This is a genomic window from Streptococcus chenjunshii (assembly GCF_003086355.1).
GTDB lineage: Bacteria > Bacillota > Bacilli > Lactobacillales > Streptococcaceae > Streptococcus > Streptococcus chenjunshii.
Map to the genome: position 1 here is coordinate 1,784,829 of NZ_CP031733.1, position 56,841 is coordinate 1,841,669.

The window sequence follows — 56,841 nt, forward strand, 5'->3', positions numbered from 1 at the left end:
TCTTCAGGCTTATATTCCAGACTGATGACATCAGTCGGACGGTCGGTATCACGGTATTCCAAATTTAATTCATGGCTGCGCTCGTTAGTCACAAAGGTCACAGCCATCTCCTTGTTTTCTTTGCCGATTTTTTCAGCAGCAAAATCAAGCAAGTCAAGCGTCTGCGTTATGATCGCTTGAGGAACTTGCTCCGTCTCGTCAATCAGTTCTATATACATTTACGTTTAAGATACAAAGGACATCATGAGTCTGTCAAAACAGCCCATACGGTTCATTGGAAGCTGCCGATTACCTACTTCCCAGCAGAACACCTGTCCTTATCCTTTCGCTAATCTTCTGTACACCCTCATTATACCACAGAAAAAATATTCCCGCTTCCTTTTAAGAATAAAAAGACGATTTGCCTGTCGTCTCCAAGATATCTCTCAGCCTGTATGATCCAGTATCTTGCATACGCTGACAGTTTTTTACGAATGTCTTAAGCCGAATTCTTTCTGTCTTGAACACACCCCAGTCTATTATCATTGGCAGATCTCTAATATTCTTTCCAGAGGCGCAATAAAAACGATTGAAAAACAGAGCTGCTTCAATCGTTCTTAAGACTTCCGTTTTTTCTGTGCAGGCAGAATATGCCGACCCGAAACAAACTTTTAAAAAATTTGGACTTGAATTTTTCTTTAGTACTGCAAAAATGCTTTACACTCGTCAGTTTCCAGCACCAGCAGTTCCTTCCAGAATCTTTGTCACAGCGGTTTTTAGTGCTGGCACAACATCCTCTTCAAACCAAGGATTTTTTGCCATCCAAAGCTGATTGCGAGGTGACGGATGGACCAAGGGAAAATATTGAGGCAGATAATCTTTATAATGACGGACAGTCTCTGTTAAATTTTTACGGCGAGCGGCACCCAGATAATACTGCTGCGAATAACTGCCGACCAGTATCACCAGTTTGACATCCGGCATTTGCGCCAATAACTGCGGGTGCCATTTTTCTGCAAAACCTTTACGCGGCGGCAGATCACCTGACTTCCCCTTGCCCGGATAATAAAAATCCATAGCTAAGATACCAAAGAGCCCGGAATGGTAAAAGGTATTGTCATCAACTCCCATCCAGTCCCGCAGGCGAATACCGCTCCGGTCATTCCAATAGAGGCGGCTGGTCTGTGCCACAATCCCAGGTGCCTGCCCGACAACAACAATACGAGCTGTTTCCGGTGCAGCAAATAAAGGCTCGATACCAGCGCGTGTGTAAGCTAAATTAGCTTCATCCTGCATGATTTTCCGAAAGATCGTTTCTGTCATTTTCCACTTCCTTTCTTGCTCAGTAAAGCAGCAGGCAGTTAAGCACCACAAAATGTAAAAAACAGCAGTCAAATGCGGTAGCTGAGAGCAGGTATCGCAGGCTTCCTGATGGTTTTATAGGAATCTTCACATCGTCCCTGCCCCCTTATTTTTCATAGGCATCAATAATTTCTGCAACGAGCGGATGCCGGACAACGTCTTTAGCTGACAGATAGACAAAATCCAGGCCCTTAATATTCTTTAATTTTTCAGAAGCATCTACTAAACCGGACTTAGCATGATGAGGCAGATCAATCTGGCTGATATCGCCATTGATAATCATTTTCGAATGGAAGCCTAAACGGGTCAAAAACATTTTCATCTGCATAACCGTTGTATTTTGAGCTTCATCAAGAATGACAAAGGCATCATCCAGCGTCCGCCCCCGCATATAAGCTAAAGGAGCAATTTCAATAATATCACGCTCCATCAAGCGGACTGTCTGTTCTTTTCCCAAAATTTGATAAAGAGCATCGTAGACCGGCCTCAAGTAAGGATCAACCTTCTCCTTAAGATCTCCCGGTAAAAAGCCTAAACTTTCGCCGGCTTCAACAGCAGGCCGTGTCAGAATAATACGCTTAACCTGACCGCGCTTCAGAGCAGTGACAGCAAGTGTTACTGCCAGAAATGTTTTTCCTGTCCCAGCAGGTCCGATTCCAAAAATAAGGTCATGATGCTTCACACTGTCAACATAAGCTTTCTGACCTAGTGTCTTTACCCGAATAGGCCTGCCATAGGAATCTTTGACAATCTCCTCCTCATAAAGAGCGACAAACTGATCAATGTTTCCGTTCTGAGCCATAGACAAGGCTGTTATAACATCAGAAGTATTGATTATCATGCCGCGCCCAACCAGAACCAGCAAAGCCTGGACAGTCAGACGAGCCGTTTCAAGGGCTTCTTCATCGCTGCTGACTATCTGGACACGTTCAGTCCTTGCATGAATAGTCACTCCTAAATTATCTTCGATTAACTTTAAATACCGCTCATTAGAGCCAAACAAATTAACCAGATCATCTGGATGATTAAGATTAATATCTACTGAAAAATCTTGCAAAAATAAACTCCTTTAAATAAGATACAAAGGCCGTATAAAGCTCACAGCAAAAATGACGGTAAGCCAGAAATCTCCGATTTCGTCTGCGCACCTCTGCCAGGATGACTAGAAGGGTGCGGCAGGCTGTAAAGACTGCAAAGCCTTCAGTCAGCTACGGCTAGCTAACTTGGAATCAATTCTAAACTTAGCCATCTCTTTTTTGCACAGAGCTTAGGCCGTGTTCAATTCCAATAAGATACAAAGGCCGGGAAGAACGCAAAGAGAAAATAGGAGCCTGACCGAAGAGTCACTAAAGACTCTAGGGAGGGCTGTCTTTTTCTCACAGCGTTTAGGCCGTGTTCATCAAACCGCTACTGTGTCTTCATTATATCAAAAAATCACGCGCTGAGCGTGACTTTTTCATAACCGGCTTTTTAAAACAGACAATGCTCTATCAGCTCCTTATTCCTGATGGTCTTTACCCAGTCATCAGGGATAGCATCGTAACCGTAAATGATACCAGCTAAAGCTCCCGTAACAGCTCCTGTTGTATCCGAATCATCACCTAGATTAACAGCTTTTAAGACAGCTTCAGAAAAGCTGTCAGTCTGAAGCAGACACCACAGAGAAGCCTGTAAAGTGTGAACAACAAACCCTGAGGAAGAAATCTGACTTTCAGGCATACGCGCTAATTCTTTTAATCTAAAAAAATGATTGCTGACTTCTACTTCCTTTAAAATATACGGAAGCTCTCTGCCACCCAAAAGCCCGCGAGCTACGCTGATATAGATACGGCAGGCTTCCTTAGAGAGTGCATGAGCATGTGTCAGAGCTGAAACAACATCGATATCACTGTCATTAACATCAAGGAAAGCTAAAGGAATGATACGCATCAAAGAGCCATTCCCGTTTGACCAAAAATCACTGAGCCCATGGCCGCTTGTCAGCGCTTCATAAGTCGTCTGACCGTAATCAAACAATTGTTCACCCGCGCAGTAGGCCCCATGAAAAAGCCAATTTTCAAACCGGCGACGCAAATCAGCGAGATCAAGCCGGCCCTTCTCTCTGATCGAATCACAGGTTGCCAGTGTCATGCTGGAATCGTCAGACCATGTTCCCGGCGGCTGATGATAAGTTCCGAAGCCAGTCATCCCTTCTATGCAGAAACTGCCACGCTCCTTAAACTCAACCGGAAGCCCCAGAGCATCGCCTACAATCAGACCGTAAACAGCAGCACGTAACGTGTTCATAAACAGCTCCTTTAATGAAGCAGATAGTCTTCCCAAATTTGATCAAATTCACTCAGGTTAAAAGAAAATCCTGCTTTCTCTTCCAAATAACGACTGATTTCATCAAAATCGGATGTATGCTTAGGAAACTCCGATTCCTGAAAGACCAGATCAGCCAAAAGAGCCGCCGAAGCGTGACTCTTAGAATGACGCTGAGTCATTAGCCATGTATAAAACGATTTTCTCACCACATACCCCCAAAAAACAAGATACAAAGGCCGTTAAGAAAGCGACTGAAAAATAGGAGCCTGACCGAAGAGTCACTAAAGACTCTAGGGAGGGCTGTCTTTTTTCCGAGCTTTCAGGCCGTGTTCAGTTCACCAAGATACAAAGGCCGCGAAAAACAGCGCTTAAATATCTGAATGCGACAGCATTTTAGCTACTGGGAATCTTTCGTAATCAGCTCAGTGCCGGATTGGCTCTGCCTGATTTGGCCCGTCTTCATCAGGCCGCCTAAAGCTTTTTTAAACTGGCCTTTAGAAATCCCAAATGTAGCTTTTATATCCTCTGGCGATGACTTATCGTTCAGTGTCATAAAGCCACTATTTGCCTGTAAATAAGCCAAAATCATCTGACCATCTTGTTCCAGCGTTTCAAAAGAACGCGGTTTAAGGGAGAGGTAGAGTGTGCGGTCAACACTGCGAAAACCAATAACACGCGCATTAAGAACCTCACCTAAGCGCGGTTCATTGTAGCGTTCACTCGGATGGATAAAGCCGAGCATATTATTTTCAGGCAGGTAAACAAATGTCCCAGAGAGTTTGAGACAGTAAACAATTGCCGGCCAAGTTTGATTCTGCATATTATCATAGGCCGGACCAGCCATTTTCTGAAAAACGTCAGGAGCCGCCGGCACCGCCCAAATTCGATTTTTCCGGTCTACGGTCAAACAGACATACAGTCTGTCACCCTTTTTAGGCCAAAGGGTTTTGAGCTCAGGCAGCAAATCCAGAGAAACGACGACTTGCTTATCCGGAAGCCCTATCTCAAGAAAAACACCTAAATCACGGCGGACTTCTGTCACCTCTCCCCAGCCGTACTGCTCACGGCCTGCCACTATTTTCTTAGTCGTCATGCGCAGTTTTTGTTTCATATCTGTGTAAACAAAACCCTTAACCATATCGCCTAAGCGGTGTTCCCCCTCTTCTTTGGCGAGAGCAAATGTTGTGCCGTCTTTTTGAATAAAGTAAAAACGGTCATTTTCATCTGTTACCAAACCAGTGATAACAGTTGCAAGTAAATGGTTCATTATAAAATACAAGGACCTCAAAACCAATAAGAACAGATTAGCCGATGGATAAGCGGGCAAAAATCTAAGACAAAGCTGCTCAAAACAGCTGAAAAGTTCTTAGTTTAGACTATTTGTCTGCTGTTTCTAAACGGCCGTCGGACTGTAAAAGCAACACTGCTTTTAGAGCAGCTCATACTTTTGCGGTATAACATTTTGTACCGTATCTTTTAGGTTTGAAGTCTTTTTCCTTTCTTTTTCTAAAAAGCAGAAAAACAGGCAAAAGAGCAGCATGGTACAAAACGGCTCACTTTCCCTGTCTTTTTTTCAAAATGAGCAGCAATCAGACTTCTAACAGTTCCTTCTCTTTATTAGCTGTCATATCATCAATATGCTTCACAGCCTCATCAGTAGCTTTCTGGATGTCTTTTTCTAAGATTTTCAGCTCATCTTCTGTAATATCTTTATTCTTTTCTTGTTTTTTAGCCTCATCCATCGCATCACGGCGAATATTGCGAATAGCAATTTTCGCATTCTCACCGGTCTTTTTCACCTCTTTAGCCAGCTCCCTGCGCCGATCTTCTGTCAGCGCCGGAATAACTAAGCGAATAACCGAGCCGTCATTAGCCGGATTAATCCCCAAATCTGAAGCATTAATCGCATGTTCAATATTTTTTAGCGATGATTTATCAAAAGGCGAAATCAAAAGAACCCGAGCCTCAGGAACTGTGATCGAAGCAAGCTGATTCAGGGGGGTCGGAGCACCGTAATACTCCACCTGAATCCGATCTAAAAGACTTGCATTAGCACGTCCGGCACGAATAGTAGCAAACTCACGCGCCAAGGACTGATGAGACTGCTCAAAACGCTCCTGTGCTTTTTCAATAATCGCATTAACCATAAAAAATTCTCCTTACACCAAGATACAAAGGCCGTGAAGAAAGCGACTGAAAAATAGGAGCCTGACCGAAGAGTCACTAAAGACTCTAGGGAGGGCTATCTTTTTTCCGAGCTTTCAGGCCGTGTTCAATTCACCAAGATACAAAGGCCGTATAAAGCTCACAGCAAAAATGATGGTAAGTCCGAAATCTTTGATTTCGCAGACGCACCTCTGCCAAGACGACTAGAAAGCTGCGGTCGACTGTTAAGGCGACAAAGCTTTCAGACGTCTACGGCTATTAATTTGAAATCAATTCTAAACTTAGCTATATCTTTTTTGCACAGAGCTTAGGCCGTGTTCAGTTCATTAAGATTAAAGTCTGTTAAAAATAGGATATGATGTCGGCCATAGCATATATTTGACCTTAACAGCTTTAGTCGTTTGATTTATTGGAAACAGTTGTTCCAATCTGTTCTCCAAAGACAACCCGTCTGATATTGCCTGGTTCATTCATGTTAAAGACAACCAAGTCGATATCATTATCCATCGACAGGGTTGAAGCGGTCGCATCCATAATTTTCAAACCGCGTTTGATGACTTCTACATGGGTCAGCTCGTCAAACTTCACTGCGTTGGCATCTTTCTTAGGATCAGCATTATAGACACCGTCCACACCGTTTTTAGCCATCAAAATAGCGTCGGCTTCAATCTCAGCAGCACGCAGGGCAGCTGTGGTATCAGTTGAAAAATAAGGGGAACCGATACCGGCACCAAAGATAACAACTCGGCCTTTTTCTAAGTGGCGCAGGGCCCGTCCGCGAATATAGGGTTCTGCCACAGACTGCATAGAAATGGCTGTTTGAACACGTGTATCCACTCCAACCTGCTGCAGGCTGTCGGCCATGACCAGCGCATTCATGACAGTCCCTAACATTCCTGTATAATCTGCCTGCACCCGGTCCATTCCCGCTTCTGCTGCAGGTTCACCGCGCCAAAGGTTGCCTCCGCCAATGACCAGAGCAATTTGAACACCTGAATGGTGCACTTCCGCGATTTCTTTTGCCATTGCCTGAACTGTAGGCAGGTCAATACCGCTTCCTTTTTCACCAGCCAAGGCCTCACCGGACAACTTAATCAAAATACGATGATATTTAGGTTCCACCATTTTCTTACTCCTTATTCTATCCCCATTATTCTATCATAATTTCCTTGATAAGGACAGTCCCATTTTCTGAATTCCATATTGAGGCGGATCAAAAGCTATAGAAAGCAAAGGAAGCGCTCCTAGTAAGAAGATTCCGGCAGACGGTTTCGCAAAACAGTTTACGGTTTAGAATACAGCTGAATCAACTCATAAGATACAGGTACTGACGCGTGCGGATCGCCTGTGAGCACCGTTTTGCGATTATACTGGAAGCCATAATAAAAGACTGAAGAAAAGCATCCAAAACGGACATTCTCTCCAGTCTGTCAGACTTTTTCTCATTAAAGTGAATTAGCATCAACCTTGATACCAACACCCTGTGTAGAGGTGATTGAAAGGTTGGTGATATAAGTCCCTTTAGCTGTTGCCGGTTTTGCTTTTACAATAACATCATTAAAGGCTTTAAAGTTTTCAACCAGCTTATCAGCATCAAAAGATACTTTGCCGATGATTGTCTGTACATTGCCGGAACGATCGGCACGGTAAGTGACTTTTCCGCCTTTAGACTCTTCAACAGCTTTAGCAATATCTGCAGTAACTGTTCCCGTCTTAGGGTTTGGCATCAGATTGCGGGGACCAAGCACACGACCCAAACGGCCGACAACAGCCATCATATCAGGTGTTGCGATAACAACATCAAAATCGAGCCATCCGCCCTGAATACGCTGAGCCAAATCTTCCTCACCAACAACATCTGCGCCGGCTTCCTTAGCTTCTTCTGCTTTGGCACCACGGGCAAAGACAGCAACACGTGTTGTTTTTCCTGTTCCGTTTGGCAGAACCATAGCACCGCGAATCTGCTGGTCAGCTTTTTTGACATCAATATTTAAGTTATAGGCAACTTCCACAGTTGCATCAAATTTTGCAAAGTTTGTTTCTTTAACAAGCGCTACAGCTTCTTCAACACTATAGACTTTAGTGCTGTCAACTTTTTCCAAGGCAGCACGCATTTGTTTGCTTTTTTTAGCCATTTTAAATTTCTCCTTGTAATGTGGTATTATCGATTTTCATCTCCCACGTCACTTATCAAAAAATATGATCAAGTTTTTGCGGGTACAGGACAGTTACGCTTAATCAGTAACGGTGAATCCCATAGAACGAGCAGTCCCTTCAATCATACGCATGGCAGCTTCAATATCTGCAGCGTTCAAATCTGGCATTTTAGTTTCAGCAATCTCCTGTACTTGTGCCCGGGTAACTGAAGCAACTTTGTTTGTATTTGGTTCACCAGAACCTTTGTCAACTCCCGCTGCTTTTTTCAAAAGCACTGCAGCCGGCGGTGTTTTGGTCACAAAATCAAATGATTTGTCTTCATATACTGAAATAACAACCGGAATAATCATGCCAGCCTGATCAGCTGTGCGGGCGTTGAACTCCTTAGTGAAGCCCATGATATTGATTCCTGCCTGACCGAGTGCCGGACCAACTGGCGGCGCTGGTGTTGCTTTCCCGGCAGGAATTTGCAGTTTAACAACATTTTCGACTTTTTTAGCCATTCTAAAAATCCTCCTTTGTGGTTTTGGCGGTAAATAAAAGATTTTTTACCTCCCACAGCAGTGCTGTAAGCACACTTAATTAGTATACACTATTTAGGCAAAAAAGCAAGATTTTTCTATGATTTTATTTACTTTTCCGCTGCTTCATTATAAAATAACATTATGGATATTTACAAATTAATCGCTGCAGCTTTCATTATTATGACACCCCTTTTTGCCTTTATCATTGTGAAATTTTTTCGGCTGGGAAAACTGGGGCTGAAATTTCCGGATATTGCTCTGCCCTTATTTGCTGCAGAAATTGTTTTGGTCTCCGCTCATTTCTTTGAACACAGTCTGCTGCCTTACTATCTGATTGTCATGTCGCTGCTGGCAATCGCTCTGACTTTCGGCTTTATTCACAGCCGGTCGTCTTTCTCTTACCGCCGTTTCTGTAAATTTTTCTGGCGGGCCGGTTTCATTCTGACTTTCATTTTTTATGTAGGCTTAGTTGTTTTGATTTTGACAATGTGAACAGACCCAAGCAGCCTTTGCAAGGTAAAAACCGTCCTGCCGGACTTACTGGCAGGACGGTTTTTATGAAGCAGAACTTTCTTGCTGTTTTTAACTTCTGAATACTTGATTGGAACAAGGACTAATCCTGTCCCGATAAGGTTACAGTGACCTCCTCTTTATCCAGCAGGTCTTCTAAATCAACGCTGCTGTCGCTGATATGGCCTAAGTTGGTATAAGACCAGCTGTTTGAACCATAAAAAAGGACTATATTGCTGTCATTGTACAGCATGATATCTCCGGGGACAGCGGTCTGCTGACTGTTTTCACTAGGAAGAGTTATGCCCAGACTCCCTACCTGCTCAAAGTCTTCGTAAGCCGTCAAGGTGATGGTCAGTTCCTGCTCTGCTACATGTTCCCTTAAAGCAGCTACCGACTGATTGTCCTCCCACTCAACAGCAAGCTCTTGACCATCGACAGTCAGCCGAATCGTATCAGAGCGCTCATCCTGATTCTGATCGATTCCCGTATCAGCGGCTTGGCTGCCGGAAGTTTCGGACAAGCGGCTGTCTGTTTGGGACTGGCAGGCACTTAAAATAAAAGCAGCTAGGGCAGTTAAGCATACGATTCTGTAAATCTTTTTGGTTATTTTCATTGGCCAGCTAAACGTCTTTCTGTTTTTTACAGTTTTATCCTACCAAAGACAGCAAAAGATAACAAATACTTGTTTTTTATAAATGATATTCATAATAGGCATACAAAATCCCATCATGTCCGCAGTGTTTTAAAAACAGTGGGTGCAGCGACGAACTTTTACAGCTTTTGACTTCTTGCCGCCAGAGCCTGTAAAGTGAATGATAAGAGGGTTCCTGGCACACAGTCCTGTAATCTCTTCTACTGAAAATCTTTTAAGAGTTTGTCTTTGTAATAATTAAAGAAGTTTTTTTTACCAATAACACTGACTGTTTTACCTTGTAAACCATATTTTAGTTTAGAACTGTCTTGTTTTTTTACGCTAGCAGTTGCAGTAACCTCAAACAGATTGCCTTCTTCTGTACTTGTGGCTGAAGCGGCAATTTTGCTGATTTTTCCTGTCACAGTGGTGGAATGATTGCCAATTTTTTCTAATGTCAGGCGAACTTTTTGTCCTTTTTTCAATTGACTGACATGAGCAGAATCAACATAATAACGAATAGCCACTTTTTGAGTTTTAACAATGTCTGGGTAAATTTCAGCAATCTGGCGTCCTTGAGGCAAAAGTGTCTGTCCTTCATAGTCGTCAATAATATGCAAAACACCATCTTGCTGTGCTTTTAATACCGTATCTGCTTTTAAAAGAGTTGTCTGTTCGAGCTGTGATTGCAAATTTTCTTTTTCTTGTGTCACCTGAACGAATTGGAGCTCAGCCTGAGTGAGTTCTTGCTGGCGCAGGCTCTCAATTTGACTGCTTGCACTGGTATCATAACTGCCGGTTGAATAATTTGAAGCTGCCTGTGTTTCTAAACTAGAAATCGAAGTATTGATGCCATCAATTTGTCCCTGAAGATCTGTCAAAAATTGATTCTTAAGACTCTCTTTACTGTTGGCATTTTCATCATCGTTCAGCGTTTGCAATTGACTTAAATAACTGTTTAGGGTAGCAGCGTATGGGTTGTCGGCAGAAACACTTGATCTATCGGTTTGAATAGCATCTTTAACTTCTTGATATTGGTTAATTTGCGTTTGCAAATTTGAAATCTGATCAGCTATCGCAGTGTTTGCTTGATTGACCCCTGCTTCCTGCTTAGCAACCGAATCATTGGTTTGTGAGGCTTGGTCAGTGATCGTTTGAGATTGATTTAGAAAACGCTCAACAGTTGCTGAATAACCAAATTCATCTTCATCTGTAAAGAGGTTTTCTCCTTGTTTGAGGCTTTCCTTTAGATTATTTAGAGCCTCTTGCTGCCGTCCGTCTCTGTCAATTTGTGTCTGAATTGCATTGAGTTGACTGTCTTCTAATTTATCGGAGTATTGAATAAGCAGGTCGCCCTTTTTAACAACTTTATTTTCAGCGAGGTTATTTAGTAAAACAGTATTGTTACTAGTTGACTGAACAACATCAATAATCTCAGTCGGCCTGAGACTGCCAATTGTGGTAATGGTAATTTCTTTTTGGCATATAAGGGAAAAAGAGAAGAGAAAAACAGCCAGCAGTGCCACTGGAATAATTAAAAGGGTGGCAAAATTGTGATAGCGTCTGTGATAAAATTCAGCAGATTGAAATAATTTAGGATTCATCTCTTCTCCTCTTATTTTTGAAATAAATGAGCATAGAAGCCTTGAGCTTGTATCAGTTGTCTGTGGGAGCCTTCCTCAGCAACCTGCCCTTGGTCTATAACAATAATACGGTCAGAACGTTCAGCAATACTCAAACGATGGGCAACAAAAATAATGGTTCTGTCTGTGAGGGACAGTAAATTATCGATAACGCGTTTTTCGGTTAAGGCATCGAGACCGCTTGTAGCTTCGTCTAAAATTAAGACAGGAGCTTGTGTCAGCAAAGCGCGTGCCAGTGCTAAACGCTGCTTTTGACCGCCCGATAAACCTGCGCCATCTGACAGCTCGGTATGGTAGGCCATTGGCATAGATTCAATGTCAGAACGAATTTCAGCGATGTCACAGGCTTTAAAAATATCTTCTTGTGTCATATTATCAGAAGCACCCAATGTTAAATTTTCTAAAACAGTCCCTGAAAAAACATAAGATTGCTGCGGCAAATAATTAATATAATGTCGAAGTGCTTTTTTATCAATTGTTTTTAAATCATATCCCCCGAGAGTAATCTGCCCTTGGTTTGGTGTATAAAAATTAACAATCATCTTAGCTAATGTTGTCTTACCAGAACCACTAATACCGACAAGACTGACTTTTTCTCCTTCTTTAATGCGCAGATTAACATGGCTTAACGTATCACGGCCGAAACCGTACTTATAGGAGACATCGTCAAAAATAATATCACCTTTGAGAAACTGCTTATCATTAAGAATTTGCCCGCCGTCAAATTCAGATGAAACCAAGTAAACTTCATTTAGGCGTTTATTAGCTACTTTTGCAGACTGTAATTTTGTTTGCAGATTGATGATATTCTCCATTGGCCTTGTAAAGTAGGACAAAAGCGTATTATAAGTTATGAGCTGCCCGACAGAAATACTGCCAGCTATCACCAAACGTGAGCCATACCAAAGAACAGCAACGTTTAAAATGAGCTGCGCTCCTTGTTTTAATGCTCCTTGCACGGCTTCGTATTTGTTAAGAGCAAAACTTTTATCCAGATAATCTACAAATTCTCTGTCAATATTTTGATAACGCGTTTCTTCGCTGGTTAGAGATTTAACTGTTTCAATACCGTTTATATCCTCGATAATCGCAGAACTGACCATGGCGTTTGCCTGCATGACATCATGGTTCATTCGTTCAAATGGTTTCATAAAAGCCAAAATAATAATGGCATAAACAGGTAATGCTGTTAAAGTGATAAAAAAGAGATGGGTATTTTGAAGGACAAGGACACTTCCGACAATAAAGAGAATACTCACATCTAAAAACAGCGATAAAATCGTCGAAGCCAATGCATCAATAATTGAATTAGCATCGGTAAAACGTGACATGACCTCACCAGTCCGTCTTGTCGCAAAAAAGGACATGGGTAATTCAAAAATATGGCGGATATAAGATAAAATCACATCAATCGTCAAGCGTTGACTTAGAACAACTAGCAGATAGTTCTGCGAAAAACTCATGACTTGCTGCAGGACATAGGTAACAACCAGTCCGATAGACACAATACCAAGAGTAGACTGCAGCTGATTAGGAATATATTCATCTAAAATTCCTTGTAAATAATAGGAACCAATGATATTGATTAAAGTGACTAGGAGGCTGGCGAGCACAATATAGGTCAGCAGGGCTTTTTGCTTAAAAATAATGGGCAAAAAACTCATTAAACCATTCTTTTTATCCTTATGAGGCTTGTAGTATGGAGCGGGCGCTAAAAAGATAGCGACACCAGTCCATTCTTCAGCAAAATGTTCCTTAGACATTTTAGTGACCCCAACAGCTGGATCAGGGTCACCGATGATAAGGTTAGTCTTTTTAACGTTGTAAACAACATAGTAATGCTGAAGTTTTCCCTCTTTGTTGACATGAACAATAAAGGGACAGGGAATGTCAGCCATGTCAAACAGTTCCATATTGGCTTGAACGGCACGTGTTTCAAAGCCCATTTTCTTAGCGGCTTCAACAATACCTAAGGCTGTTGTCCCTTCCTTAGTTGTTTTCGCCAGCTCTCTTAAGTGAGCCAGTGAGAAATCTGAACCATAATGCTTGGCAACTGATGCCAAAGCTGCCACACCGCAATCTCGTAAATCAATCTGACTAACATATTTGTATCTTTTCATAGCCCTTCCCTTTTAAAAAATAAACTGGGACTATTGTGCCACAAAATAGAAAGCTAAGCATTTTTAAGTCGCAAAAAGTCAAAAATAGGTCGCAAACGGTAAAAAAAATCATTTTTGATGTTTTTTCCAAAGAAGAAATTTAATGCGTAAAAAAAGGTAGGCTCCTAGAATGAGATAAAAAAGTATCATAATAGCTGAAATCATACCGAATACTAGTGCTAATTGCCGATTGCTTTTAGCTAATAGGTATGAAATCCCTAAGAAAAGTAATGACAGGGGAAAAAGACATTTTTCGAATGCTTGTTCCAGCTTTTCCAGCATAAATAGCACATTCAATGAAATATTAAAAAGTTTACTTAAAATAAACATGATGTTTCCTTTTATTTTTAACAGCTATTGTAGCAAAATAAGGACTGCTGATTTGTTAAAATCATAAAAAGTTAAAAATCAGTCGTAAACGGCAAAAAATCTGAAAAATGACCGTTTACGACCTAAAAACGACAAATGATGACTTTGGGCATGCATGGCACTAAAAACCTGTTAAACTAAAGCCTGTCAGTTGCAACGACAAAACTATTTTGGAGGGAGGTATTCAAATGAATACAAAAACTTTTGAACAATTTGAATTTGCTACATTGACAGATGCAGAACTTTCAACCGTTAAAGGTGGAGGCATGGAATGGATTGGAGATATATTGGGTGCTATAGGTAATGCTGCGCATCCTGTTAACCCTCGTCAAGTGGTAGATCAATTAAACGGAAAGTATCCACGTCGTGGTCCTGTTCGTTCTTGCCCTCCTGGAGGAACTGGAGGAACACCTAATGCTTGTTGATATTTATTTGTCTGTAAAAATTTCTAAATAATGTTATTTTAAAGATAATTTAGAAGTTTTTTAGCAAAAAGAAATACGGTATGTAAATTATGAAAGCATTATATAAGGGTCGTCTGTCTGATGTATGGGAAATAAGTAAGACGAATGTTCAACCAGTATGGGTTCAGCAAGCTTTTAAACAAAATTATCTGAGATGGAACAATAATAAATTAGTAATTTCTATGAGTGGAATCAATCCGTCTGTGAAATTTAATTTGAAAATCAGCTTATTGAGTTATCCTGGCTATGCCTCTTATCCTGTGGGATATATCGGAGATTTTTTAGATATTACTAATCATCGTGTTGTTTCAAAAAAACAATTTCAGAAACATTATCAAATTATTGAGGAAGACTCTCTATAAATCTCACTTATATCTAAAACTATAAGTAAATATACTAACCCAAAAAGTTGGACAATTAATTATTGAAAGGATCTAGCCCTGTATTGTACAGAGCTAAGTCTTTATTGAGTTTGACTTCAATGCGTTTGTTTAAGCAAAGGTTTTCTTAGCAATAGTATACTCATTTTTCTTGTATTGTACTAGCTAATTGGAAAGGATTCTCTTATTAGGAAGCGCATAATCAAGGGAGAGTGACATTTTAGAACGCCCTTCAAAAAGGACTTTATACTTTGGTTCAGGAGGATAGTAGCTTTTTTGACTTTTTCGAACAACCTCTACACCATACCGATTCATGAGTCTAATCATGTATTATAGGTATTAGGAACTGACAGCGTACTTTTGTCTATCGGCTTTTGTTTTAACCAAGTTTTACCATTTACGACCTAAAAACAACAAATTACGACTTGGGCGTGCATTAACCTCACAATCTGTTAAACTAAAATCTGTCAGTTGCAACGACAAAATATTATTGGGAGGTATTCAAATGAATACAAAAACTTTTGAACAATTTGAATTTGCTACATTGACAAATGCAGAACTTTCAACCGTTGAAGGTGGAGGAAAAAACAGTGCTAATGCTTTTTTGACAGGATTTGGTGGAGCTGTCGAGGGGGTAGTACTATGTGCTCAAGCTGGAATGTTTCTACCACCTCATGCATATGCAGCATGTGCGGCTGGAGGAGCTGCTGCTAGTTTAATTTGGCCACATTAAATAGAGGAGAATTATTACTATGAGTGTAAAAAATTTGAAATCAGTTAATTTACTGGATAGCAACCAACTTTCTGTTATTAAAGGCGGAAATCGTATTTCAGCAGGAGAATTTGGACAAGCACTAGGAGTTTGTACGGCTGGAGGCGCAGCTGTTGGCGGTTTAATCGGCAACGTCCCTGGTGCAATAGCTGGTGGTATATACGGTGCTCAATACTGTACCGCGGCATGGGCTTTGTTAAGGACCCATTAATTCTTGGCAGGTGTTATTTTGACTAATCACATTCGTGTTTTAACTGCAATAGCCCTGTCTGAATTATTGATAGAGTGGGCAGGATTTCTAATAGGAATTCCGATTTTTGCAATTGTTTTTTTAGTATTATCAAGTACAGCTGTCGAGCTTCTTCTTCATATTATTTTTTACAAAAAACTTCATGAAGGGATAAGCTTAAATCAATGCTTAAAAAATTATATCTCTTACGTAAAAAAAACACTTTGGTTTTTGTTAATGGTTTTATTATTACTTATCGTTAATTATGTACAAAAGCATACTTTCTTGCTATTTTTCGAATGGCATATTTTAGTTATGTTTTACACAATAGGTTTTATTATAAGTTCAAATAATGTCCCCATAAAAAAATAATTGATAAATTGATAATACGAATGTATGACATCAGTCATCTATTTTTCATTGATAATTTTTCAAGCTGATAGTTGGTCCTATCAGCTTTTTGACTGGACAAAAAAGTCCTATAGATTATTTAAAACTTTTGTTTTCAAGACAGATTACCATTCACGACTTAAAATGAACCATTTATGACTTGGACACATTTTGCAATAAAACTTTGATAAAATAAAAATGTCAATCGCGATGACAAACATAAAATAGAAAGTGGAGATTAACTATGACAGCAAAAACACTAGAACAATTTGAAACAATGACAGATAGACAGCTTTCAGCAGTTGAGGGTGGAAAGACGACTTATTATGGCAATGGGTTATATTGCAATGAGAACAAGTGTTGGGTGAACTGGTCCCAAACAGCTACTACAATTGCAAATAATTCAGCAATGAATCTTCTAACTGGTGGAAATGCCGGATGGCATTCAGGAGGAATTGCCTAATGGCAAACTTAAGATGGTTTTCTGGTGGAAAAGAGAGAAGCGAGGAAGCTGTAGCTATTATTGATGATTTATTAGAATCTTTTGGCAAAGATTTCAAATTGAGACCATTAAAAAATTTTTTTATTTCTTACCGCAAGGAGCTAGAGTCAAATGGTACGTCTATCCCATTAATCTTAAGCAGAATGCATATAGAGTTATCCAAAATTTTAGCAGAGAATAAAATTCAGCTGTCTGAAGAACAATCAAAACAGTTAAAAAAATTGCGAAGTTTATCAAATATTAGATATGGATACTAATATTCTATATGTATTTTCAAGCTGATAGCAGGTCCTATCAGCTTTTTGACTGGACAAAAAAGTCCTGTAGATTATTTAAAGCTTTTGCTTTCAAGACAGATTACCATTCACGCCTTAAAATGAACCATTTATGACTTGGGCATATTTTACAATAAAAATGTCAATCGCGATGACAAACATAAAACAGAAAGAGGAAATTAACTATGACAGCAAAAACACTGGAACAATTTAAAACAATGACAGATAGACAGCTTTCAGCAGTGGAAGGTGGAAATACGTGTGTTAATGCAATTTTTGGAGGAGCATTAGCAGGGGCCGGATCAGGATTCGTTGGTGGCATGGCAACATTAGGAGTTACTTCAATCCCAGGAGCGTTTGTGGGAGCGCATGTAGGAGCAATCGCAGGTGGTTTGTACTGTGTAGGAGCAAGTTTATAGTAAAGAAAGGGGAATGTATAGAAATGACTTTAAATAAATTTAATGAAATAAGTAATTCAGAATTAGAGCTAATTTCAGGTGGTGGAAAAATCGGTGCAGCTGTTGGTGGGTGTCTTGGTGGGATGCTTTTAGCATGGGCCGGAGGCCCAGTTTCCGCTACAGGATATGCAGTTGTATGTGGTACTTCGGCTGCAGCCTCTGCATATTTCAATTAATATTATGCTTGATAATATATTAATTAGATTTGTAACAGTCCAAACACTCATATACTTTTTTTTATATTTGTTTGATAAACAGCATAAAGAAATGTACATCCGGTTATTTATAGTAAGCCTGTTATTTGCGATAATTATTTATTATTCAACAGCATTTTAACGGCTTTTTCAAGCCACAACAGATGTTATCGCAAATGGTTGGGTGTCGTCTCTTGGTGGTGCTCATGGTTACGCAACTAGCTGGGGGAGACGCTCATAATGTTATTTAAGCGAAGAGCAAGAAAACGCAAAGAGTTTTATCATCAAATCGAATTAGTTTATAATAATCCCACTTTAATGATTAGCGGAGACCTCCGACAAGAACTTCTGGAAAGCGCTGCTGGACTTGAAAACGGTGACCGTATTAGCTACTTGGCCTATAAATTATATCCGTTTGTTAGTGATGAAATATTGCACCATAAATCTAATCGCAATGACGAACTGATTGTTTTAAAAAAGTATCTGGAAAGAACGCGTTGGAAATATTATTGGGGCACAGTCTGGGGTATGGCATTTGCTCGCAATTAACAGTAAAAGAAATACTTAAATGGCAGCTACTCCTGCCTGCATTGCACCATACCTATATGTTTATCAAGCAAAAGAGAAAATACTCTTTCTTGCTTCCGCTCAACCTCTTTTTTAGTTTGAAAGGTAGTTTATGAAAGAAAAAATGAAAATGGTATTTTTTCCTAAATCGGGCGCACTTTCCTTTATTAGTCTCCATTTATTCTGTGTTGAAACAGCGCTGAGTTTAATTATTTGGAAATTCAATTGGTCTTCGGCGAACTTTTTTTATCCCGTTCTTAATATATTGACATCTGCTTTAACAATAGGATCAGTTATCTATTTACGGAAGATAAGACCCGAACTTTTTAGTCTGAAGTCACTTCGAAAATTGGACTTTCTCTTGATTTCTTTGTGTTTTGGCGTGCTGTATATTTATTTCGGAAAGCTTTTGTTTGTTGGAGGCAAGGCCAATTTTGATTTAGTCTTTTCAGAAAAATTCCGCAGGCAATTCTGGTTGCCCTTCAGCCTTTTATTATCGGACCGATATTAGAAGAACTGCTTTATCGCGGTGTGTTGATGACGAGTTTTTCGAAAAATCAAAGTATTTTTTAGACTGTCTATTATCAGCAATCATTTTTTCGATCACTCACCTCTTTTCATACGTTTTTTATTTCGGCTTCTTTAAAAATTATGCCGTTATGGGTTTAGTGCTTGCTCTCCTTTTGTAAGAAAACAGGCTCTATTTATCCGCCTGTGCTGGTTCACTTCTCTTGAAATATTTATCTTGGCTGGGATACAATTTTATTTGTCTTTTTAGGTAAATAGCTGCTTAAGATTAATCCATCATGCAAAAATAACTTACATGTACCATTCACGACTTAAAATGAACAATTTATGACTTGGGCATATTTTACAATAAAACTTTGATAAAATAAAATTGTCAATCGCGATGACAAACATAAAACAGAAAGAGGAGATTAACTATGACAGCAAAAACACTGCAACAATTTGAAACAATGACAGATAGACAGCTTTCAGCAGTGGAAGGTGTAGGAACTGGTGTTTGCAGACCTGTTTACTATGCAGCAAACGGGTATTCTTGCCGCTATAGCAATGGAGAATGGGGATACGTTGTTACTAAAGGAGCCTTTCAAGCTACAACAGATGTTATCGCAAATGGTTGGGGATCGTCTCTTGGTGGTGCTCATGGTTACGCAACTAGCTGGGGGAGACGCTCATAATGTTATTTAAGCGAAGAGCAAGAAAACGCAAAGAGTTTTATCATCAAATCGAATTAGTTTATAATAACCCTACTCTGTTGATCAGTGAAGAACTTCACCAAGCTCTATTAAATAGTGTTTTAGGACTTGAAAAAGGAGAAAGAATAGCATATTTATCCTATAAATTATATCCTTTAGTTTGCGATGAGATTTTATATCGAAAAGCCAATCGTAATGATGAGTTAGTTGTCTTACAAAAATATCTAGAAAAAGCTCGTTGGAAATACTATTGGGGTTCTGTTTTGAGTATGGCATTTATTCGGCAGTAGTTAATATTATCATTGTTATGATTTATTTTAAAAATAAGATTGAAGCTGGGAAAGAATTTTATAATTTCATCATATGGTCAATTAAAGAAAAAATTTGGGTCGCGGATTAGCAGTAAGTGGTTTTATGTTTTAAAATAGATTCCACTAAGAGAGAAACTAAGCAGTTTCTGCTTCAATTTTTCTTTTAAAATTGAAGGGTGATTTACAGGAAAAAATAAGATACGCTGTTGCAAAAAATAATTTTCAAACAGCTATTGACACTATCGTTAATGGCTGGGCGCAACACGGTCCTTGTATTTCCTGAACTTATTAAGATGGTTAAACTAAGGCGGTTTAAGGGCGGCAAAGAACGTCGAGAAGAGGTGCTTACTATTTTACGGCAACTGCCTGTCTCATTCGATGATGGCAAGAGTCTAACGTTACATAACTTATTGATATCATATCAAAAAGAACTGCAGGACAGCACTGCTTCTGTTCCTATTGCCATTAGTCGGTTAAACATTGACCCTTGTTAAGGCTGTAGCTGAGCATCATATTCGTGTCTCAAAGGAATATACTGAATGGTTTAAAGCTTTAAGAGATCTAGCTTATTTCAGATTATTTTAAACTGTCCATCTGCAGAGACATTAGGTTAGAACAATTGAACGGCATTAAATGGCCGGCCCCCGAAGCTGTTCCCCTTACGGAACAGGCGGCACTCCTAATTCCTGTAACTTCTAAGCAGTTTTTATATCTTTAGGAGGAGTAATGAAAGCTATTTATAAAAATAAAGAGGCAGAAGTTTGGAGGATAGCAAAAGATGATCTCAATCAGCCTTCATGGGTATCAGAAGCTTTTGCGAAAAACTATCTTTATTGGTTAGATAATCATCTTAGAATTTTAATTCCTGCTTTGTACCCAAATTGGTCAAAAGACAGCCGAAATTTCGGATACGGTATGTACGCCGTTGGATACATTGGTGATGTTATTGATTTGACTAACGGCAAAGTGGTAAGCAAAGCAAAATTTGAAAAAGACTATCGTCTCATTTAGAGCTTTACATTATTTTGATAGCTTTTGTGAATATGACTTCAAAATAGGCATTTTATCAAAAGGATGCCTATTTTTGTTCATTTAATTTTAAGGAGATAGGATGACAAAACGATATTTAAGAACAATACTTTTGCTGATATCAGCTGCTGTGTCTATGGTTTCAGCATCTGCATTTGCTGACGAAGAAAACATTCAGCCGGCCGATATGGCTGTTGCTGTTAACAATACTGAAGAAAATATAAAATCAGAAGAGGCGGATCCAAGAGGTGAAGCCGCTGAAAATAGCTATGACGGAACCACTTTGCCAGCAGAAGAGGAGGCGCCAGCTGCTGTTGCACCTGACGAGGCAGAGGAAACCGAAGAAACGGAAATAACGATGGCTCAGTATGAAGAAAATACTGCAGCTTTTAATCACGTTCCGATTACTGAAGTTTATCCCATGTTCACAGAGGACGGAAAAGAGCATGTGATTTATATCGGACGCCCGACATGCTACCACTGCCGTCAGTTCTCACCGGCTTTAAAAGTATTCAACAGCTTAATTGATAAGCGCTTGGAATATTACAATACTGATGGCGAAGATTTTGACGAAGAAGCCAAACATTTTCTTTACGCCACGGTTGGCATTCCGGGGACACCTACCGTCATTCGTTTACAAAATGGAAAAATGGTGAGCGCTTGGATTGGCAGCGGTATTTCCGGTCAAAAACTCTATGAGCATCTGTTCTATAATGATACTCCAGCAGCTAGGGCGGAAGAATCTGAACCAGCTGATACTGCAGGTGAGACACTGGCAACAGCGAGGGATAACTTAGACAGCAATGCTCCCAGGACACCTGCTGCTTTATCTCAATCTCAAGAAACCGCGGACACTGCCAAAGCAGCACCGGTAAGCTTAGAGCATAAACATCTCCCGCAAGTACACGTACAAGACATCAGCATAGAAAAAAAGCCGATTTTACCGCACTTAGGGGCCAATGCCAGCAGATTTTCCTTTTACGGTTTTATGATTTCTGCTTTAGGATTCATTTTCCTAAAACGAACCCCCAAAAATTTAAAGAAAGGTGAATGATATTATAAAACTGAAATACCCTCTTAAGACTATTTTAAGCTCTAGGAAATGAGCTGTATCTCGTTTATGTTACAATAGGAACAGCTATTGTGTCCTTATTTGATGAGTTACGAGTTAAAGGTTTTTTGACTGTAAGCTCCCTTAGATAATATGGCAGAGGGGAATGAAACAGTTAAAATGGACAGCTGGCAGAAAGGCTTTTGAATGGACTGCTGGGGGCCTCGCAGTCTCCTCAGCAGATAACAAACGATGATCAGCGGATAGATACGCCATAGCGGCTTTTATAGATAAGTGCTGAGAAGCGATTCAGGCATGATGTGCACATTAAAGCTGTCAAAGCAAAGAAACCATTATATTGATGAATGTTAGGGAAGGTTTATGTTAGATATTTATATACTGGAAGATGATATCATTCAGCAGTTCCGTATGGAGCGCGAAATTGAAAAGATCATGTCCAAAAATCACTGGGATTACCAAAGATTAGAGGTTTTCGATTCTTCAAAAGATATTATTGCTAAAGCATCTGAAAAGGGCGAACACCAAATTTTCTTTCTGGACTTGGAAATTAAAGAGGATGAAAAACAAGGCATAGATGTTGCCAAGGCTATTCGCGAAAAAGATGCAACAGCGATTATTGTTTTTGTCACAAGTCATTCAGAATTTATGCCTATAACCTATCAGTCTTTGGTGGGCGCCATTGATTTTATTGATAAAAATGTGAGTGATCAAACGTTCAGAGCGCGGGTAGAGCTGTGTTTAAAGGAAGCCATAAAACATCAGACTGGCAATTTTGGCGAAAATTCTTATTTATTTGAAACGTCAAAAGCGCGGGTACGCGTCCCTTATAGCGATATCCTATATTTTGAGACATCTCCTGCTGTACATCGCGTCATCTTGCATACAAAAACTGACAGGATTGAGTTTTATGCTACTATAGCTGAGGTTGCTAAATCGGATAAACGTCTCTTCAAATGCCACCGCTCTTTTGTTATCAATGCAGATAATGTCACAAGATTTGACAAAAGAACACGGACTGCCTACTTTGAAACAGGGAATTACTGCCTAGTTTCCAGAGAAAAAGTAAAAACTCTCTTAAACGAGATGAGGTGAGAAGACAGTGAGTCATTATCTAAGTGAATTAGCTTATTATCCTGTAGTTATGCTGATTTACTCCAATGTTAGAGGCGAAAAATTAAAAGCATGGGAAATGCTAGCAATAGCTCTATCTTTCTTTATTATTGATTTTACATGGTTTTATACTATTATCGGCAGAATCTTAATCTTGATGCTTTTATCTTATTGGAAAGATAAAACACTGCCTTTCTCTTTGTATGTTTTTTATGGGAGTTTTACGTGGGTTATTGAAAGTATTATCATTAGGATAATCAGCTTTTTTATCTTCCCCATATTTCATCTTAATTATATAGACTTAAGTAAGAATGATGAATTGTTTATCATTACAGAAATTTCAGTAATAATAATATATTTCTTAACGGTAAAACTTTCCAAAATTAATTTTCAGACTTTCATCATGTTGAGTGAAATAAAAAAGCTAAGAAAAATTTTGATATTTACCAATATAACCATGATATTTTACTATATAGCTATAGAATTTTTGACAGGAGTCGAATTTCAAGGTGGAGTTTCAACTTTGCTTTACCGTCAGTGGCTGGTCGCTCTGTACTTTATTTTCTTTCTCTTAATGTTATTTTATATGAACCGTTCTTATCAGAATTGGCTGGAAAAGGAAGTCGCAGCAGCACGTGAGTATGAATTACACTCTTTATCAGTATACAGTAAACAAATTGAAGGATTATACGAAGAATTAAGAGCTTTTCGCCATGATTATGCCAATATTTTAGCCAGCCTAAAAGCAGGAATCGATCAAAATAACATGGATATGGTACGAAATATTTATCATTCTGTGTTAAAAGAATCCGGACACCTTATTCAAAATAAAAAATTTGATATCGGACGATTGATTAATATTGAGAGTGATGCTGTAAAAAGTCTTTTATCAGCTAAAGTGTTAGAAGCAGAATCTTATCATATCGAGGTTGAACTTGAAGTTAAAGACAAGATTGGAACTCCGGACATTCCTTTGCTGGATTATGTTCGCCTGCTGTCTATTTTGTGCGATAATGCTATTGAAGCCGCCTTGGAAGCCGAAAAACCAGCAATAACAATTGCTTGTTTTTATCAGGAAGATGATTATATCTTAATCGTAGATAATACTACGAAAGAAGAGCGGGTTCCTGTAGAAGTGATTTATCAAAAGAATTATTCAAGCAGAGGCTTCGGACGCGGTGTGGGACTTAAGACGGTTAACCAAATGTTAAAACGCTATTCAAACGTGTCCGTGCAGACATCAAGTAAAAATTACCATTTTAGACAGACTGTATGTATCAAAAAATCATTCGACTAAAAGCCGAATGATTTTTATCTAAGTTTGTTTTTTAGCTTTATTTTGAAAATTTTTCAACCAATCAAAGGGACCGGTCAGCAAAACGTTTTTGCTGTTTCCTCCGACCGTCTCCTCTAACTCAGATTGGCTCAGTTCTTTAAATTTTTTATCCTGTTTCATCTTATTAGCCTCCCAATGCCGCTATTATAACAGAAAAAACACTAAGAAAATAATCCAGTCATAAACGGTCGTTTTTAGGTCGTAAACGGTAACTAAGCGTTCTGGAACACGGCTTAAAATCTTAGTGAAAAGGCTGCCTGCCGACGCGGTGCAAGACATTCCTGCCAAACCATTAAGAAAATGGGTTTCTCAGGCATAAAGGTTACATTGGTACAGCACTAGGGAAAAACACGTTTTTCCCTTGCGGCTGGCAAAAACCTTATTGATTCGTCATCAAAACTTTTCTCGGTTTGGTTCCTTCCGCAGGTCCAATAACTCCTGCTTCTTCCAATTCATCCATCAGGCGCGTTGCTCTGTTGAAACCGACCGAAAGTCTGCGCTGAAGCATGGAAGCACTGGCTTTCTGCGTTTCCAGCACTAAGGCCTTAGCCTGAGCAAACAGCGGATCTCCCTGATCGTCCTTGTCTTCGGAAAAATCATCCGCTTCCGACACTTCTCCCGGATCAAAGCTATCATCATAATCAGCTTCAGCCTGATCCTTGACAAAGCTGACAATTCGCTCAACATCATCATCAGAGATAAAGGATCCCTGCAGGCGAACCGGATGGTTTTCGCCTATAGGACTGAAGAGCATATCTCCTCGGCCCAGCAGTTTTTCTGCTCCATTCGCATCCAGGATCGTCCGGCTGTCTGTTCCGCTGGATACCGCAAAAGCGATACGCGACGGAACATTGGCCTTGATCAGCCCAGAAATAACATCAACTGACGGACGCTGGGTGGCAAGGATCATATGAATACCGGCGGCACGCGCCTTCTGTCCCAGGCGGATAATGGCATCCTCCACTTCTTTGCTGGCCACCATCATCAAATCCGCAAGCTCATCCACAATGACAACAATCAAGGGCAGAGGAATTTCTTTCTCTGCTGACTTAGCATTATGAGCCTCTACCTTAGCATTATAGCTTCCGATATTACGCACTCCAAAGTGACTGAACAATTCATAGCGGTTCTCCATCTCGTCAACGACCTTCTGCAGGGCCTTGCTGGCCTTACGCGGATTAGTCACGACCGGAATCAGCAGATGCGGAATGTCGTTGTAGACAGACAGCTCAACCATCTTGGGGTCAATCATCATAAATTTAACTTGGTCTGGCCGTGCCTTCATCAGGATACTGGCTATAATACCGTTAACAGCAACAGATTTTCCCGATCCAGTCGACCCAGCAACCAGCAGGTGAGGCATGCGGGTCAGGTCAAAGCTGCGGGCCGCGCCGTTAACAGCCTTGCCCAGTGGCACCTCCAGTAGATTCTCCGGATTAGTATCAGCCTGTTCCCAAAGTTCCCTAAAACTGACCGTCGCAATCTCCGAATTAGGCACTTCAATACCCACAAGAGATTTCCCGGGAATAGGGGCTTCAATCCGGACATCCTTAGCAGCCAGTGCCAAGGCCAAATCATCTGCCAGATTAGCGATTCGGTTAACCCGTACGCCCACAGCTGGTTTAACCTCATATTTGGTTACAGAAGGACCGATTTCGGCACGCTCAACGCTGACTTTAATCCCAAAACTGGCAAAAGTTTCTTCCAAAATTCTGATATTTTTGCGCACCAAGGTCTTTTCTTTTGTCTGATTTTTAGGCTTATCCGGCGCAAAAAGTTCAATTGAAGGCAGTTTGTAAACCAAAGGAGCTTTGGGAGTGAAGTCAACCTCAACAGCCTCATCGCCGGCATCTGCTTCCTCAGCCGAAAGGGTCTGCCGGTGGTTATCGCCATCAGCCAGCTGATCCAAATCAAAAGCAGAACTTTCCGGAATAGGGGCAGTTTCGAAGAGATCGGCGCCATAGCCATTATCATAAGCAATAATCTCAGGTTCTTCTGGATAAGCAGGAGGAGACACTCCTTGAGCTGTTTCATTTTCCAAAGCGGCCTGCAAAGCTTCTGAAGCCTCTTTTTCAGCCAGCTCACGCTCTGCTGCTTTTCTTTCCTCACGTTTTAAAAAGCGTTCTTGCTTCTTACGCTCATGCCGGCTTTGCCATTTTTGCAGGCTTTTTTTAAAAAAGTCGGTGATATCGTAAATATCCCAAGGACTCATTAAAAAAAGCCCCAAAATGATAAAAAGCGCTCCGATAAGAAAAGAGCCAATATTGGAGAAAAGGAAAGCTACCGGCTTGTACAAAACTGCGCCAATCAGCCCTCCGCCTGTAAATTGCTTGACTTGAGCATTAAGGACCTCTTTTAAAAGAAGATTGATAGTCGTTTCAAAGACCGGCTTTTCTCTGTAAGCCGCTAAGGAGAAAAGATAGGCATGCCATTCCAGCAGCAGACCGATCAAAGTTACCACAAAACCACCTGCTAAACCTTCAAATTTTTTCAGCCATTTAAAGGCAAACAGGTAGATAAGGATGGCAAAAATGACCAGATAGGCCAAACTCCCAACAAAGACACGCACTAAGTTATAGACTGTTATTCCAAAAAATCCTAAACGAATCACCGCAAAAAAGAGAATTAGGGCTGTCAGGACAGAAACAGCCATTCTCTTAATTGCTTTTCTTCTTTCTTTTTCTGCTTTTGTCAGCCGTTTCCCTGAACGGCCTTTTTTTCTATTCTTTGCTTTAGCCATGATTTCATTATAGCATTTTTACATCTTTTTATAAAATGAAGAATAAGCAGCTTGCTTCCAGCAATAGAGATACAGACTTTTGAAAACAAAAATAGCTGTAGCTGCTTCTATTCTTATTTTTCAAAGGAAACGCTGTACTGCTGTCAGCTCTGCCAGTCCTGTATCTTTTGGTAACAGCATATTTAAACATCACATTATAGCAGTGTTTTGCAGGCGGACTGCTTCTTTAAGTCATTTTATCTCGATTTTTCTGAAGAAATCAGCTGTTTGACTCAGCTCTGCTTTGTCAGAAGAATCAACTTCGTCAAAAATGTCAATCAGTTAACTTTCCAGAAGGCTGCTATTTCAGAGACCACCCTCCATCAGCCTTGATAATTTCTCCCTGCAGAGACTGTGCTTTTCCTGAAGCTAAAAATAGGGTCAATTCGGCAATTTCGGATGGCTCTGTCCAGCGTCCAATTGGGGTTTCAGCAGCTACCCAGCCGGCAGCCCCTCCTGTTTCAAAATCATCAGCCGTCATCGCCGTTTTTACAGCTCCTGGTGCAATGCCAAAAACCTGAATATTATCTTTAGCATAATCCAGCGCCAGCTGCCGTGTCAGACCCGCCAATGCATGTTTTGCACTGGTATAGGCCGCACCGCCGCCCCCAGCTAAAAAGCTGGCGATTGAACACATATTGATAATAATGCCTGCTCTTTTCTTAATCATTTTGGGCAGATAATGCCGGATAAGCTGAACAGCAGCCCAAAAATCCGTACGAAAAACTAACTCAAAATCCTCTTCTGACAATTCAAGCAAAGGTTTATACTGATCGAGAATTCCTGCTGTGTTGCACAAAATATCCACCTCCGGAACGAGACCATACAATGCCGTTAAATCTTCTGTTAAATCGAGGCGCAAAAACTGAAAGGCCCCCTGTAGAGCTGGATCAGCTCCTTTATCAACACCGTACACCCTGCAGCCTTTTTCCAGGAACAGCTTGGCCTGCGCCAGACCGATACCTGAGGAAACACCTGTGATAAGAACACTTTTAGTCATGCATCTACTCCTCTTCTTCTTAGACTGTTTGCACACACTTGTTGCAGAACGATAAATGGACAGCAAAATTGAACCACAGTCTGAAATTCAGTAAAAGATCAGATTCTTATTTCTATTTATTATACCTCAAAACTGCAGAAGCTGAAAAGAGGGTGGTGTTTTAAAACAAACATAGCCGCCATCAAAAAACGGGAAAACTAGCTTTCCCGTTTCTCCATACACTATGTTTTTTGACGAAAAACCCAAAATAAAATTCTCCCCATAAGCAGTGCAAAAAGAACAATGAGACCAATGATAAGCAGCCAGCTCCAGGAATTTCCTGTTAAAATATCAGGCAGGGGGACATTGATTCCAAAGAAGCCGGTGATAATATCAGGCGTTGCCAAAAGAATCGACAGCCCCGTTAAAATCTTCATGGTATCATTCAGCTGATTATTCAAAACATTGTTATAGGTTTCTGACAGCTGTGCCATCGTCTGTGCTGTCAGTTCTGACATTTCCAGAATCTGGCGGGCTTCAATTTTTGCAGCAGAAAGTTTTTCACTGTCACCGGCAAAAAAAGGACAGTTTAAAGACGAATCTTCTAATTGCTCTAAAACAAGGTAATTTTGCTTACTTGACGATTTAATGCCAATCATGGCCATCTCAATATCTGACAGAGTAAGTAAGCGATTTTTAGTCGTCTTTTTACGAAGTTTTTCTCGAATTTCTTTTAATTCTTTGTTAAGGCGTTCCAAAACATGAAAATAATTTTTGGAAATACAAACCAAAGCGGCGCATATAAAATCATAAACAGAGTCAATGCTTTCTGACTCAAATAAAGCGATGAACTGCTCAATCAAATAAGCATTGTCATTAGTATGCAGGATAATGACTCGATTCTCTTTAAGAATAAAAGTTACAGGAGTCGTCGCATAAATATTGTCATCTTTCTCATCGTGAATTGCATCATATACTAAAACCAAACGTTCTAATTTGGCATGATAGTCAATATGTGCCAATTCATCGACGTCTGAAGCGTAAGCGATGATTTTCTCATCAATCGCCAAATCAGTCTTTAACTGCTGATTATCAAGATTTTCGTCTAAATTAACACAAATCCAAGTCAAATTGCCAAATTGCTTTTCTTCCATAAAGCTCCTTAAAATAAGATACAAAGGCCGTTAAAAACGCAAAGAGAAAATAGGCGGTAAGTCCGAAATCTTCGATTTCGCAGACGCATCCCTGCTAGGATGACTAGAAGGGTGCGGTCGGCTGCTAAGACGACAAAGCCTTCAGTCAGCTACGGCTGGTTAAGCCTTGTGACAGAACCTCAAATGACAGGAACCCTCACTCTCACAGCGTTTAGGCCGTGTTCAGTTCAAATAAGATACAAAAACTGCTAACCAATCACACTGCCGTTCGGGAGATCAGGATCAACACTCAGCAGTGTCAGCCGGCCGTCATGTTCAGCTGAGAGAATCATGCCTTGACTGATATATTTTTTCATCATTTTCCGTGGTTTGAGATTAGCAACAATCTGTACCTTTTGACCTACCAACTCTTGTTCATTCGGATAATATTTGGCAATACCGGAAAGAATCTGCCGGTCTTCACCATCTCCGGCATCCAGCCGGAAAGATAATAATTTGTCTGAACCAGCAACTTTTTCAACAGCTTTCACTTCAGCTACACGAATGTCCAATTTATCAAAATCATTAAAAGCAACTGGCGCTTTATCTGATTTGAGTTCAACCTCTTCGGGATTCCACTCTTTTGCAGCAGTCCCTCCCTTATCAGCTTTCATTTGTTCCTTGATATAAGCGATTTCGGCTTCCATATCCAGACGCGGGAAAATCGGGCTGCCTTTTGCAGCTACCTTAGCTCCTGAAGGCATTGCTGACAGGCTTAAGTTAACAAGGTCAAATTCCCGGCCAAAGCCCAGCTGATCCATGATGGCATCAGATGTCGCCATCATAAAAGGCTGAATAAGGTGGGCAACCACACGGAGGCTGGCAGCTAAGTGTGCCATAACAGCTTCCAATTCCTGAAGCTTTTCGGGATTTTTGGCTAAAATCCAAGGTGCTGTTTCATCAATATATTTATTGGTTCTGGAAATAATTTGCCAAACAGCTTCCAAAGCACGCGGGAAGTCTACTGCTTCCATATGCTTATAGTAATCAGTGAGATTTTCAGCAATCACGGCTTCCAGATCATCATCAAAAGCTGTTACCTTTTCAGTATATACCGGAATGCTGCCGCTGCAGTATTTATTAATCATGGCAACTGTCCGATTGAGGAGATTACCTAAATCATTAGCTAATTCGTAATTGATTCGGCCAATATAGTCCTCAGGCGTAAAGGTTCCGTCTGAACCAACAGGAAGGCTGCGCATAAGATAGTAGCGCAAAGGGTCAAGCCCGTAACGTTCGACCAGCATCTCCGGATACACAACATTTCCTTTTGATTTAGACATTTTTCCATCCTGCATCACGAACCAGCCATGCGCAACCAGTCGTTCAGGCAGGGGAAGTCCCAGCGCCATCAAGATAATCGGCCAATAGATTGAATGAAAACGCAGAATGTCTTTTCCAATCATGTGAATATTAGCAGGCCAGAAGGTGTCAAAGCGGCTGTGTTCTTGCTGGCCGTAGCCAAGAGCCGTGATATAGTTAATCAGTGCATCAATCCAGACATAAACGACATGTTTAGGATTGCTTGGCACCTGTACGCCCCAAGTAAATGTTGTCCGGCTAACAGCGAGATCTTCCAGTCCCGGTTCAATGAAGTTTTTCAGCATTTCATTCATTCGACCCTGAGGAGTGATAAAATCCGGATGCTCCCTGAAGAAAGCTACTAAACGGTCAGCGTATTTACTAAGACGGAAAAAGTAGCATTCTTCTGAAACCTTTTCAACTTCATGACCGGAAGGCGCTGTTCCTCCGATAACATTACCCGCTTCATCACGGAAAACTTCAGCCAGCTGACTTTCAGTGAAGTATTCCTCATCTGAAACAGAATACCAGCCGGTATATTCACCCAGATAAATATCTCCCTGCGCCAAAAGCTGTTCAAAGACTTTAGCAACAACATCTTCATGATAACTATCTGTTGTGCGGATAAACTTATCATAGGAAATATCCAGCAGCTGCCAGAGCTCCTTTACACTCTCTGCCATACTGTCAACATAAGCCTGCGGACTGATACCAGCCTCCGTTGCTTTCTGCTGGATTTTCTGACCGTGCTCATCAAGCCCAGTCAGGTAAAAAACATCATAATCCATCAGCCTCTTATAACGCGCCATAACATCACAGGCAATTGTCGTATAAGCGGAACCGATATGGAGTTTCCCAGAAGGATAATAAATCGGTGTTGTAATATAAAATGTTTTTTTATCAGTCATAGTATTCCTTTCAGTAAGATAGAAAATGTCTAAGATAGGCTTCCTATTAAATTTCTAGCATTTAACCCTGAACAGCCGCGGCCGCTTTGCCCGCAAAAGGCCCATCAAAACTGGAAAAAGCAGCAACCGGTCTCTGCAAGGGATAACACCTTATTATAGCATAAGTTCAGCCCGCTTGAACAGTTAAAAAAGGAAACAGATAAAAACTGAAGCTTAGGAGCTGCGGCCTAGAAAGCGCCGCAGTCAAATTTCCTAAAGTTCTTATTTTTTCTGCTTCCTTTTTCTTATCACTATCTCTCGTCCTGCTGCAATCTGAAAGAAACTGTATATCATTCAGACAGTTATTTTTAAAAATCTGTCTTATCAGTAATTGTCATAATAAACGCGTTTTTTACGATAAAGGTCTTCTGTTTTTTCATAATCAGTCAATTTTTATTTCCGCAAATCTGTTTTATCAATACTCATTGTACTGACTGTATTTTTTACGGAAATTTTCCTCAATCTTTTCATAATCCGAAACCATCTTTTTAGCTTCGTTTGACGATAATCTTTTAAAGACCATTTCGTCAATCAGCTTACCTTTTTCGTTATAGGTTTCAATAGTTAAAGTAGTTCCTGACTTCTTGTATTTATACTGATATTCACCCATATCATTATACCAATCGATGTAACTTTTTTTTAAATCTTCTACCGTATCTTCATCAAAACCGCTGTAGTAGGCGGAAAAATTATCCATCACCTCATCAACCTTTTTCTTATAAGCTTCAGGGTTGCTTGCCCGCAGCAGCGTTTTCTCCCAGGGATTGACCTTATAACGAGGGTTAAACAGATTGGTTAAATAAATGTCTGCTTCAGCATAATCACCGTCATGCCACTTATTATAATAGTAACCATACTGTGAAAAATCACTGTTTTCAATAGATACAAAGAAATGGTATTCAATATTGTTTTCTTCTTCAAGGACAGTATGCCATTTTTCTTCCTCTTCATCATAATAACGCTCATAGGTCAGCTCCCAGACACCGTCAATTTTACCGGAATAGTAGCGATAAGCCGCATAACCGCCCAAAATGCTGAAAAGCAAAATCAGACCAGAAACGACACTGATAGCAATGATAGTTGATGCTTTCAATTTCTTCTTGGCCGGCGGCTGAACTGATGGCATAGGCTGAGCAGCAACTGACTGAGATGGTACGGGCTCAGCTGGCTGATTAACAGGTTGTTGCGGAACAGCCGTTTCCGGCTGACTGGCAGCTGGCTGGGGCGGCGTCTCTACTCCATCTTGATCGGCAGCAGCTTGCATGAAATCACCATTTTGTAAAGCAGTTTGAATTTCTGCGGCACTCGGTTCACGCCCGTAAACTGTTCTGAAATAATCTAACCATTCCTCTTGATTCATCATAAATCCCCTCACTTTATTAAGATACCAAGGCCGTTAAGAAATCCGTATGAAAATAGGGACTGACAAGTGATGCTTGCATCACGCTGGCAGGCATACTCACAGAAGCAGCCACACTCGTACGTCAGCTTGCGCTTCCTACGATTGCGTCTCTTTTTCACTAGGATTTTAGGCCGTGTTCAGTTCCACCAAGATACAAAGGCCGTTAAGAACGCAATGGGAAAATAGGCGGTAAGCCCGAAATCTTTGATTTCGCAGACGCACCCCTGCCAAGACGGTTAGAGAGCGAGACAGACCCCCAGACTATAACGTTAGACGTCTCGCCCCCGCAAAGCCTAGCAGACATTTTAAAACTTTGAAAAAGCGACTAAAATGGCGCTAGGCTACTGCGTTTCGTACATACCACTAACAAAATCAAGGGCAACTTTTTAAATCATCCTTCGGTCTGTCTACGGCCGCTAAGACGACAAAGCCTTCAGACGGCTGCGATTAACTGCAAGTCCGACATTTTTGATTACCGAGTCCAGGCTGACAGTGATTAGCTGCACGATGAGGTTACTCTCGTCCTGCATGGCAGCTTGTCAGTTATAAACTAAGCCTTAATCCTGTCTGTCATTCTTTATTCCTTAGTATTTGAACTGTGTTTGCTTTAATTTTATAACCTTATTCTACCATAATTTTAAATCTTTAACAGGACTTTCCCAGCACGTTTTTCTTACCAGAAGTAAGGGAAAGACGATGATTCAGGGAATGACGGCAGGAAAAATTTTTTTAAGCTAAACTCTATTATTTGCTTTTTATGTAAGACCAGACGCAGTATCCGTTATAGAGAAACATGCGGACACGACAATCGCTATTCCTTCTCTTTTTTGTTATAATAAGAAAAAATTCAAAAAAAGGGACAAGTTATGAAACTGATTTCATGGAATATTGATTCACTTAATGCCGCTTTAACCAGTGACTCTGCCCGCGCTCTGCTTTCGCGTGCGGTCATTGACACACTTGCGGCCGAAAAAGCAGAGATTATTGCCATTCAGGAAACCAAATTATCCGCCAAGGGACCAACTAAGAAACATCTGGATATCCTAAAACAATATTTCCCTGACTATCAAGTTACTTGGCGCTCTTCCGTCGAGCCGGCCAGAAAAGGCTATGCAGGAACAATGTTTCTTTACCAGCCGCAGTTACAGCCTACAATCAGTTTTCCGGAAATTGGAGCGCCAAGTACTATGGATGCGGAAGGACGTATTATCACCTTGGAGTTTGAACAGTTCTTTGTCACTCAGGTTTACACGCCCAATGCCGGAGACGGTCTGAAACGTCTGTCAGACCGTCAGCTTTGGGATCAAAAATATGCTGATTATCTGACTGTCTTAGACCAGAAAAAACCGGTTTTAGCAACAGGAGATTATAATGTCGCCCATAAAGAAATTGACCTCGCCCATCCAAAATCAAACCGCCGTTCTCCGGGATTTACTGACGAAGAACGTCAAGGTTTCAGCAATTTATTAAACAAAGGTTTCACAGATACTTTTCGCTATTTGCATGGAGATATTCCTAATGTTTACTCTTGGTGGGCTCAGCGCAGCCCAACCAGCAAGATTAATAACTCCGGATGGAGAATTGACTACTGGCTGACTTCTGAACGCATTGCTGATAAGGTCAAAAGGTCAGATATGATTGATTCTGGCACTCGGCAGGACCATACACCTATTATGATGGAAATTGATTTGCCTCTATAACATAAAATGGGATTTGGAGCTGTCTCTATGGAAAAATACCAAGAACTCACTAGACTTTTTGACACTCAAGCTAATCCTGGAAAAGCACGGCAGATGGCCGCCTATATGCGGAATCAATTTTCTTATTATGGCCTTCCTACTCCTGAACGCCGCAAACTATACAAGCCATTTATTAAGGCAGATAAAAAAGCAGGCCGTATCGATTGGAAGCTGCTGGAGTTGGCTTGGAGCAATCCTCACCGTGAACTGCAGTATTTTGTCTACGATTACTTGGCTGCTTTTCAAAAACAGCTGCACTATGAAGATGTGCCCAACATTGAACGGTTTGCCCGCAGCAAGCAATGGTGGGATACTATTGACTTTTTTGACCAAATCATTGGAAAAATTGGCTTAAAAGATGAGCGCATCAACCAGCTCATGCTGAAATGGTCGCAAGATGAGAATTTCTGGATCAGGCGCCTTGCTATCGATCATCAGCTCGGCCGTAAAGAACTTACTGATACGAATCTATTAGAGAAAATCATTCTAAATAACCTTGACAGCACAGAATTTTTTATCAACAAAGCCATCGGCTGGAGCCTGCGTGATTATTCCAAAACCAATCCCAACTGGGTCCGCAGTTTCCTTCAAAAATACAAAAAAAGACTGGCCCCTTTATCAATCAAAGAAGCCAGTAAATATCTCTAAAAAGAGAGCGGGACAAAATCGAAATCATCATTTTATGACAATTGACCGATTTTGTCCCGCTCTCTGTTTTTACAGGCCTAATTCTGCGTAGGGCGTTCGATAGCCGATTTGCAGTATCCTGCCGTTCTCTGTCAGGATTGGGCGCTTAAGTAACATCCCGTCTGCCGCCAAAAGTTTTAAAGCTTCATCAGTTGACAGACTGCTGAACGTATCTTTAAGCCCTAACTGGCGGTAACTATTGCCCGAAGTATTGAAATAACTTTTCAAATTAAAAGGGCCGGTTTCCAGCCATGATTTAAGCTGCTCAGCTTTAGGAGGCGTTTTCTTAATATCAATGGCTTCAAATGTTAAGCCTAACTTTTTTAACTCAGCCTTGGCCTTACGGCAGGTTGAACATCTAGGATACTCATAAAAAGTTAGCATATTTCTCCTTCTAACACAATACAAAGGCCGTTGAAACGCAAAGAGAAAATAGGCGGTAAGTCCGAAATCTTCGCTTTCGCAGACGCACCCCTACCAAGATGACTAGGGAGCGGGGCAGAACCCCAGACCATAACGTTCGACGTCTAGCCCCCGCAAAGCCTAGCAGACATTTTAAAGCTTTGAAAAAGCGACTAAAATGACGCTAGGCAACTGCGTCTCGTACATAACACTGACAAAATTAAGGGCTAGTTTTTAAATCGTCCTTCAGTCATCTACGGCTGGCGGTAAGTCCGAAATCTTTGATTTCGCAGACGCACCCCTGCCAGGACGACTAGAAGGGTGCGGTCGGCTGTCAAGACGACAAAGCCTTCAGACGTCTACGGCTGGCTAAGCCTTGTGGCAGAACCTCAAATGGCAGGATCCCTCACTCTCACAGTGTTTAGGCCGTGTTCAGTTTGCTTAATTTTTGTTTCAACCGGTTATTTTTATCCCTTCATGCTCCAGCAGCCATCGTTTCCTTTCCAGTCCGCCGGCGTAGCCGGTTAGCTGTCCCTGACTGCCGATAACACGGTGGCAGGGAATCAAAATACTGATGGGATTTCTGCCAACAGCACCACCAATTGCCTGAGCTGACCGGCAGTTCAGCTTCTTGGCAATCTGGCCGTAAGTTATGGTTTCTCCAATAGGAACTGTTAAGAGCAATTCCCAGACTTTTCGCTGAAAGACAGTGCCTTTCGGTAATAAAGGCGGACAGATTGGCGGTGCCGCTTTGGCAAAATATGCAGCCAACCAGGCTTTTGCAACAGATAAGACCGGATTCTCCCGCTCTGCAACGTTTAAATTTTCAAAATGCGATAGTTCGTATTTCTGCCCCGTAAACCAAACTCCCAGCAGTGCTTCCTCATTAGCTAACAAAATAAGCTCACCGACAGGAGATAAATAAGTCTGTTTAACAAGCACTGTCGGCCTCCCCCTCTTGCGCATAGTCCTTGAAGCATGACGGTTTCTTGAATTATTTTTTTGTAATTAAGCGCACACGGATAATATTATCATTTGCTTCAAAAGCATCTACTAATGTTTTTATCTTAGTCTTATCCGTTTCGTCCAAGTCGAGAATAGTATAGGCATAATCGCCTTTTGAGCGGTTGAGGATATTGTCAATATTGATATTAACTTCTGAAACAGCCGTTGAGATTTTTGCTACAATATTGGGCACATTGCGGTTAATCAGCGTAATACGGTAAGGGGCTGTCAGTGCCTGGTGCATATTAGGGAAGTTAACAGAGTGCGTGATTTCCCCGGTTTCCATAAACTGCCGGATTTCCTGACTGGCCATGATGGCACAGTTAAGCTCTGCTTCTGCTGTTGATCCCCCGACATGCGGAAAGACAGTAATCTTATCTTTGTTGAGCAGCTCTTCTGTGCCAAAGTCGGTAATATAGCGTTTAACCACCCCCGTTTCGATGGCTTCAAACAGCGCTTCATTATCGACCAGTTCTGCACGGGCAAAATTGATTATAGTGGTCCCTTTTTGCATTAAGGCAAAGGCATCGGCACCAAATGTATTTTTCGTATCTTCTGTCAAAGGCACGTGGATAGTGATGTAATCACAATTGGCAAAAATTTCTTTAATATCTCGGACCCGTCTGACATGATGAGAAATATTCCATGCTGCCTCAATCGAGACATAAGGATCGTAACCATAGACGGTCATTCCAATACGGCGGGCATCATTAGCGATACGGGCACCGATGGCGCCTAGACCGATAACCCCTAGATTCTTGCCGCGAACTTCGGTTCCGGCAAATTGTTTTTTGCCTGCTTCAATCTGTTTAGGGACATCCTCGCCTTTTAGGGTATTTGTCCAGGCTGTTGCAGAGATATAATCACGCGCCGACATAAGGATAGCAGCTATCACTGCTTCCTTGACAGCATTGGCATTGGCACCCGGAGTATTGAACACAACGATACCTGCTGCTGTTGCTTCGTCAATAGGGATATTATTTGTTCCGGCACCAGCACGGGCAATGGCTTTCAGATTTGGCGGAAAGACTGTCTCATGTAAGTTCTGACTGCGGATAATAAAAGCATCCGGATTGTCAGAGCGCTCACCGTCAACCTGAAATTCATTCCCCAGTTCTTTTAAGCCCAACTGATTAATATTGTTAAAGGTTTTAACACTAAATACCATTTTATTCACACAAAGGCAGGTTCCCCAGCCTTTCCTTTTCTATTTTTTAATTAAACTATCATTACTGTTTAAAAAATTCTGTAAGAAACTGTTTCAGCTTTTTTACTGAAAACTGTTCATTTTCCATATAAACGAAAGAGGACTGTCTGCTCTTCTCTTTCATCCTTGCAGTTTTATACCAAACCGTGATAATCTGCTTCATCAACCTCTTGGTAAAAAGCCTTCTCAGCCTTGGTTTTTATTTTTTGATAGGCTAAGCGTTCACCGTCAATCGGGACTTTTCCGCAGTAAACATAGCCAAGTTTCTCAAGTATATGCTGCATAGCGGCATTTTTCTCATGCGTATCGCAGCGAAAATCATGGCCGTCAGTACCTTCAATCAGCCCCTGCAGGAAAGTCTGACCAATCTTCTGTCCCATAACTTCCGCCAAAACAGCGATACGATGAAAAGTGATATAGCGATGGTTGCTGTGCCGCCAGCGTCCGTCATAAATTTTGTCATAAGCAGGATCGCCATCAGTAATAACGGCTGCATAGGCAACAATCTGTCCCTCAATCAAGCCGACATACCCCTGTCCCTGTAAAATATCATCAAAAATATCGTTTTGGTTAGGATAATCTCCCTGCCACTGACTGCTGCCAGATTCTGCCAGCACCTGCTTGGCACTGCTGATGACTGTCATAATCTGATTAACTTCATTAGGAAAAGCCTGTCTAATATCCATTATTCTGCCTTTTTTAGTAATCCATTTTCTGCCGCTGCAAAATTGCTTGAAAAACCGATAAGCTTAACGATTTTTCTGTTCAAATGCTTTCATAAAATCAATTAAATCCCGGACCCCCTGACGAGGAAAAGCATTGTAAAGACTGGCGCGCATACCGCCGACACTGCGGTGTCCCTTGATATTTTTAAAACCGAGCGGAGCTGCTTGAGCTACAAATTGAGCATCTAATTCTTTGTTTGGTGTAACAAATGGGACATTAGCTACCGAACGTTCAGCCGAATGTTTAACGGGGCTGCTGTAAAAATCTGATTGATCAATAAAGTCATAAAGGAGACCAGATTTTTCCCGGTTAAGCTCTTCCATCCTGTCAACACCGCCCAATTCCTTGACCCATTCAAAAACAAGCTTGGAAATATAGATACTGTAAGCTGGCGGTGTATTATAAAGCGATCCGGCATCAGCCTGAATTCGGTAGTCAAGCATACTTGAAAGTGCCGGTTCATCATTGAGAAAGTCTTCACGAATAATGACAACAGTAACACCCGCAGGACCAATGTTTTTTTGCGCTCCAGCATAAATAACCGCAAAATCCTCAACGTGGTAGCGAACGGCCAAAATATTAGAAGACATATCAGCTACAATCGGCACACCGTTCGTATCCGGCAAGTTGTAAACGGCTGTTCCTTCGATTGTGTTATTGGTTGTCAGATGAACATAAGCGGCCTCCGGGTCAATCGCTGATGCCTCGAAAACTGGGATATGGTCATAAACGCTTTCTTCAGACGAAGCTAATAAAATAGGTTCAAAAGGAATGGTTTTGGATAATTTAACAGCTTCTGCATACGCTTTTTTGCCCCATGAACCGGCAACATGATAATAAGCCTTACGTCCTTTAGCAAGATTTAAAGGCAGCATACTGAACTGCGTAGAAGCCCCGCCTTGCAGGAACAGCACCTTGTAATTATCAGGGATAGCCATTAAATCACGCAGCAGCTGCTCAGCATCTTTAATAATTGTATCGAACTCTTTGGAGCGGTGGGACATTTCTAAAACACTCATACCGCTGCCCTGATAGTCTAACATTTCAGCCTGTGCCCGTTTAAGCACCGATTTCGGCAATACTGCAGGACCTGCAGAAAAATTGTAAATCGTCATCAAAACACCTCCGTACAATATCACAAATTATAGCAAATTGTCAGAATTTTGTAAAGATTTTTCAAATCTGATTCATTTCAAATCCATGATATAATAAAATAATATATAAGCTGGAATTTCAAAAAAGCTGTAGATGATTAAGGGCAGACAAAAATCATAGCCTCCCAAATCATTGTTTGTACTATAAACAAAACGCAGTAGCCTAGCATTATCTCAGTCGCTTTTTCAAAGCTTTAATATTAAAATGTCTGCTAGGCTTTTCGGGGCAGACGTCGAACGTTATGGTTTGGGCTCTGTCTCATTCTCTAGCCGTTCTGACAGAGATGCTGTCTGCGAAATCATAGATTTCTGGCTTACCGCCATTTTTGCTGTGAGCTTTTCACGGCCTTTGTATCTTATTTTTGTGAGGTGTTTTATTGTGATTCTTAAAGAATTTTGTGCAGAAAATATAACCGGTCTGCAGACATTAGACAGTCAGTCGGTAACACGGGTAGAGCTTTGCGATAATTTAGCTGTCGGAGGGACAACACCGTCTTACGGAGTGATAAAGGAAGCGGCCAAAATCCTCCACGAAAAGGACATCAGTCTGGCTACAATGATTCGGCCGAGGGGCGGTTCTTTTGTTTACAATGACCTTGAACTTAAAATTATGGAAGAAGATATCTTACAGGCTGTCGCCTTAGAAAGTGACAGTCTTGTTCTGGGGATGCTGACAAAAGACAATGAATTGGACACAGAAGCTATTGAGCAGCTCATGCCGGCAACTCAGGGCTTGCCCTTAGTCTTTCATATGGCTTTTGACCGTATTCCTAAGGAAAAACAGAAGGTAGCTTTAGATCAACTGTCCGAATTGGGTTTTACCCGTATACTGCTGCACGGTTCTGTGCAAAAAAATGATATTTTAGCTAATGCCGACTGGATAAAAACGCTTCACACTTATGCAGATGGCAGAATTGAACTGGTGCCGGGCGGTGGAGTCACTGCAGAAAATTACCAAGAGCTCTGCCGCCTGACAGGCTGTCAGTCTGTCCATGGGACACGTATCATTTAAAATCTGCAGAATTTCTTCTTCCAGCCTTTGCAGTTGAATGAAAAAGAGTGTTTTAAGCGGGCAGATAATTATTGTGCTTACTGCATAAGTGGTTGGTTTTGACAAAAAAGAGTCTAAGATAAAATCGTCATTTCGAAGAAATGGATTTTATCTTAGGCTCTTTATATTTTTCAGTAAACTCCTCTCATTAATCTTTTAAATCATGATAGATATTATAGACCTCTTGCCTGCTTAGCCCAGCCGCTTTAGCCGTTTTTTTAATGGCGGCATTAGGGGCCAGTCCCTCTGCGATAAAATCACGGACAGAAACCTGTATGTCCTGTTCTGTCAAATTTTCAGGTTCCCTTGCAGCCTGACAGCCAGCAACAATTAGCAGGCATTCTCCTTTTGGCGGCTGTTCTTCAATATAGGCCAGTATTTCGGAAACTGTTCCGCGCTGATACTCTTCATAGCGCTTTGTCAGTTCACGGACAAGGGCAATCTTCCGGTCGCCGTAGACAGCCAGCATATTTTTTAAGGTTGCTGCCAGCCGGTAAGGAGATTCATAATAAATCTGTGTTTCAGGATAGTTCTTTTTAGTGGAAAAAAATGCTTTTTGCTGGCCTGCTTTTCTGGGCAAAAAACCGTAAAACACATGGGGCTGAGGCAGCAGACCGCTGGCAATCAGGGCTGTGATACCAGCAGAAGCTCCAGGCAGTGCTACAACCGCAATATTTTGGTCAAGCGCTGCCTGAACCAGTTCATATCCCGGGTCCGAAATTGAAGGCATCCCTGCATCTGAAACCTGCGCTAATGATTTTCCATCCTGAAGCAAGGCCAGCAAAGCAGGAATTTTCTCGGCTGCATTATGCTCATGGAAACTGATCTGTCTCGTTTTGATAGCTAAATGCTTTAGCAGCAGTCCCGTATTGCGCGTATCTTCAGCGCAGATATAATCCACATTTTTCAGCGTTTCAACAGCCCGCAAAGTAATATCCTGTAGGTTGCCAATTGGTGTCGGCACCAAATAAAGTGTTCCTAAAGTATATTGCTTGTTAAAACTTTTTTGTATTTGCATTTATCCTACTCTCTGTACAGCAATTCCATACAAAACACACAGCCCTCATCATTTTCACGGCGCTGACCGTAAAATGAATTGCAGACATGAAAGCCATCTAGGTAAATACTTTCTAGGTGGTCTTTCCCTTGGTGCGAAGATTTAGCAACCGTTTCAGGCTCCATTTGGTTTAAGCGCTCACGCAGTTTCGTATTTTCCAGGCGCAGTCCCGTGTTTTCCTTGACCAGCTCCTGAACCTGTTTTTTCATAGCTTCCACTTCAGCCAAGGTGACCATCAAATTTTGAGAAAAGTCATCAAAAGCATCGAATAACTTTTTTTTATCCACCAATTTTAACCTCCTCAACAGCATAGGTCAGCAAAGCCTTCTGCTCTGTCAAACGAATTTGCAGAGTTTCTGCAAATACATTAATTCCTGCAACAACCCCAACCCCATTTTGTGTTTCGACGACAGTTCCCACATCCGGAAACCTCTTCTTGCTTGTCTGATAGAAGTCATCTTCAAAACTCAGGCAGCATAACAAACGCCCGCAAAGCCCTGTTAATTTACCAGAACTTAGCGATAAGCCTTGATTTTTTGCCATTTTAATAGAAACCGGCGGAAATTCACCTAAAAAGGTTGAGCAGCACAAGGTACGGCCGCAGGGACCCAAGCCCCCATAAATTTTAGCTTCCTGACGGCTGTTGATCTGTCGGAGTTCCACACGCGTTTTAAAATGAGCAGCCAAATCTTTGAGAAGCTGGCGGAAATCAACACGCTCTTCTGCCGAAAAAGTAATGAGAACATAGCTTTTTTCTAAAGGAAATACAATATCGAGCAGCTTCATCTGCAAGCGATGCTCGGCAATGAGCTCTCTGACTTTAGCCTGAGAGCGCTCTGCCAGCTGCCGATTGTCACGGTTCGCCTGAAAGTCCTTTTGACCGGCTCGGCGCCAAACATGGTCCAAATCTGCCGGAAGTTTGTCTGGACGCATCTCAGTTTGAGTTTGAACAACTTTAGCCAGACGGCTGCCATTTTTATTTTTGACAACCAGAAAATCACCTTTTGGGTAAAACTTGTCAGATTGTACATAGGTTAAATCATCTTTTTCACCGTATTTAATTCCAATTACTTTTGTCATGAAATCACCACATATTCCAATGCATTTTGAAAGCTGACATTGCTCTGCCACATTAATCGTGCTCGAAAAAGGAGCTGCAGAAGCCGGCGGTTTTGCTTTGTTTTTATCTCCTCTGCCAAAAGCAGAGTCAGCAATTGAAAAGCGATATCCTGTTCACTTTTATCAGCCGCATACTGAACCAGTCGGGCTGCTTCCAAATAAGCTAAATCAGGGTGTTCTTGAAGATTACTGATGAAACGCCGGCAAACCTGCTCAAGTTCCAGATTCTTCTTGTTACTCAGTAAATTATCAAGTTCCTGAGGATCCTTAGCCAGCTGCGCAAACAGTTTGGCCTGAGTCTTTAAAAGACCGGCCCGTTCAGACTGTTCCAGCAAATAAGCCTCATTTTTGGGGAAATGAAAAATCTGTGTACGGCTTCTGATAGTCGGCAACACTTTATCCTCATCAGCTGTCAGTAAAATCATATAAGCAGAACTCTGCGGTTCCTCAATCACTTTCAGCAGGCTGTTAGCTGCATTAATATGCAGCTTTTCACATTCCTTTATGATAAACACCTGTGTCTTCCCTTCAAAGCCTGACTGCGAAAAATTACGCAGCAACTCTTTTACAGTATCAGTTTTTATCACTTGGCCGCTCGGCTCAATGAGACTGACATCAGCAAAATCTCCAGCTTCAATTAAGCGGCAGGACCGGCAGTTCCCGCAAGGGAGGCTGTCCTGCAAATTTTCGCAAAAGCGGCTTTTAGCCAAAAACAGCGCCATAGGAAAACTTGCGAAGCTGCCTGAAAAAAGATAGGCATGATTTAAACGATCAGCCTGCAGAATCTTTTTAAACTCTGCAAACAGTTTTGGTTGTAGTTGCTCTAAGTCCATGATTTACCTGCTTTGCTTTAGCCGTTCCATGATAACTCCCAAAGCATTTTCAGCAACTGTTTCTGCAGCCTGAGAAGCATCGAGAGTCACTATTCTGTCTGGATCTGCCTGTGCTAATTCAAGATATCCTTGACGAACCCGTTTATGCATATCCAGTGTTTCCAAATCCAGGCGGTTAACCTCCCGCTCCTTATTTTGCTGAATACGGCTTAAGCCAAGTTCAGAAGGCAAATCAAAGAAAAGTGTCAAATCTGGTTTACGGCTGTCTGTCGCAAAATCATTCAGACGATCAATCGTTTTTTTATCAAGCCCTCTTCCGGCTCCTTGATAAGCTATCGAACTGTCAATGAAGCGGTCAATCAGCACTATCTTTCCTTGATTCACAGCCGGAAGCACTTTTTCGATAAAATGCTGACGTCTGGCCGCCATATAGAGCAGCAGCTCTGTTTTCGCATCCATACTGGCATGGCTGACATCCAGAATAACCTCTCTGATACGCTCGGCAATCAGAACTCCGCCAGGCTCACGTGTTACAACAATATCCTTTTTGATTTGTTCCCGCAGCTGAGGCAGCAGCATCTCTAAAACCGTCGTTTTCCCAGCACCATCCGGTCCTTCAAAAGAAATAATAACCCCTTTAAACATACAGCTCCTTAAAACAAGATACAAAGGCCGTGAAGAACGCAAAAGGAAAATAGGAGACTGACCGCTGAGTCATTAAAGACTCAAGGGAAGTCTATCTTTTTCCCGCAGCGTTTAGGCCATGTTCAATTCATCAAGATACAAAGGCCGTGAAAAGCTCACAGCAAAAATGGCGGTAAGCCAGAAATCTCTGATTTCGTAGGCGCACCCCTGCCAGAACGACTAGAAAGGTGCGGTCGACTGTTAAGGCAACAAAGCTTTCAGTCGTTTACAGCTGGCGGTAAGCCAGAAATCTCTGATTTCGTAGGCGCACCCCTGCCAGGACGGCTAGAAAGATGCGGTCGGCCGCTAGGGCCACAAAGCTTTCAGACGGCTGCGACTAGTTAACTTGAAATCAATTCTAAACTTAGCTATGTTTTTTTGCAAAGAGCTTAGGCCGTGTTTGTTTCTTATTTTATATTTCTTTTTACACCGGCTGACAGCAGCCCTGTTCTTGGGCTGATTTAACCGGTATTTAATACTTTTATTTTAGCAAATTTTTACTAAAAAAGACACCGGCAGCAGCTGCCGATATCCAAAAACAACTATTTCAAGGACTTAGCCGCCGTTTTTTCAATCGATTCCACTTCAATTCCCTGATTAAGCAGCTTCGCTTTTAAATCTTCAATAGCTACCTGACCGTCAATCTGTACCTCAATGACTGTTTTTCCTGATTTGCGGCTGGCAATAACTGTATGCTTGATATTGAGATTTTCATCAGTGATGGTATCCACAACTTTGGCCAGCACCCCGATACTGTCATCTGCCAGAATAACTGCCCGGACACCCTCTTCGCCATAACCAGACACTTCCAAAAAAGCCCGAAAAACATCCTTGTCAGTAATCACCCCGTAAATCTGCCCATTATCAACAACCGGAAGAATGCCGACACTGTGTTTCATCATAATATAAATAGCATCTTCAAGCCGAGCGTACTGCGATACCGTCACAACATCCTTTATCATAATATCGCCAATTTTCGTCTTATTAAGCAAATAATTCATTTCATAAATCGAAAGACTGGATGCTTTTGACGGACTGGCTTCTGCCATCGTTCCTGCAGTCACTAAACCGACCAAATGATCGTTTTCGATAACCGGCAGACGTCTTAAGTCCTGTTCCCTCATAATATCTGCTGCTGCTGCAACTGTCGTATCCGGGGAAACATAAACAACCTTTTTGGTCATAAAATCCTTTACTGGCATAAAATCCCTCCTCACTGCTTTACCTTTATTATAACAAAAAGACCGGGATTCAGTAAAATGAGGCTGTTATCTGAAGGCATTTTATACCTATTTTAAAAATCAAGCAGGGGATCACTTAATGTCAAAAAAATCCCTGAAAGTCAGAGCGTTTTAGACTGTTTGCATGCTTGCAGACATGCATCTTTAATATCTTAATCACCCAATCATAATGATTGGACATAATTAGAAATCTGGAACAGAAGGGACAGACCACGAAAAAACATTTCTGCCAATGGCTCCATCACTAAAAGCATCAAGCAATCCCACAACTCGGTCACGACTAATTTGTAAGTGTTATCTGACCTTCTTCTCTAAACCATTTTTCCATGTTTTTGATAAAGGTCGCATTCATTTCATCGTAAACTAGCCAATGTAAGGCAGTGACAAGAAGAGCCGAACTTTCACAGCTGCAATGTGCTTTACAAAATCAATTATGAGCTGCTAGTATTCATAGAGATAGCTAAGAATATTCTCGCCTACTCAGTATGCTTCTTTGCGCTTGAGCACTTGAGCTTATCTGAAAATTTAAGATTGCCGAGATTTCTTTTTTCTTTCAAGATATGTTTCATCAAAAAAACAGCTCCAGAACGGAAACTGTTAAAGCGTCAATTTTTTTCAAAACCTTATCCCCAAAATGTATCTTCTGCCGCTTGGTCTTCGGAAAAGAGCCAAACCTCTTTAATTTTGCCATCCTCTATACGAAAAAGATCAATACCATTCATATTAAGCTCTTTCCCATCTGTACGCTTCCCTACAAAAGTGACATTGGCAGCAATTAAATCTTGGTTATCAGAAACCCAATTAGTCAGCACTTTGAAGGTTCCATTTGTTTTTTCAGCAAACGATGCCAAATGTGCCCCCAGTGCTTCTTTTCCACGGTGAATCCCAGAAGTACTGTGTCTGCCAGGCTGATGCCAAATAACAGCATCGTCCATTGTGGCAAAAACTGCAGGAAAATCACCAGCAGCAAGAGCGGTATTATAAGCATTAAAAATTTCCAAATTTGTTGACATATTTCTGTCTCCTCTTTTATTTTTTTATTGATTATGCTATTATTTTATCAGCTGCATATAAAAAAACAAGTACGCTTTTTACCATTAGTAACTATCAAATATGGTACTATTGAAGTGTATAAAGGAGAAAAAATGTCAAATAAAGTCAGTCAGTATGGAATTTGTCCTTTTGCTACAACACAAAAAGTTTTAACTGGTAAATGGGGACTGGTTATTATCTATCAACTAAGTACCGGAACAAAACGTTTTAATGAACTGCAGCGTTTAATCCCAGGTATTACGCAGACTATTCTGACAAGGCATCTTCGCCAATTAGAAACAGATAAAATCATTAAGCGGCAAGTTTTTGCAGAAGTGCCGCCTCGTGTTGAATATAGTTTAACAGACATAGGAAAACGTTTTCAATCTGTTTTAGATGCTATTGAACTTTGGGGACTTGACTATATTAATGAGCTCAATTTAACACCTTCGCAGAATGAAGCTAAGAACTAAGAAATGCAGCTCATTTAGCCGCAAAGCGAAGAACATTAAAAGCAGGTACTGAAATAACAAAACTAGAGTAAAAGGCTTCCAAACAAAAAAACTGTGCCAGGCAGACACGTTTGCATAGCAGTCGTGCCTGCCTGGCACAGTTTTTTATTTTCAGCTAAAATCAAGCTTTCTAACTTTTTCATAAGCGGAAATGAATTTATTCTCAGAGATTCAGAGATAATTTACCCACCCAAATAGGCTTTCCGCACCTCATCAGAGGCTAAAAGTTCCTCACCAGTACCCGAGAGAACAATCTTACCAGTTTCAAGAACATAGCCGCGATCTGCAATCGAAAGAGCTTTATGTGCATTTTGCTCAATCAAAAGAACAGTTGTTCCCTGTTTTTGAATATCCTGAATAATATCAAAAATTTCCTGAATAAAAATCGGTGCCAGCCCCATCGAAGGCTCATCAAGCAGAAGGAGCTTGGGTTTGCTCATCAGCGCACGCCCCATAGCCAGCATCTGCTGTTCACCTCCCGAAAGTGTTGCTGCATCCTGATTTTTTCGCTCCTCCAGACGCGGAAAACGGTCAAACACCCTCTGTAAATTGTTTTGATTCTCCTCACGGCTGTTGCTTAAAAAAGCACCCATTTCCAGATTCTCCAAAACAGTCAGGCCCGAAAAGACATGGCGTCCTTCAGGAACCTGAGAAAGACCGCTGGCAACAATTTTCCGCGTCGCAGCTTTCTGAATGGCTTCGCCTCTAAAAGTAATGCTTCCGCCGCTGGGACGGACCAATCCCGAGATAGTTCTCAAAATCGATGTTTTCCCTGCACCGTTAGCACCGATTAAGGAGACAACCTCGCCTTCGTTAACCGTAAAAGAGACATCCTTAACGGCCTGAATAACCCCATAATGAACCGAGAGATTGTCAACTGTTAACATTGTCATTAGATTTCACCTCCCAGATAGGCCTCAATAACACGCTGGTCATTTTTAATTTCATCCGGTGTCCCTTGAGCAATCAGTCTGCCGTATTCTAAAACATAAATCCGTTCGGTCACATCCATAACCAAACTCATATCATGTTCAATCAGCATAATTGTAATGTTAAAACGATCTTTAATCTGCCGGATAAGCTCTGTCAGCTCTGCTGTTTCCTGCGGATTCATACCAGCTGCTGGTTCATCCAGAAAAAGAATTTTAGGTTTAGTTGCCAAAGCCCGGACAATCTCTAAGCGGCGCTGCTGACCGTAAGGCAGGTTTTTCGCTAAACTTTCGGCTTTATCTTCCAAACCAAAAATAGATAGCAAATTCAGTGCTTCTTTCTGCAGGTCCTGCTCGCTTTTATAAAATTTAGGCAGACGCAGAAGACTGGAGAAAATAGGCAGGGAACTGTTATTAGCCATGCCTATCAGTACATTGTCCAGAACAGTCATTTCCTTAAACAGGCGAATATTCTGGAAGGTGCGCGACAAGCCTAAAGAAGCAATTTTATAAGGGAGTTTTCCGTTCAAAATCGTACCATCAAGACTTACAGTACCTTCACTTGGTTCATAAACACCGGTCAAAAGATTAAAGAGTGTCGTCTTTCCAGCACCATTGGGGCCGATGAGCCCAACAAGCTCTCCTTCATTTAACTCCATAGTCACATCGCCAACCGCAGTCAGACCGCCAAAATTCTTTGTCACATTTTTTATTTCAAGAAGTGCCATTAACGACTGCCCTCCTTAGACTTTTTTTTGAATAATCTTGCAAAACTGAATTCTTTGGTTCCCAATAAGCCGCCGGGCCGGAAAACCATAACCAAAATCAGAGTTAATGAGTAGATAATCATCCGCAGGTCGGAAAAGTTTTGCAAATACATGTTCAGAATCCCCAAGACAACAGCGGCCACAATCGTGCCCGTCATAGAGCCGAGCCCGCCCAGAACAGCAATGATAAGATAATCGATCGATCTCATAATCGTAAAGTCTTTAGGGGCGATTGTCCCGATATAGCCTACATAAAGAGAACCAGCAATACTTGCTGTCATAGCTGCAATGGCAAAGGTCATCACCTTAACCTTAGTGGTGTTAACCCCCATAGCTTCCGCTGCAATTTCATCTTCCCGAACCGAAATAACTTGACGGCCAAAGGAACTGCGCAGGTAGTTCATAAAGAAGATGAGTATAAGAACAACAAAGATAAAGACCGTAGACCACTGTGAGTAGGGCAGAATGCCGGTTAAGCCTGCTGCTCCGTTAGTTAAATCGCCGCCATTAACAATGGCAATTCGGATAATCTCTGATACTCCAAGCGTAGCAATCGCCAGATAATCTCCTTTTAACCGCAGGGTCGGAAAACCGACAATAACAGCGATAACTCCGGCAAGAAGCGCGCCGACAATCATGGAGAGATAATAACCGCCATAAGTTGGGTTAAAGTCAGTCATAATCGCTGTTGCATAGGCACCAATAGCCATAAAACCTGCCTGCCCTAAAGAAAACTGGCCGGAAAAGCCAAGAACCAGATTGGTTCCCATCGCCATGATCATCGAAATACCGATTCCCATGAGAATCTGGATATAGTAAACGCCTAAAAAGCCAGAACTGATAAGCACTGCAAGAATAGTGTAGATAAGTGCAATTACAGCAATCCAGGCTAAAATAGATTTTAGATTTTTTTTCATTGCCTTACACCTTCTCTTTCACATATTTGCCAAGAATACCCGCCGGACGGATCAAAAGAATAAAGATTAAAATCGCATAAACGACTGCATCACGGTAGCTGGATAAACCGATAGAAATAGAGAATGTTTCCAGAAGACCGATAATAAAGCCACCCATTGCTGCTCCAGGGATAATTCCGATTCCGCCCAAAACAGCGGCTACAAAGGCCTTAATACCAGGAGTCATTCCCATCAGCGGATTAATGGAATTATAGTAAAGACCGATTAAAACACCGGCTGCTCCTGCCATCGCTGAGCCCAGTGCAAAAGTGAAACTGATGGTGCTGTTGACATTGATACCCATCAGCCGCGCCGCATCACTGTCAACCGACACGGCCCTCATAGCTTTACCCATCTTGGTTTTCTGAACAATAAACTGCAAAGCCAGCATCAAAATTACCGAAACAAGCAGAATAATGATTTGGACATTGCTGATACTTACAGGCCCTAATGAATATTTAACTGTCTTAATCGCCTGCGGGAAGGGACGAGCCTGCGCTCCAACCAGATATACCATAGAGTATTCCAGAAAAAAGGAAACACCGATGGCTGTAATCAATGCAGCAATCCGTGTTGAATTGCGCAAGGGCCGGTAAGCCAGAAATTCAATAAGAACTCCTAAGGCTGCGGTAACCACTATCGTTAACACAAGAGCAACAAAAAAATTTAAATGATAGTAACTAATCAAGTAATAGCCGATAAAAGCACCCATCATATAAATATCACCGTGGGCAAAGTTGATCAACTTGATGATCCCATAGACCATAGTGTATCCTAGGGCCAAAAGAGCGTAAACACTCCCTAAAATCAGACCGTTTACAAGCTGCTGGAGCATAATTTCACCAAACTTTCTAACATAATAATATATGGGGAGGCAAAGCTTCCCCATATTTCCTTTTTAAAACTTAGTCAGCTTCGACAACTTCTGATGAAGATTCCTCGCCATTGGTCAAACCGATAATAGAAACTGATTTAACCGGATTATGGCTTTTATCAATTGTCATTGTTCCGGTAACCCCTTCGAAATCTTCCAATTTCGCAAGGTTAGCTGCAATATCTTTAGAATTTTCAGCATCTTCGGCACTTTCAGCAATCATGTAGATTGAATCATAAGTCAAAGCCGCAAACATTGACGGTGCCTGACCGAACTTAGCTTCATAGGCCTGCACAAACTCAGCCGCCTTGTCAGAACTTGATGCCGAGAAACCAGAAATATAATAAACATTATTAGTATTTTCAGCACCGGCCAGATTGATGAGCTGATCATCAGCAAAGCCATCAGGACCGACTATTGGTGCATCAATGCCCATTTCCCGAGCCTGTTTGATAATTGTACCGGTCTCTTGGTAATAACCCGGCATGATAATCGCATCGTATTCTTTATTTTTGAACTTCGTCAAAGCCGATTGGAAATCGGTGTCTTTAGATTGGAAGGTTGCTTCAGTAACAATATCACCCTTATATTCTTTCTTAAATTCTTCAGCGATTCCTTTAGCATAATCGCTGGAATTATCATAGTAAAGAACTACTTTGTCCGCTTTCAGATTTTCTGTCGCATATTTAGCAAGCACCTGCCCTTGGTAACTGTCAATAAAGGTGGTACGGAAAATGTATTCATAAGCTTCTCCATCCTTATTCACTGTTAAATCATCCTGAGTTCCTGACGGTGTGATCAAAGGAACCGCCGCTGACTGGGCATTAGGACTGGCAGAAGCAACAGCTGATGAAGTTGCTGGACCGACAATAGCATTAACCTTGCTTTCAGTTGCTAAATTAGTTGCTACAGTAGCTGCCTCTGAATTGTCTGATTTATTATCTTTAGAGACAAGTTCAAGCTTTTTGCCGTTAACGCCTCCGGCTTTGTTGATTTCCTCAACCGCAAGCTCTGCGCCGTTCTTTTCAGCATTGGCATAGGCTGAAACATCGCCGGTTAATTCAAGATTCAAGCCGATTTTTATCGTATCGCCGATGTCATTGCCTGCGGCTGATGAATTACTGGACGGTGCCGATCCACAGGCTGCCAGAACAATCGTACTCAAGAAAGCTGCTGCAGTTAAAGCAAATTTCTTCTTCATATTTTTCTCCTTAAATTTCTTAGTTAGTGATACGTTAATAAGAATACTGAATTATCTGAAAATTGTCAAGACTTTTAGACTAATTTTTTTCTTCTCTGAAAAGACTGCCGACAAAATCACAATTAATATCATCCAGATGCGAAACCTTCACCTCTTTAACAAATTTAAGACGGGAGAGTTCGGCCAGTTTATCTGCTAAAACAGTCTTATCAACATAAATAAGCAAATAGCGCATCCGGCGCGAATGATAAATGATATCACCGATTCGGTTCAGTTTGCGGGCATCGCGGTTATAATAGAGATAAACAGCAATACCTTGCCTATCTTCCTTTTTTAGCATGTTCTTCTCCTCTTTCTCGGATATTGCGGCCTCTCCCCTTTTCATGCGGACGTTTATGCGGAGCTAAGGGCAGCCCAGTATCAACAAAAATATCAGGCGAAACCGCTGCAGAAATTTTCTGTGAAAGTTCAGCCAATACTTTCTGCACCTCAACTTCAGCCTGGCGGTAACGGATAAGACGGTCATTCATATCTATTTTGCGTTTTTGCGCCAGAAGCCTCCGGCGCAGTTTGAGGTTTTCTGCCCGTGCATTCTTATAAGGAGCCATTGTCTCATAGTTTTCCTGAAGCTCCTGAAAATGCTGGATATCCTGCTGCAGTTCTCTGTCATTTAGAAAAGCTGTTTTTGTCTCCCGGTATTTCTCCACAATTTCCAATTCTAAGAAAGCCTGCAGAACTGTCTCCATAGCATCCTCAACAGCTAGGAACTCTTCATTAATCCTTAGCATAAGAAAATTATACCATAAAAACTTTTCCATTAAAAATCTGTCCAATCTTCTTTAAAGGCAATACTGCTGATATTTAACTTATCTTGTCTGTATGCTGCCAAGTGCCGTCTGCAGCTCTTTGCCCCTTTATCTTTGTTTATCACTGAGTGACAAGGCATCATGTTAGAACTGAACACGCCCTAAACGCTGCAGGAAAAAGAGATACAATCGTTGGAAGCGTCAGTGACTTACGAGTGTGGCTGCTCTATGAGTATAAAACTTCCTAGAGTCTTAGGTGACTCTTCGTCAGTTTTCCTATTTTCCCATTGCGTTCTTAACCGCCTTTGTATTTTAAAAAACAGCTTGAAGCACCTGCTCCAAGCTGTTATGATACTAAGCACAGCGGCTAAGACTTTATTTCAATTCATTATTTTCCATAATTTCATCAATAAAGCCATAGTCTAACGTTTCTTTCGCATCCATCCAGTAATCGCGTTCAGCATCTTTGTGAATCTGTTCAATCGGCTTACCGGAATTTTCTGATAAAATCTGTTCTAATTTATTACGGGTTTTTAAGAGCTGCTCCGCAACAATAGCCATATCTGACTGCTGTGTGCCGCTTCCGGTTCCTCCCATTGGCTGGTGGATGAGGTATTCAGCATTAGGGAGCATAAACCGCTTGCCTTTTGCCCCGCTTGAGGCGATAATTGTTCCCATGGAAGCTGCCATCCCCATTACAATGGTCTGTACATCGGATTTAATAAAATTCATGGTATCCACGATAGCCAGACCGGCTGTGACAGAACCGCCAGGAGTGTTGACATAAAGGTAGATATCCTTGGTATTGTCTTGAGCATCCAGAAAAAGCAACTGAGCAATGATTGAGTTAGCCATATTGTCTTCAACCGGACCCGTTAACATAATGATACGGTCTTTTAAAAGACGAGAGTAGATATCATAAGAACGTTCGCCGCGGCTTGTTTGTTCAATAACTACAGGAATCATATATTTTCTCCATTTCTTTTAACTTTGATACTATTATAATCATTTGGTCAAGAAAGGTCAAATAATAAAATTGTTTTCAGAAAAAACTTTATTTTGTTCCAAACAAGCGATCGCCTGCATCTCCCAGACCTGGAACAATATAGCCATTTGAATTCAGCTTTTCATCAAGCGCCGCAGTATAGATATCAAGATCAGGATGTGCCTCCTGCAGCACCTTAACTCCTTCGGGGGCTGATACCAGACAAACAAACTTAATATTGGCTGCTCCGCGCTTCTTCAAGGTATCCACAGCTAAAACAGCTGAACCTCCAGTCGCCAGCATAGGATCTACTAAAAAAATCTGACGCTGATCAATATCTTCCGGCAGCTTAACCAGATATTCAACCGGCTGCAGCGTTTCTTCATCGCGGTACATGCCGATATGACCGACCTTCGCCGCTGGAACCAGACTGAGCAGACCGTCTACCATTCCGATACCAGCTCTCAAGATAGGAACAATAGCCAACTTCTTCCCAGCCAGCTGTTTCTGCTTGGTTTTGGTAATAGGAGTCTCAATTTCTACATCCTCCAAAGGCAGATCACGCGACACCTCATATCCCATGAGCATAGCAATTTCGTTAACCAGTTCCCGAAACTCCTTAGTCGATGTTTCCGTCTGACGCAAAATAGACAGCTTATGCTGAATAAGCGGATGTGAAATAACTTGAAATTTTCCCATAATAAACTCCTTTAAATAAGATACAAAGGCCGTATAAAGCTCACAGCAAAAATAGGAAAATGGACGAAGAAACGTCAGTTTCTAGGAGATTTTCTCTTTTTTGCACAGAGCTTAGGCCGTGTTCAATTCCAATAAGATAACAAAGGCCGTTAAAAAATCCGTATGAAAAGACGGTAAGCCAGAAATCTCTGATTTCGTCAGCGCACCTCTGCCAGGACGACTAGAAGGGTGCAGTCGGCTATGAAGGCGACAAAGCCTTCAGACGGCTACGGCTGACGGCAAGCCAGAAATCTCTGATTTCGTCTGCGCCCCTCTGCCAGGACGACTAGAAAGGTGCAGCAGGCTGTCAAGACAGCAAAGCTTTCAGTCAGCTACTGCTAGAGCTATTCTGGACTGTCACCGCGCCGAGACGGACTTCATCTTTTTCACTAGGATTTTAGGCCGTGTTCGCTTCTTTATACTGTATCTCTATTGATTATACCAAAATTTACAAAAAAAGACTGTAAGTAAGACAAATAAGTTACTTCTCTTAAATGTATTTTATATTTATAAATGACTTCTCACAAAACGAGGCAGGGACAAAAGCCCCTGCCTCATTTTACTTCTTAAACAGAAGAGTTTGGCACAATGGCTGATTGGAAATTCTTATCCCTTGCTGCACAAGGGACAGCCATCTCTAATTAACTGTACGGAGGCGGGACGGCAAAATCGAAAATGTCATTTTATGGCCATTTACCGATTGCTGTTCTGCTCTCTTATGTCAATGAGGATTCACGTTCCTTAGCTTAAGGATTCACAGCTGCCTGACTTAAAACAGCTGTTCATACTTAAAATTTCTTGAAAGTGAAGAAAGCAGCCAGAGTTGAAAGAAAACCCAGAGAAGCAGCTAAGAGACCTTTAGACCCCCCTGACTGTGGATTTTTGTGTTTTTGCTTTCCTTTGTATTTATTCTCCAAAGCTTTTTGACTACCTCGGGACTTTTTAGCCTTATTTTCCGTTACAAACGTTTTATGGCTGCTTTTCGTTTTTTCAGGCTGTTTAAGCTGAGCAGTTACCATATCCAGCAAGTCCTTAAGATTCTGTTCCGTTAAAGTGACTGTTCCCGAAATATTAGCATTAATATTGACATCATAACGGACAGTTATGGAAATCGGTTTGGATTGGTCGCTGCTGTCAGGATTTTGCTCCTGATTATCATTCCCCGGATGAGTCTGAGGATCCTCATTATCCTGATTGTCTTCTTCGCTGTCCTGATTGGTCTTACTGTCTTCCGGCAGAGCTGGCGTATGCGGTATCAGGCCGTAACCGCCGACCACATTCCAATCAATATAACCATCATTTTCCCCCGGCAGGTAGGCAGTATCCAGTGTTCCCACTGTTCTTTGGGTCTCACTGCTTTCATCCCAAATCCAGTCTCCCTGTTCTGTCATTTGGGCCAGAACACGTGTAGTATTATCCGGTAAAATTTGGATAAGGAAACTAGGCGCCCAAGTTGAATTATTGCCTTTCCCTGCCACTTCATTGCGATTGGTCATATAAGAGGTGATCAGCAAGGTATCATCAGAACCCTCGACAGGAACAGCATAGTAAGAGTAGGTAGCTGTCCGCCAGTCAGCAGGAACAGAAGCCGTCAGAACAATGCCGACATCGTTAAGCGGAACATAGCCTTCAGTCAGACTGTCAGAAACATAGCCCAGCATCACAACATTGTCACCGACAACATTGTTGGCAAGGTTCCAAGCATCATTATTACAGCCGTGATTAAGCCGAGAAGCGGCAAACAGATAATACTTATCCCCCAGCTTAACAACATTCGGCCGTTCAATTTCATCACTGACCATAGGCGATGTCAGAAGCGGTGTATAGTATTCTGCAATTTCTGGATTTTTGACATCATCTGTTAATTTCAAAATTCCGATGGCAGCATTGGATATGCTGGCACGGGTATACATATCCGGATCTTCCAATAAGCGGAAGAGACTTTGGACATTATAGGCAGCATCTCCTCCGTAGTTCGTCCAGTTGTAAATCTGATCTTCACCTTGGTAGTTTTGAGTCCCGGTGCTGGCTTCGAAGACCAGATAGCGGTCACCGTTTTCATCCTCAATGACATGCGGATCCCGCATAGCAATATTATCTGCACCGGTAAAGGTTGAACGCCACTGTTCGTAGCTTTGGTAATAGTAGCCATCTCCTCCCTCGGGAGTTAAAACTTTATCATTTTCTACAGCATCAAGATAGACATTCTCATCGTCAAAAGATAAAACCAAGGTAGCTGTCGCTAATTTTTGATTATTACTGTTATTATCGCTGGTATCTACCTGTGTATAGTAAAGCTGAATGGTTCCGTCGTCATTTACAGTCGCTGAGCCTGACCATTGCTGAGTGACAGCATCCTGATTATAACCAAAAATTGAACCGGCATTTTTCCAATTTGAAAAATCATTATCAGCG

The 56,841-nt window shown here is 41.4% G+C and carries 64 protein-coding genes and 1 pseudogene (2 of these 65 running past the window's edge); 22 read left to right on the top strand and 43 right to left on the bottom strand.

Features of this window, described 5'->3' with window-relative positions:
• The 10 genes from ybeY to rplK form a co-directional block, all read right to left on the bottom strand.
• On the bottom strand, positions 1-218 hold the 5' end (the start) of the coding sequence (gene ybeY, locus DDV21_RS08480; protein ID WP_116877969.1) for an rRNA maturation RNase YbeY. The gene continues 277 nt to the left of window position 1, outside the view; 218 of the gene's 495 nt are visible here — the first part of the coding sequence; its start codon is at positions 216-218; its stop codon lies off the left edge, out of view.
• 487 nt (positions 219-705) lie between these two features.
• Complete coding sequence (locus tag DDV21_RS08485) at positions 706-1,302, bottom strand: uracil-DNA glycosylase family protein (RefSeq protein ID WP_116877970.1); 597 nt, start codon at positions 1,300-1,302, stop codon at positions 706-708.
• Between the two features lie 145 nt (positions 1,303-1,447).
• Positions 1,448-2,398: a PhoH family protein gene (locus DDV21_RS08490; protein ID WP_116877971.1), complete on the bottom strand. Its 951-nt coding sequence runs from the start codon at positions 2,396-2,398 to the stop codon at positions 1,448-1,450.
• A gap of 413 nt (positions 2,399-2,811) precedes the next feature.
• Positions 2,812-3,627, bottom strand: coding sequence for an ADP-ribosylglycohydrolase family protein (locus tag DDV21_RS08495; RefSeq protein ID WP_116877972.1), 816 nt, complete (start codon positions 3,625-3,627; stop codon positions 2,812-2,814).
• A gap of 11 nt (positions 3,628-3,638) precedes the next feature.
• On the bottom strand, positions 3,639-3,854 hold the full coding sequence (locus DDV21_RS08500) for a YozE family protein (protein ID WP_116877973.1): 216 nt from the start codon (positions 3,852-3,854) through the stop codon (positions 3,639-3,641).
• A gap of 191 nt (positions 3,855-4,045) precedes the next feature.
• On the bottom strand, positions 4,046-4,915 hold the full coding sequence (locus DDV21_RS08505; RefSeq protein WP_116877974.1) for a CvfB family protein: 870 nt from the start codon (positions 4,913-4,915) through the stop codon (positions 4,046-4,048).
• A gap of 322 nt (positions 4,916-5,237) precedes the next feature.
• Complete coding sequence (gene frr, locus DDV21_RS08510; RefSeq protein WP_116877975.1) at positions 5,238-5,795, bottom strand: ribosome recycling factor; 558 nt, start codon at positions 5,793-5,795, stop codon at positions 5,238-5,240.
• Positions 5,796-6,207: 412 nt separating this feature from the next.
• On the bottom strand, positions 6,208-6,936 hold the full coding sequence (gene pyrH / locus DDV21_RS08515) for a UMP kinase (RefSeq protein WP_116878030.1): 729 nt from the start codon (positions 6,934-6,936) through the stop codon (positions 6,208-6,210).
• A gap of 323 nt (positions 6,937-7,259) precedes the next feature.
• Positions 7,260-7,949, bottom strand: coding sequence for a 50S ribosomal protein L1 (gene rplA / locus DDV21_RS08520; protein WP_116877976.1), 690 nt, complete (start codon positions 7,947-7,949; stop codon positions 7,260-7,262).
• 99 nt (positions 7,950-8,048) lie between these two features.
• Entirely contained in the window at positions 8,049-8,474 is a 426-nt protein-coding gene (gene rplK / locus DDV21_RS08525; protein ID WP_116877977.1) for a 50S ribosomal protein L11, read from the bottom strand.
• Positions 8,475-8,636: 162 nt separating this feature from the next.
• Between rplK and DDV21_RS08530 the strand changes: the two genes are divergently transcribed.
• The gene (locus DDV21_RS08530; RefSeq protein ID WP_116877978.1) at positions 8,637-8,987 is read left to right on the top strand and encodes a DUF3397 domain-containing protein; all 351 of its coding nucleotides are present in this window, start codon (positions 8,637-8,639) and stop codon (positions 8,985-8,987) included.
• 121 nt (positions 8,988-9,108) lie between these two features.
• On the opposite strand, the gene DDV21_RS08535 is transcribed toward DDV21_RS08530, so the two are convergent.
• The 4 genes from DDV21_RS08535 to DDV21_RS08550 all read right to left on the bottom strand — a co-directional run bounded on the left by DDV21_RS08535 (position 9,109) and on the right by DDV21_RS08550 (position 13,771).
• Complete coding sequence (locus DDV21_RS08535) at positions 9,109-9,621, bottom strand: cyclophilin-like fold protein (protein WP_162886302.1); 513 nt, start codon at positions 9,619-9,621, stop codon at positions 9,109-9,111.
• A 239-nt stretch (positions 9,622-9,860) separates the two neighbouring features.
• Positions 9,861-11,243, bottom strand: a complete 1,383-nt coding sequence (locus tag DDV21_RS08540; RefSeq protein ID WP_116877979.1) for a bacteriocin secretion accessory protein — start codon at positions 11,241-11,243, stop codon at positions 9,861-9,863.
• A gap of 11 nt (positions 11,244-11,254) precedes the next feature.
• Complete coding sequence (locus tag DDV21_RS08545; RefSeq protein WP_116877980.1) at positions 11,255-13,402, bottom strand: peptide cleavage/export ABC transporter; 2,148 nt, start codon at positions 13,400-13,402, stop codon at positions 11,255-11,257.
• A gap of 108 nt (positions 13,403-13,510) precedes the next feature.
• Complete coding sequence (locus DDV21_RS08550) at positions 13,511-13,771, bottom strand: hypothetical protein (protein WP_241964662.1); 261 nt, start codon at positions 13,769-13,771, stop codon at positions 13,511-13,513.
• A 227-nt stretch (positions 13,772-13,998) separates the two neighbouring features.
• Here DDV21_RS08550 and DDV21_RS08555 point away from each other — a divergent pair, with 227 nt between their 5' ends.
• Entirely contained in the window at positions 13,999-14,235 is a 237-nt protein-coding gene (locus tag DDV21_RS08555) for a ComC/BlpC family peptide pheromone/bacteriocin (RefSeq protein WP_116877981.1), read from the top strand.
• 89 nt (positions 14,236-14,324) lie between these two features.
• Positions 14,325-14,636, top strand: coding sequence for a hypothetical protein (locus DDV21_RS08560; protein ID WP_116877982.1), 312 nt, complete (start codon positions 14,325-14,327; stop codon positions 14,634-14,636).
• 186 nt (positions 14,637-14,822) lie between these two features.
• Here DDV21_RS08560 and DDV21_RS11945 read toward each other — a convergent pair.
• A pseudogene (locus DDV21_RS11945) lies at positions 14,823-14,984 on the bottom strand (IS3-like element ISLgar1 family transposase); the annotation flags it as partial.
• 175 nt (positions 14,985-15,159) lie between these two features.
• Between DDV21_RS11945 and DDV21_RS08565 the strand changes: the two are divergent.
• From DDV21_RS08565 to DDV21_RS08645, 15 genes are all read left to right on the top strand, one after another.
• The gene (locus DDV21_RS08565) at positions 15,160-15,387 is read left to right on the top strand and encodes a Blp family class II bacteriocin (protein WP_116877983.1); all 228 of its coding nucleotides are present in this window, start codon (positions 15,160-15,162) and stop codon (positions 15,385-15,387) included.
• Positions 15,388-15,406: 19 nt separating this feature from the next.
• Entirely contained in the window at positions 15,407-15,637 is a 231-nt protein-coding gene (locus tag DDV21_RS08570) for a Blp family class II bacteriocin (protein ID WP_116877984.1), read from the top strand.
• Positions 15,638-15,640: 3 nt separating this feature from the next.
• Positions 15,641-16,027 (top strand): hypothetical protein, encoded by a 387-nt coding sequence (locus tag DDV21_RS08575; protein WP_241964663.1) that lies wholly within the window; start codon positions 15,641-15,643, stop codon positions 16,025-16,027.
• Between the two features lie 262 nt (positions 16,028-16,289).
• Positions 16,290-16,508 carry a leucocin A/sakacin P family class II bacteriocin gene (locus DDV21_RS08580; RefSeq protein WP_116877985.1) on the top strand — a complete coding sequence of 73 codons (219 nt, stop codon included), beginning with the start codon at positions 16,290-16,292 and terminating at the stop codon, positions 16,506-16,508.
• On the top strand, positions 16,508-16,804 hold the full coding sequence (locus DDV21_RS08585) for a bacteriocin immunity protein (RefSeq protein ID WP_116877986.1): 297 nt from the start codon (positions 16,508-16,510) through the stop codon (positions 16,802-16,804). Before DDV21_RS08580 ends, DDV21_RS08585 begins: the two co-directional genes overlap by 1 nt.
• Positions 16,805-17,007: 203 nt before the next feature.
• Positions 17,008-17,241 (top strand): Blp family class II bacteriocin, encoded by a 234-nt coding sequence (locus DDV21_RS08590; RefSeq protein WP_116877987.1) that lies wholly within the window; start codon positions 17,008-17,010, stop codon positions 17,239-17,241.
• Between the two features lie 23 nt (positions 17,242-17,264).
• Positions 17,265-17,456 carry a bacteriocin gene (locus tag DDV21_RS08595; RefSeq protein ID WP_116877988.1) on the top strand — a complete coding sequence of 64 codons (192 nt, stop codon included), beginning with the start codon at positions 17,265-17,267 and terminating at the stop codon, positions 17,454-17,456.
• A gap of 258 nt (positions 17,457-17,714) precedes the next feature.
• The gene (locus DDV21_RS08605; RefSeq protein ID WP_116877989.1) at positions 17,715-18,023 is read left to right on the top strand and encodes a bacteriocin immunity family protein; all 309 of its coding nucleotides are present in this window, start codon (positions 17,715-17,717) and stop codon (positions 18,021-18,023) included.
• Between the two features lie 522 nt (positions 18,024-18,545).
• The gene (locus DDV21_RS11950) at positions 18,546-18,614 is read left to right on the top strand and encodes a hypothetical protein (protein WP_241964717.1); all 69 of its coding nucleotides are present in this window, start codon (positions 18,546-18,548) and stop codon (positions 18,612-18,614) included.
• 371 nt (positions 18,615-18,985) lie between these two features.
• Positions 18,986-19,243, top strand: coding sequence for a garvicin Q family class II bacteriocin (locus DDV21_RS08615; RefSeq protein ID WP_116877990.1), 258 nt, complete (start codon positions 18,986-18,988; stop codon positions 19,241-19,243).
• The gene (locus DDV21_RS08620) at positions 19,243-19,551 is read left to right on the top strand and encodes a bacteriocin immunity protein (RefSeq protein ID WP_116877991.1); all 309 of its coding nucleotides are present in this window, start codon (positions 19,243-19,245) and stop codon (positions 19,549-19,551) included. The genes DDV21_RS08615 and DDV21_RS08620 overlap by 1 nt, the downstream gene beginning before the upstream one ends.
• Before the next feature lie 747 nt (positions 19,552-20,298).
• Positions 20,299-20,583 (top strand): hypothetical protein, encoded by a 285-nt coding sequence (locus tag DDV21_RS08630; protein ID WP_116877993.1) that lies wholly within the window; start codon positions 20,299-20,301, stop codon positions 20,581-20,583.
• A 100-nt stretch (positions 20,584-20,683) separates the two neighbouring features.
• Positions 20,684-21,655, top strand: coding sequence for a DUF6568 family protein (locus tag DDV21_RS08635; RefSeq protein WP_116877994.1), 972 nt, complete (start codon positions 20,684-20,686; stop codon positions 21,653-21,655).
• Positions 21,656-22,033: 378 nt separating this feature from the next.
• The gene (locus DDV21_RS08640; RefSeq protein ID WP_116877995.1) at positions 22,034-22,765 is read left to right on the top strand and encodes a response regulator transcription factor; all 732 of its coding nucleotides are present in this window, start codon (positions 22,034-22,036) and stop codon (positions 22,763-22,765) included.
• Between the two features lie 7 nt (positions 22,766-22,772).
• Positions 22,773-24,080, top strand: coding sequence for a sensor histidine kinase (locus tag DDV21_RS08645; protein ID WP_116877996.1), 1,308 nt, complete (start codon positions 22,773-22,775; stop codon positions 24,078-24,080).
• Positions 24,081-24,098: 18 nt separating this feature from the next.
• Here the strand turns inward: DDV21_RS08645 and DDV21_RS08650 are convergent, their stop codons facing one another.
• From DDV21_RS08650 to DDV21_RS08680, 6 genes are all read right to left on the bottom strand, one after another.
• Entirely contained in the window at positions 24,099-24,239 is a 141-nt protein-coding gene (locus tag DDV21_RS08650; protein WP_116877997.1) for a lactococcin family bacteriocin, read from the bottom strand.
• 259 nt (positions 24,240-24,498) lie between these two features.
• On the bottom strand, positions 24,499-26,859 hold the full coding sequence (locus DDV21_RS08655; RefSeq protein WP_116877998.1) for a DNA translocase FtsK: 2,361 nt from the start codon (positions 26,857-26,859) through the stop codon (positions 24,499-24,501).
• A gap of 340 nt (positions 26,860-27,199) precedes the next feature.
• Positions 27,200-27,898: a 3-oxoacyl-ACP reductase gene (locus tag DDV21_RS08665; protein ID WP_116878000.1), complete on the bottom strand. Its 699-nt coding sequence runs from the start codon at positions 27,896-27,898 to the stop codon at positions 27,200-27,202.
• 221 nt (positions 27,899-28,119) lie between these two features.
• The gene (locus DDV21_RS08670; RefSeq protein WP_116878001.1) at positions 28,120-29,031 is read right to left on the bottom strand and encodes a magnesium transporter CorA family protein; all 912 of its coding nucleotides are present in this window, start codon (positions 29,029-29,031) and stop codon (positions 28,120-28,122) included.
• A gap of 248 nt (positions 29,032-29,279) precedes the next feature.
• Positions 29,280-31,307 carry a methionine--tRNA ligase gene (gene metG / locus DDV21_RS08675; protein WP_259293364.1) on the bottom strand — a complete coding sequence of 676 codons (2,028 nt, stop codon included), beginning with the start codon at positions 31,305-31,307 and terminating at the stop codon, positions 29,280-29,282.
• 427 nt (positions 31,308-31,734) lie between these two features.
• Positions 31,735-32,682, bottom strand: a complete 948-nt coding sequence (locus DDV21_RS08680) for a hypothetical protein (RefSeq protein WP_142917739.1) — start codon at positions 32,680-32,682, stop codon at positions 31,735-31,737.
• A gap of 905 nt (positions 32,683-33,587) precedes the next feature.
• Between DDV21_RS08680 and DDV21_RS08685 the strand changes: the two genes are divergently transcribed.
• Both DDV21_RS08685 and DDV21_RS08690 read left to right on the top strand, forming a co-directional pair.
• A complete protein-coding gene (locus DDV21_RS08685; protein ID WP_116878004.1) occupies positions 33,588-34,421 on the top strand; it encodes an exodeoxyribonuclease III in 834 nt (277 codons plus the stop codon).
• A 27-nt stretch (positions 34,422-34,448) separates the two neighbouring features.
• Positions 34,449-35,108: a DNA alkylation repair protein gene (locus tag DDV21_RS08690; RefSeq protein ID WP_116878005.1), complete on the top strand. Its 660-nt coding sequence runs from the start codon at positions 34,449-34,451 to the stop codon at positions 35,106-35,108.
• 69 nt (positions 35,109-35,177) lie between these two features.
• Here DDV21_RS08690 and DDV21_RS08695 read toward each other — a convergent pair whose 3' ends face one another.
• The 5 genes from DDV21_RS08695 to serC form a co-directional block, all read right to left on the bottom strand.
• Positions 35,178-35,531: an arsenate reductase family protein gene (locus tag DDV21_RS08695; protein ID WP_116878006.1), complete on the bottom strand. Its 354-nt coding sequence runs from the start codon at positions 35,529-35,531 to the stop codon at positions 35,178-35,180.
• Positions 35,532-36,002: 471 nt separating this feature from the next.
• On the bottom strand, positions 36,003-36,491 hold the full coding sequence (locus DDV21_RS08700) for a methylated-DNA--[protein]-cysteine S-methyltransferase (protein ID WP_116878007.1): 489 nt from the start codon (positions 36,489-36,491) through the stop codon (positions 36,003-36,005).
• 52 nt (positions 36,492-36,543) lie between these two features.
• Positions 36,544-37,722, bottom strand: coding sequence for a phosphoglycerate dehydrogenase (locus DDV21_RS08705; protein ID WP_116878008.1), 1,179 nt, complete (start codon positions 37,720-37,722; stop codon positions 36,544-36,546).
• Between the two features lie 173 nt (positions 37,723-37,895).
• Positions 37,896-38,447, bottom strand: a complete 552-nt coding sequence (locus tag DDV21_RS08710; protein ID WP_116878009.1) for a GNAT family N-acetyltransferase — start codon at positions 38,445-38,447, stop codon at positions 37,896-37,898.
• A 63-nt stretch (positions 38,448-38,510) separates the two neighbouring features.
• Entirely contained in the window at positions 38,511-39,602 is a 1,092-nt protein-coding gene (serC, locus tag DDV21_RS08715; RefSeq protein WP_116878010.1) for a 3-phosphoserine/phosphohydroxythreonine transaminase, read from the bottom strand.
• 418 nt (positions 39,603-40,020) lie between these two features.
• Between serC and DDV21_RS08720 the strand changes: the two genes are divergently transcribed.
• On the top strand, positions 40,021-40,653 hold the full coding sequence (locus DDV21_RS08720; protein WP_116878011.1) for a copper homeostasis protein CutC: 633 nt from the start codon (positions 40,021-40,023) through the stop codon (positions 40,651-40,653).
• Positions 40,654-40,840: 187 nt separating this feature from the next.
• Here DDV21_RS08720 and rsmI read toward each other — a convergent pair whose 3' ends face one another.
• The 7 genes from rsmI to DDV21_RS08755 form a co-directional block, all read right to left on the bottom strand.
• A complete protein-coding gene (rsmI, locus tag DDV21_RS08725; protein ID WP_116878012.1) occupies positions 40,841-41,710 on the bottom strand; it encodes a 16S rRNA (cytidine(1402)-2'-O)-methyltransferase in 870 nt (289 codons plus the stop codon).
• Between the two features lie 5 nt (positions 41,711-41,715).
• Positions 41,716-42,036 (bottom strand): DNA replication initiation control protein YabA, encoded by a 321-nt coding sequence (gene yabA, locus DDV21_RS08730; RefSeq protein ID WP_116878013.1) that lies wholly within the window; start codon positions 42,034-42,036, stop codon positions 41,716-41,718.
• On the bottom strand, positions 42,029-42,829 hold the full coding sequence (ricT, locus tag DDV21_RS08735) for a PSP1 domain-containing protein (protein ID WP_116878014.1): 801 nt from the start codon (positions 42,827-42,829) through the stop codon (positions 42,029-42,031). The genes yabA and ricT overlap by 8 nt, the downstream gene beginning before the upstream one ends.
• Complete coding sequence (locus DDV21_RS08740; protein WP_116878015.1) at positions 42,826-43,701, bottom strand: DNA polymerase III subunit delta'; 876 nt, start codon at positions 43,699-43,701, stop codon at positions 42,826-42,828. The genes ricT and DDV21_RS08740 overlap by 4 nt, the downstream gene beginning before the upstream one ends.
• A 3-nt stretch (positions 43,702-43,704) precedes the next feature.
• Complete coding sequence (tmk, locus tag DDV21_RS08745) at positions 43,705-44,346, bottom strand: dTMP kinase (protein WP_116878016.1); 642 nt, start codon at positions 44,344-44,346, stop codon at positions 43,705-43,707.
• A gap of 581 nt (positions 44,347-44,927) precedes the next feature.
• Complete coding sequence (locus DDV21_RS08750) at positions 44,928-45,587, bottom strand: CBS and ACT domain-containing protein (RefSeq protein ID WP_116878017.1); 660 nt, start codon at positions 45,585-45,587, stop codon at positions 44,928-44,930.
• A 662-nt stretch (positions 45,588-46,249) separates the two neighbouring features.
• Positions 46,250-46,639: a nuclear transport factor 2 family protein gene (locus tag DDV21_RS08755; RefSeq protein ID WP_116878018.1), complete on the bottom strand. Its 390-nt coding sequence runs from the start codon at positions 46,637-46,639 to the stop codon at positions 46,250-46,252.
• Between the two features lie 132 nt (positions 46,640-46,771).
• Here DDV21_RS08755 and DDV21_RS08760 point away from each other — a divergent pair, with 132 nt between their 5' ends.
• Positions 46,772-47,131, top strand: a complete 360-nt coding sequence (locus DDV21_RS08760; protein WP_116878019.1) for a winged helix-turn-helix transcriptional regulator — start codon at positions 46,772-46,774, stop codon at positions 47,129-47,131.
• A gap of 221 nt (positions 47,132-47,352) precedes the next feature.
• Here the strand turns inward: DDV21_RS08760 and DDV21_RS08765 are convergent, their stop codons facing one another.
• The 10 genes from DDV21_RS08765 to DDV21_RS08810 all read right to left on the bottom strand — a co-directional run.
• Positions 47,353-48,063 carry an ABC transporter ATP-binding protein gene (locus DDV21_RS08765; RefSeq protein WP_116878020.1) on the bottom strand — a complete coding sequence of 237 codons (711 nt, stop codon included), beginning with the start codon at positions 48,061-48,063 and terminating at the stop codon, positions 47,353-47,355.
• Positions 48,063-48,827: an ABC transporter ATP-binding protein gene (locus tag DDV21_RS08770; RefSeq protein ID WP_116878021.1), complete on the bottom strand. Its 765-nt coding sequence runs from the start codon at positions 48,825-48,827 to the stop codon at positions 48,063-48,065. The genes DDV21_RS08765 and DDV21_RS08770 overlap by 1 nt, the downstream gene beginning before the upstream one ends.
• Positions 48,827-49,783: a branched-chain amino acid ABC transporter permease gene (locus DDV21_RS08775; protein ID WP_116878022.1), complete on the bottom strand. Its 957-nt coding sequence runs from the start codon at positions 49,781-49,783 to the stop codon at positions 48,827-48,829. Before DDV21_RS08775 ends, DDV21_RS08770 begins: the two co-directional genes overlap by 1 nt.
• 4 nt (positions 49,784-49,787) lie before the next feature.
• Positions 49,788-50,657 carry a branched-chain amino acid ABC transporter permease gene (locus DDV21_RS08780; protein WP_116878034.1) on the bottom strand — a complete coding sequence of 290 codons (870 nt, stop codon included), beginning with the start codon at positions 50,655-50,657 and terminating at the stop codon, positions 49,788-49,790.
• A gap of 70 nt (positions 50,658-50,727) precedes the next feature.
• Complete coding sequence (locus DDV21_RS08785; RefSeq protein ID WP_116878023.1) at positions 50,728-51,897, bottom strand: ABC transporter substrate-binding protein; 1,170 nt, start codon at positions 51,895-51,897, stop codon at positions 50,728-50,730.
• A gap of 79 nt (positions 51,898-51,976) precedes the next feature.
• Entirely contained in the window at positions 51,977-52,237 is a 261-nt protein-coding gene (locus DDV21_RS08790) for a DUF2129 domain-containing protein (RefSeq protein WP_116878024.1), read from the bottom strand.
• Positions 52,218-52,715 (bottom strand): YlbF family regulator, encoded by a 498-nt coding sequence (locus tag DDV21_RS08795; RefSeq protein ID WP_241964664.1) that lies wholly within the window; start codon positions 52,713-52,715, stop codon positions 52,218-52,220. The genes DDV21_RS08790 and DDV21_RS08795 overlap by 20 nt, the downstream gene beginning before the upstream one ends.
• Before the next feature lie 363 nt (positions 52,716-53,078).
• Complete coding sequence (locus DDV21_RS08800; RefSeq protein WP_116878025.1) at positions 53,079-53,669, bottom strand: ATP-dependent Clp protease proteolytic subunit; 591 nt, start codon at positions 53,667-53,669, stop codon at positions 53,079-53,081.
• A gap of 88 nt (positions 53,670-53,757) precedes the next feature.
• Positions 53,758-54,387 (bottom strand): uracil phosphoribosyltransferase, encoded by a 630-nt coding sequence (gene upp / locus DDV21_RS08805; RefSeq protein WP_116878026.1) that lies wholly within the window; start codon positions 54,385-54,387, stop codon positions 53,758-53,760.
• Between the two features lie 827 nt (positions 54,388-55,214).
• Positions 55,215-56,841, bottom strand: partial view of a glycoside hydrolase family 68 protein gene (locus DDV21_RS08810; protein WP_241964665.1) — the 3' portion only. The gene runs 821 nt beyond the window's last position; the window shows 1,627 of its 2,448 coding nt (coding positions 822-2,448); its start codon lies off the right edge, out of view; it ends in the stop codon at positions 55,215-55,217.

Coding starts and splice junctions, on each gene's coding strand:
- DDV21_RS08485 (WP_116877970.1), bottom strand. CDS start 1,302: ATGACAGAAACGATCTTTCGGAAAATCATGCAGGATGAAGCTAATTTA.
- DDV21_RS08495 (WP_116877972.1), bottom strand. CDS start 3,627: ATGAACACGTTACGTGCTGCTGTTTACGGTCTGATTGTAGGCGATGCT.
- DDV21_RS08505 (WP_116877974.1), bottom strand. CDS start 4,915: ATGAACCATTTACTTGCAACTGTTATCACTGGTTTGGTAACAGATGAA.
- frr (WP_116877975.1), bottom strand. CDS start 5,795: ATGGTTAATGCGATTATTGAAAAAGCACAGGAGCGTTTTGAGCAGTCT.
- rplA (WP_116877976.1), bottom strand. CDS start 7,949: ATGGCTAAAAAAAGCAAACAAATGCGTGCTGCCTTGGAAAAAGTTGAC.
- rplK (WP_116877977.1), bottom strand. CDS start 8,474: ATGGCTAAAAAAGTCGAAAATGTTGTTAAACTGCAAATTCCTGCCGGG.
- DDV21_RS08530 (WP_116877978.1), top strand. CDS start 8,637: ATGGATATTTACAAATTAATCGCTGCAGCTTTCATTATTATGACACCC.
- DDV21_RS08535 (WP_162886302.1), bottom strand. CDS start 9,621: ATGAAAATAACCAAAAAGATTTACAGAATCGTATGCTTAACTGCCCTA.
- DDV21_RS08540 (WP_116877979.1), bottom strand. CDS start 11,243: ATGAATCCTAAATTATTTCAATCTGCTGAATTTTATCACAGACGCTAT.
- DDV21_RS08545 (WP_116877980.1), bottom strand. CDS start 13,402: ATGAAAAGATACAAATATGTTAGTCAGATTGATTTACGAGATTGCGGT.
- DDV21_RS08550 (WP_241964662.1), bottom strand. CDS start 13,771: ATGTTTATTTTAAGTAAACTTTTTAATATTTCATTGAATGTGCTATTT.
- DDV21_RS08555 (WP_116877981.1), top strand. CDS start 13,999: ATGAATACAAAAACTTTTGAACAATTTGAATTTGCTACATTGACAGAT.
- DDV21_RS08560 (WP_116877982.1), top strand. CDS start 14,325: ATGAAAGCATTATATAAGGGTCGTCTGTCTGATGTATGGGAAATAAGT.
- DDV21_RS08565 (WP_116877983.1), top strand. CDS start 15,160: ATGAATACAAAAACTTTTGAACAATTTGAATTTGCTACATTGACAAAT.
- DDV21_RS08570 (WP_116877984.1), top strand. CDS start 15,407: ATGAGTGTAAAAAATTTGAAATCAGTTAATTTACTGGATAGCAACCAA.
- DDV21_RS08580 (WP_116877985.1), top strand. CDS start 16,290: ATGACAGCAAAAACACTAGAACAATTTGAAACAATGACAGATAGACAG.
- DDV21_RS08585 (WP_116877986.1), top strand. CDS start 16,508: ATGGCAAACTTAAGATGGTTTTCTGGTGGAAAAGAGAGAAGCGAGGAA.
- DDV21_RS08590 (WP_116877987.1), top strand. CDS start 17,008: ATGACAGCAAAAACACTGGAACAATTTAAAACAATGACAGATAGACAG.
- DDV21_RS08595 (WP_116877988.1), top strand. CDS start 17,265: ATGACTTTAAATAAATTTAATGAAATAAGTAATTCAGAATTAGAGCTA.
- DDV21_RS08605 (WP_116877989.1), top strand. CDS start 17,715: ATGTTATTTAAGCGAAGAGCAAGAAAACGCAAAGAGTTTTATCATCAA.
- DDV21_RS08615 (WP_116877990.1), top strand. CDS start 18,986: ATGACAGCAAAAACACTGCAACAATTTGAAACAATGACAGATAGACAG.
- DDV21_RS08620 (WP_116877991.1), top strand. CDS start 19,243: ATGTTATTTAAGCGAAGAGCAAGAAAACGCAAAGAGTTTTATCATCAA.
- DDV21_RS08630 (WP_116877993.1), top strand. CDS start 20,299: ATGAAAGCTATTTATAAAAATAAAGAGGCAGAAGTTTGGAGGATAGCA.
- DDV21_RS08635 (WP_116877994.1), top strand. CDS start 20,684: ATGACAAAACGATATTTAAGAACAATACTTTTGCTGATATCAGCTGCT.
- DDV21_RS08640 (WP_116877995.1), top strand. CDS start 22,034: ATGTTAGATATTTATATACTGGAAGATGATATCATTCAGCAGTTCCGT.
- DDV21_RS08650 (WP_116877997.1), bottom strand. CDS start 24,239: ATGAAACAGGATAAAAAATTTAAAGAACTGAGCCAATCTGAGTTAGAG.
- DDV21_RS08655 (WP_116877998.1), bottom strand. CDS start 26,859: ATGGCTAAAGCAAAGAATAGAAAAAAAGGCCGTTCAGGGAAACGGCTG.
- DDV21_RS08665 (WP_116878000.1), bottom strand. CDS start 27,898: ATGACTAAAAGTGTTCTTATCACAGGTGTTTCCTCAGGTATCGGTCTG.
- DDV21_RS08670 (WP_116878001.1), bottom strand. CDS start 29,031: ATGGAAGAAAAGCAATTTGGCAATTTGACTTGGATTTGTGTTAATTTA.
- DDV21_RS08680 (WP_142917739.1), bottom strand. CDS start 32,682: ATGATGAATCAAGAGGAATGGTTAGATTATTTCAGAACAGTTTACGGG.
- DDV21_RS08685 (WP_116878004.1), top strand. CDS start 33,588: ATGAAACTGATTTCATGGAATATTGATTCACTTAATGCCGCTTTAACC.
- DDV21_RS08690 (WP_116878005.1), top strand. CDS start 34,449: ATGGAAAAATACCAAGAACTCACTAGACTTTTTGACACTCAAGCTAAT.
- DDV21_RS08695 (WP_116878006.1), bottom strand. CDS start 35,531: ATGCTAACTTTTTATGAGTATCCTAGATGTTCAACCTGCCGTAAGGCC.
- DDV21_RS08705 (WP_116878008.1), bottom strand. CDS start 37,722: ATGGTATTTAGTGTTAAAACCTTTAACAATATTAATCAGTTGGGCTTA.
- DDV21_RS08710 (WP_116878009.1), bottom strand. CDS start 38,447: ATGGATATTAGACAGGCTTTTCCTAATGAAGTTAATCAGATTATGACA.
- serC (WP_116878010.1), bottom strand. CDS start 39,602: ATGACGATTTACAATTTTTCTGCAGGTCCTGCAGTATTGCCGAAATCG.
- rsmI (WP_116878012.1), bottom strand. CDS start 41,710: ATGCAAATACAAAAAAGTTTTAACAAGCAATATACTTTAGGAACACTT.
- ricT (WP_116878014.1), bottom strand. CDS start 42,829: ATGACAAAAGTAATTGGAATTAAATACGGTGAAAAAGATGATTTAACC.
- DDV21_RS08740 (WP_116878015.1), bottom strand. CDS start 43,701: ATGGACTTAGAGCAACTACAACCAAAACTGTTTGCAGAGTTTAAAAAG.
- tmk (WP_116878016.1), bottom strand. CDS start 44,346: ATGTTTAAAGGGGTTATTATTTCTTTTGAAGGACCGGATGGTGCTGGG.
- DDV21_RS08750 (WP_116878017.1), bottom strand. CDS start 45,587: ATGCCAGTAAAGGATTTTATGACCAAAAAGGTTGTTTATGTTTCCCCG.
- DDV21_RS08755 (WP_116878018.1), bottom strand. CDS start 46,639: ATGTCAACAAATTTGGAAATTTTTAATGCTTATAATACCGCTCTTGCT.
- DDV21_RS08760 (WP_116878019.1), top strand. CDS start 46,772: ATGTCAAATAAAGTCAGTCAGTATGGAATTTGTCCTTTTGCTACAACA.
- DDV21_RS08765 (WP_116878020.1), bottom strand. CDS start 48,063: ATGACAATGTTAACAGTTGACAATCTCTCGGTTCATTATGGGGTTATT.
- DDV21_RS08770 (WP_116878021.1), bottom strand. CDS start 48,827: ATGGCACTTCTTGAAATAAAAAATGTGACAAAGAATTTTGGCGGTCTG.
- DDV21_RS08775 (WP_116878022.1), bottom strand. CDS start 49,783: ATGAAAAAAAATCTAAAATCTATTTTAGCCTGGATTGCTGTAATTGCA.
- DDV21_RS08780 (WP_116878034.1), bottom strand. CDS start 50,657: ATGCTCCAGCAGCTTGTAAACGGTCTGATTTTAGGGAGTGTTTACGCT.
- DDV21_RS08785 (WP_116878023.1), bottom strand. CDS start 51,897: ATGAAGAAGAAATTTGCTTTAACTGCAGCAGCTTTCTTGAGTACGATT.
- DDV21_RS08790 (WP_116878024.1), bottom strand. CDS start 52,237: ATGCTAAAAAAGGAAGATAGGCAAGGTATTGCTGTTTATCTCTATTAT.
- DDV21_RS08795 (WP_241964664.1), bottom strand. CDS start 52,715: ATGGAAAAGTTTTTATGGTATAATTTTCTTATGCTAAGGATTAATGAA.
- DDV21_RS08800 (WP_116878025.1), bottom strand. CDS start 53,669: ATGATTCCTGTAGTTATTGAACAAACAAGCCGCGGCGAACGTTCTTAT.
- upp (WP_116878026.1), bottom strand. CDS start 54,387: ATGGGAAAATTTCAAGTTATTTCACATCCGCTTATTCAGCATAAGCTG.